This window comes from Pseudomonas sp. NFPP28 (genome assembly GCF_900115535.1).
GTDB classification, from domain to species: Bacteria; Pseudomonadota; Gammaproteobacteria; order Pseudomonadales; family Pseudomonadaceae; genus Aquipseudomonas; species Aquipseudomonas extremorientalis.
The window spans coordinates 395403-444285 of sequence record NZ_FOWT01000006.1; the positions used below are offsets into that span (position 1 = coordinate 395403).

Annotated in this window: 49 protein-coding genes and 3 pseudogenes (1 of these 52 running past the window's edge); 23 read left to right on the top strand and 29 right to left on the bottom strand. The window is 60.4% G+C overall.

Features of this window, described 5'->3' with window-relative positions; all coding sequences use genetic code 11:
* Positions 1-868, top strand: partial view of an aromatic amino acid lyase gene (locus BM110_RS18285; protein WP_093513936.1) — the 3' portion only. It extends 563 nt beyond the left edge of the window; the window shows 868 of its 1431 coding nt (coding positions 564-1431); its start codon lies off the left edge, out of view; its stop codon occupies positions 866-868.
* Here BM110_RS18285 and gstA read toward each other — a convergent pair.
* Complete coding sequence (gene gstA, locus BM110_RS18290; protein WP_093513937.1) at positions 808-1410, bottom strand: glutathione transferase GstA; 603 nt, start codon at positions 1408-1410, stop codon at positions 808-810. The two genes, BM110_RS18285 and gstA, sit on opposite strands and share 61 nt — an antisense overlap.
* A gap of 96 nt (positions 1411-1506) precedes the next feature.
* Here gstA and BM110_RS18295 point away from each other — a divergent pair, with 96 nt between their 5' ends.
* The 3 genes and pseudogenes from BM110_RS18295 to BM110_RS30230 all read left to right on the top strand — a co-directional run.
* Positions 1507-2376: a LysR family transcriptional regulator gene (locus BM110_RS18295; RefSeq protein WP_092247039.1), complete on the top strand. Its 870-nt coding sequence runs from the start codon at positions 1507-1509 to the stop codon at positions 2374-2376.
* A gap of 150 nt (positions 2377-2526) precedes the next feature.
* Positions 2527-3303: pseudogene (locus BM110_RS30225) on the top strand (PAS domain-containing protein); the annotation flags it as partial.
* 132 nt (positions 3304-3435) lie between these two features.
* Positions 3436-3846: pseudogene (locus BM110_RS30230) on the top strand (methyl-accepting chemotaxis protein); the annotation flags it as partial.
* A gap of 39 nt (positions 3847-3885) precedes the next feature.
* Here BM110_RS30230 and BM110_RS18305 read toward each other — a convergent pair.
* The 4 genes from BM110_RS18305 to BM110_RS18320 form a co-directional block, all read right to left on the bottom strand.
* On the bottom strand, positions 3886-4383 hold the full coding sequence (locus tag BM110_RS18305) for a hypothetical protein (protein WP_071489477.1): 498 nt from the start codon (positions 4381-4383) through the stop codon (positions 3886-3888).
* Positions 4384-4516: 133 nt separating this feature from the next.
* Positions 4517-5926: an MFS transporter gene (locus BM110_RS18310; protein WP_092247044.1), complete on the bottom strand. Its 1410-nt coding sequence runs from the start codon at positions 5924-5926 to the stop codon at positions 4517-4519.
* Between the two features lie 77 nt (positions 5927-6003).
* A complete protein-coding gene (locus BM110_RS18315; protein WP_092247047.1) occupies positions 6004-6636 on the bottom strand; it encodes a glutathione S-transferase family protein in 633 nt (210 codons plus the stop codon).
* An 82-nt stretch (positions 6637-6718) separates the two neighbouring features.
* The gene (locus tag BM110_RS18320) at positions 6719-7750 is read right to left on the bottom strand and encodes an HTH-type transcriptional regulator GntR (protein ID WP_175507960.1); all 1032 of its coding nucleotides are present in this window, start codon (positions 7748-7750) and stop codon (positions 6719-6721) included.
* A 211-nt stretch (positions 7751-7961) separates the two neighbouring features.
* Here BM110_RS18320 and BM110_RS18325 point away from each other — a divergent pair, with 211 nt between their 5' ends.
* The gene (locus BM110_RS18325) at positions 7962-8495 is read left to right on the top strand and encodes a gluconokinase (protein WP_071489482.1); all 534 of its coding nucleotides are present in this window, start codon (positions 7962-7964) and stop codon (positions 8493-8495) included.
* 84 nt (positions 8496-8579) lie between these two features.
* Positions 8580-9932 carry a GntP family permease gene (locus BM110_RS18330; protein WP_058423189.1) on the top strand — a complete coding sequence of 451 codons (1353 nt, stop codon included), beginning with the start codon at positions 8580-8582 and terminating at the stop codon, positions 9930-9932.
* 76 nt (positions 9933-10008) lie between these two features.
* Here BM110_RS18330 and alaC read toward each other — a convergent pair whose 3' ends face one another.
* Entirely contained in the window at positions 10009-11220 is a 1212-nt protein-coding gene (alaC, locus tag BM110_RS18335) for an alanine transaminase (protein WP_071489483.1), read from the bottom strand.
* 196 nt (positions 11221-11416) lie between these two features.
* Between alaC and BM110_RS18340 the strand changes: the two genes are divergently transcribed.
* Entirely contained in the window at positions 11417-11899 is a 483-nt protein-coding gene (locus BM110_RS18340) for a GyrI-like domain-containing protein (RefSeq protein ID WP_071489484.1), read from the top strand.
* Positions 11900-11959: 60 nt separating this feature from the next.
* Here the strand turns inward: BM110_RS18340 and BM110_RS18345 are convergent, their stop codons facing one another.
* Positions 11960-12460, bottom strand: coding sequence for a GNAT family N-acetyltransferase (locus BM110_RS18345; protein WP_071489485.1), 501 nt, complete (start codon positions 12458-12460; stop codon positions 11960-11962).
* Positions 12461-12609: 149 nt separating this feature from the next.
* Here BM110_RS18345 and BM110_RS18350 point away from each other — a divergent pair, with 149 nt between their 5' ends.
* Genes BM110_RS18350 through BM110_RS18360 form a run of 3 tightly spaced genes read left to right on the top strand, consistent with a single transcriptional unit; the run spans position 12610 to position 14627 of the window.
* Complete coding sequence (locus BM110_RS18350; RefSeq protein ID WP_093513940.1) at positions 12610-13029, top strand: YybH family protein; 420 nt, start codon at positions 12610-12612, stop codon at positions 13027-13029.
* A 42-nt stretch (positions 13030-13071) separates the two neighbouring features.
* Positions 13072-13416 (top strand): YciI family protein, encoded by a 345-nt coding sequence (locus BM110_RS18355; protein WP_016978318.1) that lies wholly within the window; start codon positions 13072-13074, stop codon positions 13414-13416.
* Positions 13413-14627 (top strand): RNA polymerase sigma factor, encoded by a 1215-nt coding sequence (locus BM110_RS18360; protein WP_093125402.1) that lies wholly within the window; start codon positions 13413-13415, stop codon positions 14625-14627. The genes BM110_RS18355 and BM110_RS18360 overlap by 4 nt, the downstream gene beginning before the upstream one ends.
* 6 nt (positions 14628-14633) lie before the next feature.
* Here BM110_RS18360 and BM110_RS18365 read toward each other — a convergent pair whose 3' ends face one another.
* A complete protein-coding gene (locus BM110_RS18365) occupies positions 14634-15488 on the bottom strand; it encodes a LysR family transcriptional regulator (protein WP_092247065.1) in 855 nt (284 codons plus the stop codon).
* Between the two features lie 89 nt (positions 15489-15577).
* Between BM110_RS18365 and BM110_RS18370 the strand changes: the two genes are divergently transcribed.
* The gene (locus BM110_RS18370) at positions 15578-16021 is read left to right on the top strand and encodes a multidrug/biocide efflux PACE transporter (protein WP_092247068.1); all 444 of its coding nucleotides are present in this window, start codon (positions 15578-15580) and stop codon (positions 16019-16021) included.
* 2 nt (positions 16022-16023) lie between these two features.
* Here BM110_RS18370 and BM110_RS18375 read toward each other — a convergent pair whose 3' ends face one another.
* Complete coding sequence (locus tag BM110_RS18375; protein ID WP_093513941.1) at positions 16024-16782, bottom strand: SDR family NAD(P)-dependent oxidoreductase; 759 nt, start codon at positions 16780-16782, stop codon at positions 16024-16026.
* Between the two features lie 106 nt (positions 16783-16888).
* Between BM110_RS18375 and BM110_RS18380 the strand changes: the two genes are divergently transcribed.
* Positions 16889-17785 carry a LysR family transcriptional regulator gene (locus BM110_RS18380; protein ID WP_093513942.1) on the top strand — a complete coding sequence of 299 codons (897 nt, stop codon included), beginning with the start codon at positions 16889-16891 and terminating at the stop codon, positions 17783-17785.
* On the opposite strand, the gene BM110_RS18385 is transcribed toward BM110_RS18380, so the two are convergent.
* On the bottom strand, positions 17782-18699 hold the full coding sequence (locus BM110_RS18385) for a LysR family transcriptional regulator (RefSeq protein WP_071489492.1): 918 nt from the start codon (positions 18697-18699) through the stop codon (positions 17782-17784). The genes BM110_RS18380 and BM110_RS18385 overlap by 4 nt on opposite strands.
* Before the next feature lie 120 nt (positions 18700-18819).
* Between BM110_RS18385 and BM110_RS18390 the strand changes: the two genes are divergently transcribed.
* The 3 genes from BM110_RS18390 to BM110_RS18400 are packed head-to-tail and all read left to right on the top strand — an operon-like array spanning position 18820 to position 21485.
* Positions 18820-19578 carry a 5-oxoprolinase subunit PxpA gene (locus tag BM110_RS18390; RefSeq protein ID WP_092247074.1) on the top strand — a complete coding sequence of 253 codons (759 nt, stop codon included), beginning with the start codon at positions 18820-18822 and terminating at the stop codon, positions 19576-19578.
* A 57-nt stretch (positions 19579-19635) separates the two neighbouring features.
* The gene (locus BM110_RS18395; protein ID WP_071489494.1) at positions 19636-20514 is read left to right on the top strand and encodes a 5-oxoprolinase subunit B family protein; all 879 of its coding nucleotides are present in this window, start codon (positions 19636-19638) and stop codon (positions 20512-20514) included.
* Positions 20511-21485: a 5-oxoprolinase subunit C family protein gene (locus BM110_RS18400; protein ID WP_093513943.1), complete on the top strand. Its 975-nt coding sequence runs from the start codon at positions 20511-20513 to the stop codon at positions 21483-21485. Before BM110_RS18395 ends, BM110_RS18400 begins: the two co-directional genes overlap by 4 nt.
* A gap of 110 nt (positions 21486-21595) precedes the next feature.
* Here BM110_RS18400 and BM110_RS18405 read toward each other — a convergent pair whose 3' ends face one another.
* The gene (locus tag BM110_RS18405) at positions 21596-23212 is read right to left on the bottom strand and encodes an inorganic phosphate transporter (protein WP_071489496.1); all 1617 of its coding nucleotides are present in this window, start codon (positions 23210-23212) and stop codon (positions 21596-21598) included.
* Between the two features lie 332 nt (positions 23213-23544).
* Between BM110_RS18405 and BM110_RS29415 the strand changes: the two genes are divergently transcribed.
* Positions 23545-23877 (top strand): hypothetical protein, encoded by a 333-nt coding sequence (locus BM110_RS29415; protein WP_139220340.1) that lies wholly within the window; start codon positions 23545-23547, stop codon positions 23875-23877.
* Positions 23878-24031: 154 nt separating this feature from the next.
* Here BM110_RS29415 and BM110_RS18410 read toward each other — a convergent pair whose 3' ends face one another.
* From BM110_RS18410 to BM110_RS18420, 3 genes are all read right to left on the bottom strand, one after another.
* Positions 24032-25054, bottom strand: a complete 1023-nt coding sequence (locus BM110_RS18410; protein WP_058423173.1) for a transporter — start codon at positions 25052-25054, stop codon at positions 24032-24034.
* Positions 25055-25201: 147 nt separating this feature from the next.
* A complete protein-coding gene (locus tag BM110_RS18415) occupies positions 25202-25510 on the bottom strand; it encodes a PepSY domain-containing protein (RefSeq protein WP_092247089.1) in 309 nt (102 codons plus the stop codon).
* An 86-nt stretch (positions 25511-25596) separates the two neighbouring features.
* Positions 25597-26724 (bottom strand): glycerophosphodiester phosphodiesterase family protein, encoded by a 1128-nt coding sequence (locus tag BM110_RS18420; RefSeq protein ID WP_092247092.1) that lies wholly within the window; start codon positions 26722-26724, stop codon positions 25597-25599.
* 232 nt (positions 26725-26956) lie between these two features.
* Between BM110_RS18420 and BM110_RS18425 the strand changes: the two genes are divergently transcribed.
* On the top strand, positions 26957-27280 hold the full coding sequence (locus tag BM110_RS18425; protein WP_071489502.1) for a DUF2025 family protein: 324 nt from the start codon (positions 26957-26959) through the stop codon (positions 27278-27280).
* A 46-nt stretch (positions 27281-27326) separates the two neighbouring features.
* On the opposite strand, the gene BM110_RS18430 is transcribed toward BM110_RS18425, so the two are convergent.
* Positions 27327-28022: a CTP synthase C-terminal region-related (seleno)protein gene (locus BM110_RS18430; protein WP_175538852.1), complete on the bottom strand. Its 696-nt coding sequence runs from the start codon at positions 28020-28022 to the stop codon at positions 27327-27329.
* A gap of 80 nt (positions 28023-28102) precedes the next feature.
* On the opposite strand from BM110_RS18430, the gene BM110_RS18435 reads away from it, so the two are divergent.
* Positions 28103-28981, top strand: coding sequence for a LysR family transcriptional regulator (locus BM110_RS18435; protein WP_093513945.1), 879 nt, complete (start codon positions 28103-28105; stop codon positions 28979-28981).
* Here the strand turns inward: BM110_RS18435 and BM110_RS18440 are convergent.
* From BM110_RS18440 to BM110_RS18455, 5 genes and pseudogenes are all read right to left on the bottom strand, one after another.
* Positions 28978-29496 (bottom strand): DUF1003 domain-containing protein, encoded by a 519-nt coding sequence (locus BM110_RS18440; RefSeq protein ID WP_058427265.1) that lies wholly within the window; start codon positions 29494-29496, stop codon positions 28978-28980. The genes BM110_RS18435 and BM110_RS18440 overlap by 4 nt on opposite strands.
* 76 nt (positions 29497-29572) lie before the next feature.
* Positions 29573-30052, bottom strand: coding sequence for a methyl-accepting chemotaxis protein (locus BM110_RS30235; protein WP_371914601.1), 480 nt, complete (start codon positions 30050-30052; stop codon positions 29573-29575).
* A 117-nt stretch (positions 30053-30169) separates the two neighbouring features.
* Positions 30170-30892: pseudogene (locus BM110_RS30240) on the bottom strand (PAS domain-containing protein); the annotation flags it as partial.
* Positions 30893-31154: 262 nt separating this feature from the next.
* Positions 31155-32213: a diguanylate cyclase gene (locus BM110_RS18450; RefSeq protein ID WP_071489505.1), complete on the bottom strand. Its 1059-nt coding sequence runs from the start codon at positions 32211-32213 to the stop codon at positions 31155-31157.
* Positions 32214-32405: 192 nt separating this feature from the next.
* Entirely contained in the window at positions 32406-33032 is a 627-nt protein-coding gene (locus tag BM110_RS18455) for a TetR/AcrR family transcriptional regulator (protein ID WP_093125459.1), read from the bottom strand.
* Positions 33033-33155: 123 nt separating this feature from the next.
* Here BM110_RS18455 and BM110_RS18460 point away from each other — a divergent pair, with 123 nt between their 5' ends.
* The 3 genes from BM110_RS18460 (at position 33156) to BM110_RS18470 (ending at position 36715) form a co-directional block, all read left to right on the top strand.
* Positions 33156-34205 (top strand): MBL fold metallo-hydrolase, encoded by a 1050-nt coding sequence (locus BM110_RS18460; RefSeq protein WP_092247111.1) that lies wholly within the window; start codon positions 33156-33158, stop codon positions 34203-34205.
* Positions 34206-34589: 384 nt separating this feature from the next.
* On the top strand, positions 34590-35066 hold the full coding sequence (locus BM110_RS29895; protein ID WP_256575438.1) for a hypothetical protein: 477 nt from the start codon (positions 34590-34592) through the stop codon (positions 35064-35066).
* 110 nt (positions 35067-35176) lie between these two features.
* Positions 35177-36715, top strand: coding sequence for an amidase family protein (locus tag BM110_RS18470; RefSeq protein WP_256575439.1), 1539 nt, complete (start codon positions 35177-35179; stop codon positions 36713-36715).
* A 158-nt stretch (positions 36716-36873) separates the two neighbouring features.
* On the opposite strand, the gene BM110_RS18475 is transcribed toward BM110_RS18470, so the two are convergent.
* The 7 genes from BM110_RS18475 to argH form a co-directional block, all read right to left on the bottom strand.
* Positions 36874-37254 carry a helix-turn-helix domain-containing protein gene (locus tag BM110_RS18475; RefSeq protein WP_092247114.1) on the bottom strand — a complete coding sequence of 127 codons (381 nt, stop codon included), beginning with the start codon at positions 37252-37254 and terminating at the stop codon, positions 36874-36876.
* Positions 37255-37348: 94 nt separating this feature from the next.
* On the bottom strand, positions 37349-38296 hold the full coding sequence (locus tag BM110_RS18480) for a hypothetical protein (RefSeq protein ID WP_092247117.1): 948 nt from the start codon (positions 38294-38296) through the stop codon (positions 37349-37351).
* Positions 38297-38350: 54 nt separating this feature from the next.
* A complete protein-coding gene (locus BM110_RS18485; protein WP_092247120.1) occupies positions 38351-39520 on the bottom strand; it encodes an MFS transporter in 1170 nt (389 codons plus the stop codon).
* Between the two features lie 149 nt (positions 39521-39669).
* Positions 39670-40491 carry an ABC transporter substrate-binding protein gene (locus BM110_RS18490; RefSeq protein WP_093513947.1) on the bottom strand — a complete coding sequence of 274 codons (822 nt, stop codon included), beginning with the start codon at positions 40489-40491 and terminating at the stop codon, positions 39670-39672.
* A 25-nt stretch (positions 40492-40516) separates the two neighbouring features.
* The gene (locus BM110_RS18495; RefSeq protein ID WP_016974699.1) at positions 40517-41281 is read right to left on the bottom strand and encodes an amino acid ABC transporter ATP-binding protein; all 765 of its coding nucleotides are present in this window, start codon (positions 41279-41281) and stop codon (positions 40517-40519) included.
* Between the two features lie 24 nt (positions 41282-41305).
* Positions 41306-42184 (bottom strand): amino acid ABC transporter permease, encoded by an 879-nt coding sequence (locus BM110_RS18500; protein ID WP_093513948.1) that lies wholly within the window; start codon positions 42182-42184, stop codon positions 41306-41308.
* A gap of 97 nt (positions 42185-42281) precedes the next feature.
* A complete protein-coding gene (gene argH / locus BM110_RS18505; RefSeq protein WP_093513949.1) occupies positions 42282-43709 on the bottom strand; it encodes an argininosuccinate lyase in 1428 nt (475 codons plus the stop codon).
* Between the two features lie 193 nt (positions 43710-43902).
* Here argH and BM110_RS18510 point away from each other — a divergent pair, with 193 nt between their 5' ends.
* Both BM110_RS18510 and BM110_RS18515 read left to right on the top strand, forming a co-directional pair.
* Positions 43903-44862, top strand: coding sequence for a LysR family transcriptional regulator (locus tag BM110_RS18510; protein WP_093513950.1), 960 nt, complete (start codon positions 43903-43905; stop codon positions 44860-44862).
* A gap of 270 nt (positions 44863-45132) precedes the next feature.
* Positions 45133-46677, top strand: a complete 1545-nt coding sequence (locus tag BM110_RS18515; RefSeq protein WP_093513951.1) for a Fic family protein — start codon at positions 45133-45135, stop codon at positions 46675-46677.
* 79 nt (positions 46678-46756) lie between these two features.
* Here the strand turns inward: BM110_RS18515 and BM110_RS18520 are convergent, their stop codons facing one another.
* Positions 46757-47401: an HAD-IB family hydrolase gene (locus tag BM110_RS18520; protein ID WP_033901931.1), complete on the bottom strand. Its 645-nt coding sequence runs from the start codon at positions 47399-47401 to the stop codon at positions 46757-46759.
* Positions 47402-47709: 308 nt separating this feature from the next.
* Positions 47710-48873 (bottom strand): ribonucleotide-diphosphate reductase subunit beta, encoded by a 1164-nt coding sequence (locus BM110_RS18530; protein WP_175538854.1) that lies wholly within the window; start codon positions 48871-48873, stop codon positions 47710-47712.
* Positions 48874-48883 lie beyond the last annotated feature (10 nt).

A 48883-nucleotide genomic window follows, 5' to 3' on the forward strand; every position in this document is an offset into this window, starting at 1 on the left:
GGCGCTGGCGTTGTCGTGTGAAGGCTACCGCGCCAATCTCAGTGCGTTCCAGCCATGGGCCTCACGCCTGCGCCCGGCCCCGGGGCAAACCGAGCAATCGGCGGCGCTGTTGCGCTTGCTGGCGGGGGGCGAGTTGGCGGACAGCCCACGTCGCCTGCAAGACCCACTGAGCTTTCGCTGCGCCACGGTGGTCCAGGGCGCGGCGCAGCAGGCGTTGCACCAGTTGCATGAGCTGATCGAACTGGAACTGCGCAGCGGCGCGGACAATCCGGCATTGATCAGCGAGGAAGCGCTGGTGTTGGCCACGGCGAATTTCGACAGCACGCATCTGGCACTCGCCGCAGAAGGGCTGGGCCTGGCGCTGAATCGAGTGGCGGCGTGCAGTGCAGAACGCATCGCCAAGTTGCTCTCGCCTGGGTCCAGTGACTTGCCGCGCTTCCTGATCACTCAACCGGGTCATGTCGGCATGGCCGCGTTGCAGCGCACCAGTTCGGCGCTGGTCGCGGAAATCGGACACTTGGCCAATCCGCTGCCGGCGGTGAGCGTGCCGGTGGCGGATCGTGTCGAAGACTATGCGGGGCAGGCCTTGGCGGTGGTCGACAAAACCCGGCGGTTGGTCGAGCGGGTCGTGTGGCTGGCCAGCATCGAGCTGATCGTCGCGGCGCAGGCGGTGGACCTGCGGGGTGCGTTGCGATTGGGGCAGGGCTCCGGGCAGATCCATGCCGAGGTGCGCAGCCAGGTGGCGCACCTGGATCAGGATCGCTCGGGCTCGGTGGATGTGTTGGCGCTGAGCCGCTTCATCTCAACTCATGGGTTTTCAGCGGCCAATGCGGCAACCACCGCAGGTCGCTCATCCACGCGTTGCTGAAACGCCGCCAGCGCCGGCCACCGGCCCAGGTCAATTGCGTGAAACGCGGCCCAGCGCAGCACCACGAACAGGTAGGCATCCGCCACCGAGTAGTGCGACCCCAACAGGTAATCCTGGCGCTCCAGCGTTTGCACCAGCACCGCGAAACGCTTGAAGAGTGTGGCCTCGAACAGCGCGCGCACGTCGCCCTGGATCGCGTCGTTGAAGAACACCGCCAGGCCGCCATGAATCTCGGTGGCGATAAAATTCAGCCATTCCTGCAAACGCACCCGCTCCCAGCTGCCATTGGCAGGGGCCAGGCCGGCGGCGGGTTTCAGGTCGGCGAGGTATTGCAGGATCGCGCTGGCTTCGGTCAGTACCTGGCCGTTGTCCAGTTTCAGGGCGGCGACGTAGCCCTTGGGGTTGATCTGCAGGAAGTCCTCGCCCTCGGCAGTGGTCTTGGCCTGGTTATCGACCAGCACCAGGTCGAACGGCAACGCCAATTCGCGCAACACGATATGCGGGGCGAGGGAACAGGCGTGAGGGAAGAAATACAGTTTCATCTGGGGCAGCTCCGTTGAATTTGCGCCAGTCTCGCGGGCGTGGCACCGTGCGTAAAATTAAACCTTCAGACCCCTGCCATAAGGACAGCTACTGCCATGATGAACCTGATGCACTGGCGCCTGCTGGTGGCCGTGGCCGATCACGGCAGCATCACCGCCGCCGCCGAGCGGGTAGGCATGACCCAGTCCGCTGCCAGCCAGGCCATGGCCGGCATGGAGGCGACGCTGGGCGCGCAACTGTTCACCCGTGAACCGCGCAAGACCTTGCCTACGGCGTTGGGCTTGAGTGTGATCGAACAGGCGCGGGTGATGCTCGGTGCCTTGCAGGCGATCCGCAGCACCGTGGACGAAGCCAGGCCCATGCTGCGGGGGACGATTCGCATCGCCAGTTTCCCGAGGGTGCTGGCGACGTTTCTGACACCCGCGTTGCAGCGTTTTGCGCAGCTCTATCCCGGCATCGAGGTCACCACCCTGGATGTCACCGACAACGAAGTACTCACCCTGCTCGACACCGGCCTCATCGACCTGGGCGTGGTGCTCAACCCCGCGCCCGAGCGCAATGCCACCGTGTTGGGCCGTGACTTATGGATGGCCGTGCTGCCAGCGAACCATGCCCTGGCGCAACGCCCGGCTGATGCGTGTGTGTCGCTTGAGGAGTTACTGGAGCAGCCTTTCGTACTGGCCACCGGTGGCTGTACCGCCAATGCCCGCAGCCTGGGGGCCGCAGCGGGGCTGACCCTGCGGGATATCCGCGTGGAAGTGCGCGAATGGAACAGTGCCTTCAGCCTGGTGCGCGAGGGGGTTGGCGTTACGCTGGTGCCGGAAATGGCCCTGCCCATCCAGCGTAAGGGGCTGCGGGTGATGGCACTGAAGGTGCCGCTGCACCGTGAGTTTGCCTTGGTCGGTACGCCAAATCGTCCACCTTCAGCCGCCGCCCGTGCATTGTTAGAAATGCTGGCTCAATAGTGGCTTGCAGAGTGCCAAGCCCTGTCTATGCTCATCCAGAACCGTTGATGACGCTTGGTATATAAAGCGATTTGGATGGTTTGCGACTGTATTCGATCCGTGAATGGAATGCGCCCCGCCAGGCGCTGGTAATTGAAGGGTGATCCGAACATGTTCAACCTCCACCACAAATCCGACCTGCAGCAAATCGAACGTTTCTCCTGCGCCCTGTCCGAATCCAACGCCAAGCTCGCCGCCATCAGCCGTTCCATGGCCATGATCGAATTCGACCCTGGCGGCGTGATCCTCGACGCCAACGACAACTTCTGCAAAACCATGGGCTACAGCGTTGAAGACATCCGTGGCAAACACCACCGCATCTTTTGCGACGAGGCTTACACCCACACCGACGCCTACGCCAAGCTATGGCACGACCTGGCGCGGGGCGAGGCGCTCAGTGGCACCTTCATGCGCTTGAACAAGCACGGCCAGGAAGTGTGGCTCGAAGCCAGCTACATGCCGGTGCTGGACAAGGACAATCACGTGCAGAGCGTGATCAAGGTCGCTTCGGATATTTCCGCGCGGGTTCACCATGAACATGAAAACCAGAGCCTGATCGATGCCATTAGCCGTTCCATGGCGGTAATCGAGTTCACTCCCCAGGGCCAGATCCTCAACGCCAACGAAAACTTCCTGAAAACCGTGCAGTACTCCCTGGATGAAATCGTCGGCCAGCACCACAGCCTGTTCTGCCATCGCCGTGACGTCGAGTCGCCAGCCTACAAGGCGTTCTGGGCGTCCCTGAACCGCGGCGAGTACCACTCGCACCGTTTCGAGCGCAAAGACAAATACGGCAAGACATTGTTCCTGGAGGCGTCCTACAACCCGATCTTCGACGCCAGCGGGCGCCTGTACAAAGTGGTGAAGTTCGCCAGCGACATTACCGACCAGGTCACCACCCTGCGCAACGCCGCCGACTCGGCTCACGCGACGTCAGTGCAAAACGATGTCTGCGCGCGCAAGGGCTCGGAGGTGGTGCAGCAGACCGTGCAGATCATTGAAGAAATTTCCAACGACCTGAACCAGGCGGCGCAGAGCATTGATGCGGTGAACAAGCAATCGGACATCATCGGCAGCATCGTGCAGACCATCCGCAGTATTGCCGAACAGACCAATATGCTCGCGCTCAATGCGGCGATTGAAGCGGCGCGGGCGGGCGAGCATGGGCGCGGCTTTGCGGTGGTGGCCGATGAAGTGCGCAGCCTCGCGGCACGTACCAGCCAGGCGACGGTGGAGATTGTCGATGTGGTGCGCAAGAACCACGACCTGTCGCTGAGCGCGGTGTTGAGCATGCAGTCGAGCTTGAGCCGCACGGGGCTGGGGGTGGAACTGGCGAATGAGGCGGGGCAGGTGATCCTGGAAATCCAGGAAGGGTCACGGCATGTGGTGGATGCGATCGGGCAGTTCAACTCGACATTGCAACTGCAATAGCCTGCAGGAGCGCGTTCGCTCCCGCAGGGGCGGATGGCGTCAGATCGCAGCCAGGGTTTCTTTGACTGTCTGCGCCTGCGGCTCAGCGGTTTTCGCCGCTACTTGCTGTTCTTGCTGCTGCTTCAGGCGTTCAGCCACCTGCTTGGAAATTGCGTCCTGCTTTTCCTGGGACATGTTCTGCACATCCGCCTCGGTCAAACCCTGCTCCTTGAGCAATTGCTCGCGGATACGCTCGGCCGGGGATTTGCTCATGTAGTCCGTGAATTCGGCACGTGCGCCGGAGGTGGCGCTGGTAGCCGGCACATCCGAGGTCGCCGCGCTGGTCTGCAACTGCACACGGGTCTTGGCGAAGGCTTCGTCGATGCGGTCGGCGGCCTTGTCCAGTTCCTTCTGCGCGGCCGGCACGGTCACGCTTTGCTGCGCGGCCTGCAGGGCACCGCTGTACAGCGCGCTGGCGGCGGCGTTGGCGGGGTCCATGTCGGGCCGTTTGATCTGTTGAACGGTCGACACGGCTTGGGTGTTGTTGTTAACCAGCATGATCGGTCACCTGTGGAAATGTGCGGTGCCACAGGTGGAGCAAATAGCGTGCCGGGCGTGAAGTGCCCGGTTTTATTGGGGATGGCGTGGCCTGCGCGGCAAGGGTTGTCCTGCCGGCGGCCAGCCGTTGCCGTCAATGGGCGATGTGTTCCAGCGCCAGGTTCCGCGTACGCGGCCCGAACCAACTGATGGTGATCATCACGATCAGCATGCTGCTTGCAATGAACGCCAACACTCCAGGCGTGCCGAGATGCTCGAGGATAAAACCAATCAACAAGCTGCTGAACACCGTGGACAAACGGCTGAACGAGTAACAGAAACCCACCGCCCGTGCGCGAATGTTGGTGGGGAACAGTTCGCTCTGATAGGAGTGGTAGCTGAAGCTCAGCCAGGCGTTGCAGAAGGTGATCATCACCCCGCAGATCACCAGACCCACCGCCGTGGTTTGCAGGGCGAACAGGCTGCCGAAGATCATCGCGCCCAGCGCCGATCCGACGATTTGCCATTTGTTTTCAAAGCGATTGGCGACCTTCACGAACAGCAGCGGCCCCAACGGGTAGGCGAGGGTGATGATGAAGGCGTAGAGCAAACTGTGGGTCACGCTGACGCCCTGGCCGGACAGCAACGCCGGCAACCAATTGCCGAAGCCGAAGAAGCCGATGGCCTGGAACACATGAAACACGATCAGCATCAACGCGCGGCGGCGGTACGGCGGTTGCCAGATATCGGCAAAGCGGCCACTGCCTTGCACGCTGACGGCTTGCGGCTCGGGTTCGTCCAGCGGTTTGCCGTGGTCTTTCTGGCAGCGTGCTTCCAGGTTGTCCATGATCGTCCCCGCTTCTGCGAAGCGGCCCTTTTGCGCAAGCCAGCGCGGTGACTCTGGCAGGCGCTTGCGCAGTTGCCAGATAAACAGCGCAAACACCGCACTGCTCAGCACCACCCAGCGCCAGCCCGACACGCCGAATGGCGCTTGCGGCACCAACCACCACGACATCAATGCCACCGCCGGCACCGACAGGAACTGGATGAAAAACGCAAAGGCAAACGCCGAGCTGCGCATGCGCTTGGGCACCAGTTCCGAGAGGTAGGCGTCGATGGTCACCAGTTCGATACCCAGGCCGATCCCCACCAGGAAACGCATGCCGATGATGCCCAGCGCTGACGTTTGAAGCCCCATCAACACGGTAGCGACGGTGTACCAGATCAACGCAAAGGTGAAGATCGCCCGGCGCCCGAAGCGGTCGGCGATGGGGCTTAGCAGGCTGGCGCCAAGGAACAGACCGAGAAAGGTCGCCGAGGCGAAGGCGGCCTGATCCGAGAAGCCGAACACACCCTCGCTGCCGGTGTGGAAAATCCCGTCGCTGATCAGGCCGGGGCTGATGTAGGCGGTCTGGAACAGGTCATACAGCTCGAAAAAACCACCGATGGACAGCAGCGCGACCAGGCGCCAGACGGTGGCGACGGCGGGCAGGCGGTCAATGCGTGCGCTGATGTGGGCGGCGCGGATCGGGTCGATGCCGTCGGTGCTAGAGAGTACGGGCATGGGAAAACTCAATAAGTGATCGGAATCTCGACTGTTTGAAACGCGCCATCCTGGGGATGCTTTCTCTCGCAGCGTGCTCAGTTATGGCCGTCGAGGGCAAAGGTTTTGAAGCCGGAGCGCTGGCTGAGGCGCTGGTAATACGCTTGCACCGCAGGATAGTCGGGATGCGCCAGTGGGGCGTTGCGCCAGCGGTGCACCGAGAGGCCGATGAGGATGTCGGCCAGGGTGAACTCATCGCCCGCGACGTAGGCGTCGGTCTTGAGCAACTGCTGTTCGAGCAGGCCCATCTTGTCATTCCACGCTTGCACGCCAGCCTGGATGCGCTGCGGGTCCTGGTAGTCCGGGTTCTGGCGCACCAGCGCATGGAACGCATAGCCCCACGACGGATTGAGTTCGGTGGCTTGCCAGTCCATCCATTGCTCGACGCGCGCCCGTGGCGCGGGTTCGGCGGGGAGCAGGTCGTGGCGTTGGTAGAGGCCGACGAGGTAGCGGCAGATGGTGTTGGACTCCCACAGCACGCCGTGGTCGTCGATCAGCACCGGCACCTGGGCGTTGGGGTTCAGGGCGAGGAACTCAGCGGATTGAGTGGGCTTGAAGCCGATGCCCCAGTCTTCGCGCTGGTAGTCGATGCCCAGTTCCTGGCAGGTCCAGAGTACTTTGCGCACGTTGATGGAAGAGGTGCGGCCCAAGATTTTCAGTGAGTGTCCCATGGTGCTTCCCTGGCATTTGGAGAAGGCTCAATCTAGCAGGGGTGATAGCAATGTGGGAGGGGGGTTGCCCCTACCACATGGGTCAAGTGCTTTCCCGTATCTGCAATTCAAAGCCCATATCCACCACCGGCTTGGCGATCTTGCTGCCTGCCATGATCGTCAGCAGATGCTCCGCCGCCCGCCGACCAATCGCTTCCCTTGGTGTACTGATACTGCTCAGGCGCGGCACCATGAACGACGACGCCGGTAAATCGTTGAAGCCCAGCACAGCCACGCGCTCCGGCACCTTGATGCCATGGCGCATGGCCTCCAGCAGGGCGCCCTGGGCCAGGTCGTCGTTGCCGAAAAAGATCGCATCCACGTCCGGATGGGTTGCCAGCAACTGCAGGAACAATTCACCTCCCAGGCCGACTGAGGAAGGGCGCGGCGTCAGCAGTTCCAGCGCCGGGTCGTACTGGCCGGCCTGTTGCAGCGCCCGGCGGAAACCTTCACCGCGCAACAGCGTGCGTTGGTCCAGTTGCGCGCCGATATACGCCAGGCGCTTGCGCCCACGGGACAGCAAGTGCGCCGCCGCCGTCTCACCCGCCGCCAGTTGCGAGAAGCCCACGCAGTTCACCCCGGCGTTGGGGTCCAGGTCCATCATGTACACGCAAGGCACATTGCTGGCCTCGACCATTCGTCGGGCGCTTTCGGTGCGATCAAAGCCGGTCAGCAACAAACCCCGTGGCTGATAGGCCATGTAGTTGCGCAACAGGTTTTCTTCTTCGTCGCGGGAATAGTGGGAATTGCCGATCAGCACTTCGAAGCCCTTGGGCCGCAGAACCTGGTGGATGGCTTCGAGGGTTTCGATAAACAGCAGGTTGGACAACGACGGCACCAACACCACCACCGAATGGCTCTGGGCCGAGGCCAGGGCGCGGGCGGCGGGGTTGACCACATAGTTCAGTTCGGCGGCGGCCTGCTGTACTTTCTCCACCAGCTCGGTGGCGACGGTACTGATGCCGCGCAGGGCGCGGGAGGCGGTAATCGGGCTGACGCCGGCCAGGCGGGCGACTTCGTTAAGGGTCGGGCGACCCGTGGTGCGCATTTTTTTATCGTTCTTGGAGGTCATCAGGCGGCTTGCCAAACAAAAATCGAGGCACTAAGGTAGCGCTGTCTCCAAGTAGCTGCAAATGCTTGAACGCTGGGTTGCCTGATCCGGTTCAAATGATTGGAGAGGATGCACGCGTCACTCCATAAAAATGACAAGACGGCGCGGGAAAGCCTGTTTTTGCACTAGCCTTACAGCGTGCAAAGGTAGCGCTATCTGCGTCCTGAGGTGTTTCATGAGTCAACCTGTTACCGCCCTGGTCATCATGGGTGTCGCCGGCTGTGGCAAGACCAGTGTCAGCGAGGCCCTGTGCCGCCTGAACGGCGCCACCGCGATCGAAGGCGACAGCTTTCACCCCGCCGCCAACATCGAAAAGATGAGCGCCGGCCACCCCCTCAACGACGACGACCGCGCCGGCTGGCTCGACATCCTGTGCGATGAACTGCGCCGTTCGCTCAAGGCGGGCGAGCATCCCGTGCTCACCTGTTCCGCCCTCAAGAAGAAATACCGCGACCACCTGCGCGAAGCCGCCCCGGGCCTGGGTTTTGTGTTCCTGGAACTGACCCGTGAGGTGGCCGCCGACCGTGTGTCCCATCGCCCCGGGCATTTCATGCCGGCCAGCCTCATAGACAGCCAGTTCGCTACCCTTGAATCGCCCAAGGGCGAGCCGCTGACCCTGGCCCTCAATGCCAGCGAAGACAGCGTCGAGCAGTTGGCCGAGCAGACCAATGCCTGGTGGCTGCAACACGGCTTTGAACCAACCCATTGATTTTTTGCCGGAAAAGATAGCGCTGTCCCCGGCAGGAAATTCAACACCCGCTTTAATAACAACAACAAACAGGAGAGACCCCCCATGTTTGGCATGTCCCACGAGTCCTACCTGCTGCTAGACGCAGTGGTTACCATCATCGGGTTGATCGTTCTGATCACCAAGTTCAAGGTGCACCCGTTCATTGCACTGATCATCGCGGCCGGCTTCCTCGGCCTGACCTCGGGCATGCCCGTGGACAAGATCATCAAGGCGTTCCAGGACGGCTTCGGCGGAGTGCTCGGCTTTGTCGGCATCATCCTCGCGCTGGGTACGATGCTCGGCAAGATGATGGCCGAATCCGGCGGTGCCGATCAGATCGCCCAGACCCTGATCCGCGCCTTCGGCAAAGAGAAGGTCCAGTGGGCCATGATGTTCGCCGCGTTCCTGGTGGGCATCCCGCTGTTCTTCGAGATCGGCTTCGTGCTGCTGATCCCGCTGGTATTCATCGTCGCGCGCCGTACCGGTGTGTCGCTGATCAAGATCGGCATCCCGTTGCTGGCCGGCCTGTCGGCGGTACACGGCCTGGTGCCACCCCACCCGGGCCCGCTGCTGGCCATCGGCGTGTTTGGCGCGGACATCGGCAAGACCATTCTCTACGGCCTGATCGTCGCACTGCCGACAGCGATCATTGCCGGCCCGATCTTCGGTACGTTCATCGCCAAGTACATCCCGGGCAACCCGTCCCAGGAACTAGTCGATCAACTGGCCCGCGAGCCTGAGAACAAAGACCTGCCGAGCTTCGGCATTACCCTGGTCACCGTGCTGCTGCCGGTGTTCCTGATGCTGCTGAAAACCTTCGCCGACATCGCGTTTGCCGAAGGCAACGTGGTACGCAACTGGATGGACATGATCGGTCACCCGATCACCGCCTTGCTGCTGGCGTTGCTGCTGTCGCTGTACACCTTTGGCCATCGCCAGGGCATCCACTCCAAGCAGATCCTCAAGCTGCTCGACGCCAGCCTCGCGCCGACCGCCGCGATCATCCTGATCATCGGTGCCGGTGGTGGCTTCAAGCAGATGCTGGTGACCAGCGGCGTGGGCGATGTGATCGGCCACATGGCGGTGAACGCGCAGATCAACCCGATCCTGCTGGCGTGGCTGGTGGCGGCGGTGATCCGTGTGGCGACCGGTTCGGCTACCGTCGCGACCATTACCGGCGCGGGCATCGTGGTGCCGGTGGTGGGGATGATTCCGGGGGTTAACCGTGAGCTGCTGGTGCTGGCGACGGGGGCGGGCTCGTTGATCCTGTCTCACGTCAACGATGCGGGGTTCTGGCTGGTGAAGCAGTACTTCAACATGACCGTGGCCGAGACGTTCAAGACGTGGACGGCGATGGAGACCATTCTGTCGGTGGTCGCGCTGATCTTCATCATGCTGCTGTCGTTGGTGGTCTAAGCCACACCGTGGAACAAATGTGGGAGGGGGCAAGCCCCTCCCACAGTTTTGACTGCAGTTCTACAGGTGGATGCGGTCAGGCTTTGGTGACCAGGCCATCCGCCCGGAACATCCCGCGAATCCCGCGCACTGCCTGGCGGATCCGGTCCTGGTTCTCGATCAGCGCAAAGCGCACGTGATCATCGCCATACTCGCCAAATCCAATCCCGGGCGACACACATACCTTCGCCTCCAACAGCAATTTCTTGGCAAATTCCAGCGAGCCCAGGGCGGCATACTGCTCGGGAATCTTGGCCCAGACGTACATCGATGCCTTGGGGTTCTCCACCATCCAGCCCAGCTCATGCAGGCCCTTGACCAGCACATTGCGGCGCTGGCGGTACTGCTCGGCGATGTCCTTCACGCACTGTTGGTCGCCTTCCAATGCAGCAATCGCGGCGACTTGCAGCGGGGTAAAGGTGCCGTAGTCGTGGTAGCTCTTGATCCGCGCCAGGGCGTTGACCAGCTCCGGGTTACCCACCATGAATCCGATGCGCCAGCCGGCCATGTTGTAGCTCTTGGACAGGGTGAAAAACTCCACCGCAATGTCCTTGGCGCCAGGCACTTGCATGATCGACGGGGCTTTCCAGCCGTCGTAGACGATGTCGGCGTAGGCCAGGTCATGCACCACCAGCACGTCGTACTGCTTGGCCAGGGCGATCACGCGTTCGAAGAAATCCAGCTCCACGCACTGCGCGGTAGGGTTGGATGGGAAACCGAGGATCATCATTTTCGGCTTGGGGATCGAGCCGCGAATCGCCCGTTCCAGCTCAGCGAAGAAGTCCACGCCAGGCACCAGCGGCACTGAACGCACCTGGGCACCGGCAATCACCGCACCGTAGATGTGGATCGGATAGCTCGGGTTGGGCACCAGCACCGTGTCGCCCTGGTCCAGAGTGGCGAGCATCAAGTGCGCCAGGCCTTCCTTGGAACCGATGGTGACGATGGCTTCCGACTCGGGGTCGATGTCCACTTCATAGCGGTCCTTGTACCAGCGCGAAATCGCCCGGCGCAGACGCGGAATGCCTTTGGAGGTGGAGTAGCCGTGGGTGTCTTCACGCTGGGCGACGGTGACCATTTTCTCCACGATGTGGGCAGGCGTGGCGCCGTCAGGGTTACCCATGCTCAAGTCGATGATGTCTTCGCCGCGCCGACGCGCAGCCATCTTCAGCTCGGCAGTGATATTGAAAACATACGGGGGGAGTCGATCTATGCGCGCAAAGCGGCGCGGCGAACCTTGGTCGGCCATTGTTGCCTCGAGAGTACGTAAGCGCCCGGAACCGTCCGAGCGACGTCGGCCACTGCGGTGGCCTGCGGGGCAGACAATACGGTCGATGATGGCCAGTTGTCCAGATGCGTAGGAAAATTTTCTGCATGGAGTAGCGCGTGGATATGCCCCTATACTCGATACGGGTTTGTTCCCTCATAAGAAGGAGACTGTTCGTATGGATCAGCAGACAAAACAACCGTTGGAGCCACGCATGGAAGCAGGCAAGGCCCTGGTGATTGCCGGTGTACAAGGGCGTTATTCGAAGGCCACCGTGGGCGATATCCCCAAGCTGTGGGAGTTGTTCGACACCTGCATCAAGGACATCAAGAAGCGCGTCGGCGGTGTGACCTATGGCGTTTGCCATAACCCCAACCATGGCGAATTCGACTACATGGCGGGTGTCGAAGTCCCCAACAAGGGCGACGTGCCGAGCAACTTTGAATACATCGAAATTCCGCCGCTCAACTATGCCGTGTTCCCGCATTACGGGCCGGTGCAGGCGCTGGAACAGACGTACGAACGCATCATGTTCGAGTGGCTGCCGCACTCGGGCTACAAGGTGATGGGTGCGGATTTCGAACGCTACAGCGAGGATTTTGATGCGCGTAAGGGCACCGGGACGGTGGAGATCTGGTTGCCGGTGGGCGAAAGAGGCTGAAGCACTCGCCGATGTCACGTAAACAGGACATTAACGTCTGAAAGTCATGTTTACGTGACATCAAAGGGCTGGGTTAAACACCCTCTTCAATCTGCGCTCATACCCGATCCGCCCTTTATACGCCTCCCCGCTATCGACCCAACCAGCCGACAGATACAACCCCATCGCCGCCACATTGTCCGCGTCCACCGACAACTCCAGGCCCCTGATCTGCGGCCACGCAGCCAATGCCGCCGCCGGCAGCGCCTGCAAGCACGCCTTGCCGAACCCGCGCCCTTGTTGATGCCGATCGACCTGCAACGCATGCAGGGTCGCGCTGTGCTCATCGGCCCAATGGGGCAGGCACGGTGGGCGTTTGAGCAGCAGGAAGGCCACCGGGATTTCATCGGCGAGCAGGGCGAAGCCTTTGATGGCACCGGTGCTGGGATTGACCAGCAGGCTGTTCAGCGCACAGTAGATATCGCCGGAGTACGGCAGTTGCTCGGGATGCACTTGCAGGGTGTCGAGTTGCTGTTTCTGCACAAGGCTCAGCGTCTCATAGGCGACGAGGCGGGTTTCCATCGGTGGCGCATCCGAAATCCTACAAAGAGGCGTGGATTCTAGCGGGTTTGCCGAGGGCGAAATTATTTTTAAGCGGGGTGTCGATTTGTCGGCGGGCCATTCGACCAAGGGTGTCTTCCGTGATGTTTTCCAACCCGAGGAGTATCGCCATGAGCACTGCCATCAACACCCTGATCGAACAATGGAAGCAAGCTGTCACCGCCAAGGATGTCGACAAGATTGTCAGCTTTTATGCCGAGGATATCGTCGCGTTCGACGCCGTTGGCGCCCTGCAATTCAAAGGCAAGGCCGCCTACCAGGCGCACTGGAAGGCCTGCATGGAGTTCTGTCCCGGCCCCGGCATTTTCGACTTTCATGAGCTGCATATCGTAGCCGGAGAAGACAGCGCCTTTGCCCACTGGCTCGCCCACTGTGGTGGCGCCGGGCCGGATGGCGTGCTCAAGACGTGCTGGATGCGGGTCAGCGCCGGTTACCAGCGCATCAACGGGCAGTGGAAGGTGGTGCATGAGCACTGGTCCGCGCCTTTTGACATGGAAACCGGCGCCGGTCTGTTCGACCTGAAACCTTGACCTGCGCGATCTATAGTCAGCAATCCGAAAACGGAGAACGCCATGAAATACCTGTGCCTGATCTACAGCAACGAACAGGTGCTGCACACCTCGCCGGACAGCCCCGCCGACCCGGAGTGCTTCGCCTACGCGCAGTCCGTGCAGGCCAGCGGTCGCATGCTGGCCGCCGAGCCGTTGGAGTCGGTGAGCACCGCCACCACCGTGCGCATGCGCAATGGCAAGCTGTCGATCACCGACGGGCCGTTTGCCGAAACCAAGGAACAGCTCGCCGGCTTCTACCTGATCGAGGCCCGTGACTTGAACGAAGCGATCCAGGTGGCTGGCGGTATTCCGGCCGCCCGGGTCGGCAGTGTAGAAGTGCGTCCCGTGCGTGAATTGAATCTGTGACTGCAACAACCTCGGTCGATGCCCTTTACCGCAGCGAATCACGTCGGGTTCTCGCAACGCTGATTCGCTTGCTGGGCGACTTCGACCTGGCCGAAGAAGCCCTGCACGACGCGTTTTTCGTCGCCGTGCAGCGCTGGCCCCTGGACGGTGTGCCAGCCAACCCAAGGGCATGGCTGGTGTCGACCGGGCGCTTCAAGGCTATCGACCGTCTGCGCCGCCAGGCGCGGTTTACCCCGTTGTTGCAGGAGCAGGCCGACACGCTGGAAGCGGCTGACTGGAGCGATGAAGACGTGGAAGACGACCGCCTGCGCCTTATTTTCACCTGCTGCCACCCAGCACTGGCGGCAGATGCCCAGGCGGCGCTGACCCTGCGTGAGATCTGCGACCTCACCACCGAGGAAATTGCCCGGGCGTTCCTGGCCACGCCGGCCACCATCGCCCAGCGCATCGTGCGCGCCAAGGGCAAGATCCGCGAGGCGAAAATCCCTTATCAAGTGCCGTCCAGGGACGCGCTGCCGGAGCGTTTGGATGCGGTGCTGCGGGTGATTTACCTGGTGTTCAACGAGGGGTATTCGGCGTCCATCGGTGCCGACCTGACCCGCGAGGAGTTGACCCGCGAAGCGATTCGCCTGGGGCGCCTGCTGCTGGAGTTGCTGCCCGAACCGGAAGTCATGGGCCTGCTGGCCTTGATGCTGCTGCACGAGTCCCGCCGCCCGGCGCGCACCTCGGCCGAGGGTGAGTTGGTGCTGCTGGCTGAGCAGGATCGCTCGCTGTGGGACGCCTCGTTGATTGCCGAAGGTTGTGCCCTGGTCGAGCGCGCGCTGGGCACACGGCGCTTTGGTCCGTATTGCCTGCAGGCCGCCATCGCCGCGGTGCATGCCGAAGCGGCGCGTGCCGATGAGACGGACTGGCCGCAGATCGTCGGGCTCTACGATGTATTGCTCAGGGCCGTGCCGTCACCGGTGATCGAACTGAACCGCGCCGTAGCCCTGGCCATGCGCGATGGGCCGTTGGCGGGGTTGCAGCAGGTGGAGGGCATTCTGGCACGCGGCGAGTTGCTGGATTACCACTTGGTGCATTCGACGCGGGGGGAGTTCTGCCGGCAACTGGGGCGCGTCGAAGAGGCGCGCGCCGCCTACGCAAAAGCCCAGTCGCTGACCCAGCAGGGCCCGGAACGACGTTTCCTCGAACAACGTTTGCAAAACCTGTAGGCGGTGTCATTCGAGCATTTGACTGAGCATCCAACTGCCCGCCGGCCCAGGTGGGTGTTGTCGCGACCACAACGCATCCACCGCCACCGAGCGTGGCCAACCCCGAACGTTGAGTTCAATCAGTTCGGCATTGCCAAAGCGCTCCACCAACCAGCGTGGTAACTCCGCCCAGCCGAAACCGAGTTGAGCCATCTCCATCAGCATCAGAAAACTCGGCGCCGACCACACCCGGCCCATGGGGCGTGTCTCGTTGGGGCTGATGATGCTTGCCAGGCGCAGTTCCCGGTGTTGTTGCAGGGCCTGCGAGTCGATGTTTTCTACGCGCGCCAATGGGTGAGTGGGGGCGACGAACAGTGCGATTTCCGTGCGTTCGGCCACGGGCGAGTGGGTCAGGTCGGGCGGGTAGATGTGCTGGGCTTCGATCAAGGCAATCTGTGCACGGCCGCTCTGCACCAGGGCGATCAGGTCTTCACACTCGGCGATCAGCCATTCCAGTTCAAGGTCCGGGTAGCGATGTTCAAAGGCCTTGAGGGCGATCTCGAAGCGTTCCGACTGATACGTATCGGACATGGCGATCGTGACCTTCGGCTCCAACCCCTGGGACAACTGGCTCGCCGCCAGTTCCAGGCGACTGCTGGCCTCCAGCACCTGTTCGGCGCGCTGCAGCAGCACATGGCCGGCCGGGGTCAGCGTCGGCTTGCGGCTGCTGCGGTCGAACAGCACCACATCCAGGTCAATCTCCAGGCTCGCCACGGCCGCACTGACGGTGGACTGGCTCTTGCCCAGCTTGCGTGCCGCCGCCGAAAACGAGCCTTGGGTAGCGGCCTGGACAAACGCTTGCAGCACTTCGTGGGAGGCCATGACTATCGCCTTGATCGATGGTTATTAGTTATGAAGTATCGATTCAAAGGGTAATCATGGCAACCATCGTCCTTCACCGAGCACAGGTTATGAGCCCTACCAAGTCGATTACTGAACGCGTTTGCCAGGCCCTGGGTTTTGAAGGCCTGGCGTTGTTGATCTGTACGCCGCTGCTGGTCTGGATCACCGGCAGGCCGGCCCTGGAAATGGGCGCGGTGACCCTGGGCCTGAGCTTGTTGGCGCTGACCTGGAACATCATCTTCAACAGCCTGTTCGACCGCCTCAAGGTGCGCCTGCAACTGTCCAACGGCGGTTGGACGCGGGTGTTGCATGCGCTGATGTTCGAAGGCGGGCTGATCATCGTCGCCGTGCCGCTGATCGCGGCGTGGCTGAACATCAGCCTGATGCAGGCGTTCATGCTCGACATCGGCGTGTTGCTGTTTTTCCTGCCGTACACCTATGTGTATCACTGGGGGTATGACGTGATCCGGGAAAAAATCATCAACAGAAACGCGCCTGCAGGTTATGTGTGAAATCAGAGGAACATGCCGCCTGAGGCTTCGATGCGTTGCCCGGTGATCCAGTGGCTGCCATCGGCCAGCAGGGTCGAGATCGCCCCGCCAATGTCGTCCGGCAAACCGGCGCGACCCAGGGCGGTGTTGTTGGCCACCATCGCATTCACATCCGGGTTGTCGCGCACGGCGCCGCCGCTGAAATCCGTGGCAATGGCGCCAGGGGCCAGGGTGTTCACGCTGATCCCGCGCGGGCCCAGTTCCTTGGCCTGGTAGCGCGACAGCACTTCCACCGCACCTTTCATCGACGCATAAGCCGCATACCCCGGCAGGCTGAACCGCGCCAGGCCGCTGGAAATATTGAGGATGCGCCCACCATCGCAGATCAGCGGCAGCAATTTTTGCGTGAGGAAAAACGGTGCCTTGAAGTGGATCGCTACCAATTGGTCGAACTGCGCTTCGGTGGTCTCGGCAAAACTGGCGTGGACGCCGATACCGGCGTTGTTGATCAGAAAGTTGAAGTGATCCTGTGCAAACACGTCCTTGAGCAGGGTGCCGACTTCGCCGACAAAGGCATCGAAGCGGTCGCTCTGGCTCACATCCAGTTGCAGCATGGCGGCGCGGCCACCCAGGGCCTGGACCTGCTCGACCACCGTCTGGGCTTCAGCTGCCGCGCTGTGGTAGGTGCCGATGATGTCGACGCCCTGGGCCGCCAGGTGCAGCGCGGCGCTTTTGCCCAGGCCACGGCTGGCGCCGGTGATCAGTGCGATTTTACGGGGCATGGTGCAGTCCTCTCAGGTGATTGGTGGGACTGAGTGTATTTATTCGTCCGTAACGTGATAAACAGCGCCATACCGGAATCACTGGCCGGATAAGGCGAACAATCCCATGAATAAACTTGAGCTGTTGCGTACCTTCGTGCGCGTCACCGAACTGTCGAGTTTTACCCAGGCCGGCGAGAGCCTCGGCCTGCCGCGCTCGACCGTGTCCGAGCATGTGCAAGCCCTGGAAGAACTGCTCGGGGCGCGCCTGTTGCAACGCACCACGCGTAAGGTGCAGGCGACCCAGGACGGCCGGGTTTTGTATGAGCGCAGCAAGGACCTGCTGTCGCACATGGAGGAGTTGGAAGGGTTGTTTCGCCAGGATGAGGCGCAACTGAGCGGGCGCATCCGGGTGGACATGCCCACCGTGATGGCGCGGGAGTTGATCCTGCCGCGCTTGCCCGAATTCATGGACGCGCACCCGCTGATCGAGCTGGAGATCAGCAGTTCCGACCGCCAGGTGGATCTGATCGCCGAAGGCTTTGATTGCGTGTTGCGTGTCGGCGCCCAGCCGGATCAAACGGTGGTCGCACGAAAAGTCTGCAGCATGCCGATGGTCAACTGCGTGAGCCCGGTCTACCTGCAACGCTATGGCACGCCGATGACCCTGGCGGACCTGGCGCAGCATCAACTGGTGCATTACGTACGGCCGCTGGGGTCACGCTCGGCGGGCTTCGAATACCAGCAGGGCAATAAGGTGCACCGCGTGCCGATGGCCGGGCGGGTCACGGTCAACAGCACAGATGCCTATCAGGCTGCTTGCCTGGGTGGTTTCGGGATTACCCAGGTGCCGTTGCTCGGTATCCGCGAGTTGCTGGCGCGAGGCGAACTGGTCAGCGTCCTGCCGGATTACCCGGCTCCCCCATTGGACGTGTCGATGCTCTATGCCGGGCAACGGCATTTGCCGCAACGTGTGCGGGTATTCATGGAGTGGCTGGCTGCGACGTTGCAAGCCCAGCTCTAACGCCGTGCCGACAATTGCTGCGGCGCCAGGAACGCGTCGTGGAAGTAATCGCGCACCGCCTGCATCGCCGGGGTGAACGCGCGTTCGCGGTGCCAGGCCAGGCCCACGCTCATCGGCGTGACGGGGTCGGTGACGGTGAGGGTTTCGATGCGCTTGCCTTCCAGGGACCAGGGCCGATGCACCAGGTCGGACAGGATCGCCACGCCGCTGCCATTGGCGACCATGCTGCGCACCGCTTCCACCGAACTGGTGCGCAGCCGCACCTGGGGCGTTTGCCCGGCCTGTTCCCAATAGCGCATGGCGCTGTGTTCGGCCTCGTCGACGGTGAGCAGGATGTAGGGTTCCCGGGCCACATCAGCCAGGCTCACGGCGCCGCGCTCGCACAGCGGGTGGTGGCTGGGCAGCCACAGGCGGCGTTCCGAGTTGAACAAGATCTCCGAGACGATAGCCGGGTGGGTAAGGTTCGCGGTGAGCACCACCGCCATATCGAACTGGCCGTCGAGCAAACCCTGTTCGATGGCCTGGCGTTCCTGCTCGAAGACCTCGATGGTCACGTCCGGGTGCCAGTGCTCCATGCGCTGCAAGTGGTGCGGCAGGAAGTAGCCGAGCACCGTGTAGCTGGCCGCCAGGCGCAGCACGCCGCTGGCGCGGTAGTCGGGCAGCGGGCTGTTCAGCGCGTCATCGACACTGCGCAGGATCACGTAGGCGCGGTTGAGAAAATGCCGCCCGGCGTCAGTCAGGTTCATGCCCTGGGCCGAACGCACGAACAGTTGCACACCGAGCATGCCCTCCAGCTCCTTGATCGCCGTGGTCACCGCCGACTGGGAGATGTTCAGGTGGATGGCCGCCTGGGAAATCTGGCCGATCTCGGCGGTGGCGACAAAGTAGCGGACTTGGCGCAAGGTCAGGGACATCGGCCTCTCCAAAACGTAGGGCTATCTGATTTTCAGAAGATGGGTCATCTGATAATAGATCTTCCCAAGGGGTCAAGGGGCAGCCTACTTTTCCTGCATCACTTAGGCGGAGCGACTTCGATGCAGGCAGTGGATTTCAATTCGGACATGGGCGAAGGCTTTGGCCCCTGGACCATCGGCGATGGCGTCGACGCTGAGCTGATGGCCTACATCAGCTCGGCCAATATCGCCACCGGCTTCCACGCCGGCGACCCCGGCACCATGCGCCGCACCGTCGAGCGGGCCAGGCAATTGGGCGTGGCCATCGGCGCGCATCCTGGCTTCCGTGATCTGGTCGGCTTTGGCCGCCGCCATATCAACGCTCCGGCCCAGGAGCTGGTGGACGACATGCTCTACCAGCTTGGCGCCCTGCGGGAAATTGCCCGCGCCCAGGGCATGACCCTGCAACACATCAAACCCCACGGCGCGCTGTACATGCACCTGGCCCGCGACGAAGAAGCCGCGCGCCTGCTGGTGCAGAACCTGCGCATCATCGAGCCGACGCTGCTGCTGTACTGCATGCCCAACTCGGTGATCTGGCGTGTCGCGCAGGAGCTGGGACAGCCGGTGGTCCGGGAGTTTTATGCCGACCGTGAGTACGATCTGACCGGCTCCATCGTGTTTACCCGCAATGTGCGGGCGCTGGACCCGGCGACGGTGGCGGCGCGCGTCCTGCGGGCCTGTCAGACGGGACTTGTTCGAACCGTGGAAGGCGAAGACCTGTTTATCGAATTCGACTCCATCTGCCTGCACAGCGACACCCCCGGTGCGCTGGAGCTGGTGGAAGCCACCCGCGAAGCGCTGGACCAAGCGGGCATCACGGTCAAGACACCACAATAAAAATCATCGCCTTATTTTTTCGCCTGCCTTTCTACAATGATTCCAAGAGGAACAGACATGGCTGAAACGTCCCCCATCCGCTACAGCTTCGGCGGTGATGAACACCTGTTTGCCGAGGTCAGCGACAGCATGTCCCTGGAGGCCTTTTTCAAGGGCATGGCGGTGACCCGCGCGGTGGAGCGCCTGGCGCTGGAAGGCGTGCTGGATGTGTGCCTGGCCAACGCATCGTTCCAGATCCGCTTCGACCCCGACCGCATCGCGCCCCATGTATTGCTCGACGCGGTGCAGACCGCCGAAGCCCAGGCCGTGGCCGAACGCACGCTGCACACGCGCATCATCGAAATCCCGGTGCTGTACAACGACCCGTGGACCCATGAAACCCTCATGCGTTTTCGCGACCGCCACCAGGACCCCAGCGGCACCGACCTGGAATACGCTGCGCGTATCAATGGCCTGGCCGATGTCGACGCGTTTATCGCTGCCCACAGCGGTGCGCCGTGGTTTGTGTCGATGGTCGGGTTTGTCGCGGGCTTGCCGTTCATGTTCCAGATGGTCGAGCGCGAGCGGCAGTTGCAGGTGCCCAAGTACCTGCGCCCGCGCACCGACACGCCGAAACTCACCCTCGGCCATGGCGGCTGTTTTGGTTGCATCTACTCGGTGCGCGGTGCCGGCGGTTACCAGATGTTCGGCGTGACCCCGGCGCCGATCTATGACCCGGCGCAGCAGTTGGCCTACCTCAAGGAGCACATGGTGTTCTTCCGGCCAGGCGATATCGTGCAGTTCAAACCCATGGACCGTGACGCCTACGACCGAGCGGTGGCCGAGGTGGACGCAGGACGTTTCGACCTGCGTATCCGTCCGGTGGAATTTTCCCTCGACGCTTTTCTCGCCGACCCCATTGGCTACCCGAAAACCCTGCAGGAGGCGCTGGCATGATCAAGGTCCTCAAACCCGGCCTCGCCACCTCCGTGCAAGACCTTGGCCGCGAAGGTTACTACCACCTGGGCATCCCGCCGTCGGGTGCGTTGGATCAATACGCGTTGAGCGCGGCCAACCACCTGGTGGGCAACCCGGTGGGCGCGGCGGGTCTGGAATGCACATTGATCGGCCCTGAACTGCAGTTCCAACAGGATGCGCTGGTGGCCCTCAGCGGCGCCCTGATGTCGCCGCGCCTGGACGGTGAAGTGGTGCACCAGGACACCGCGTTCCAGGTGCGCGCCGGGCAGGTGTTGCGCTTTGAATTTCCCAAGGCGGGGGCGCGTACTTACCTCGCGGTGGCCGGTGGCATTGATGTGCCGCTGGTACTCGGTAGCCGCTCGACCTACACCCTCGGCGCGCTTGGCGGCTTTCAGGGGCGGCGCTTGCAGGAAGGCGATGAATTGCCCATCGGTGAAGCCAGTGGCACGGGACGCGCGGGCAACAGTCTGCCGATGGCGTTGCGTCGCTCAGTGGGCGGGGATATCACCCTGCGCGTGGTGCCGGGGCTGTATTACGAGCGCCTCACGGATGCGGCAAAAAGCAGCTTTTTCGCCGAGCCCTGGGCCGTGGGTTCCGAAGCCGACCGCATCGGCTATCGCTTCAAGGGCGGCAGTGCGTTGAACTTCCAGCCACGGGAGCAGCCGTTTGGCGCGGGGTCGGACCCGTCGAACATCGTCGACAGTTGCTACCCGATCGGTTCGATCCAGGTGCCGGCCGGGTTGGAGCCGATTGTGTTGCACCGGGACGCGGTGTCGGGCGGTGGCTACGCGATGATCGGCACGGTGATCAGCGCCGACCTGGATTTGATCGGGCAGATGCAACCGAACCAGCGGGCAGGGTTTGTGGCGGTGACGCTGGAGCAGGCGTTGGAGGCGCGGCGTGTCTACAAGAAGCGGTTGAAGATCATGTCCGGGCTGTTCGCTGGATAAAACTGTGGGAGGGGGCTTGCCCCCGATAGCGGTGGACCAGCCAGCTTCTCTATAGCTGACCCACTGCAATCGGGGGCAAGCCCCCTCCCACATGTTCAATCACTGTTGTGTCAGAAGAGTTGGGTGAACAGCCAGTAGAGGCTACCCGACAGCAGAATCGCCGCCGGCAACGTCAGCACCCACGCCATCGCCAGATTGCGGATCGTGCGCATCTGCAACCCGCCCCCGTTCGCCACCATGGTCCCCGCCACACCCGACGACAGCACATGGGTGGTCGACACCGGCAACCCATACATGTCTGCCGCGCCGATGGTCAGCATCGCTACCATCTCCGCCGAGGCGCCTTGGGCGTAGGTCAGGTGGGTCTTGCCGATCTTCTCGCCCACGGTCACCACGATGCGCTTCCAGCCGACCATGGTGCCCAGGCCCAGGGCGATGGCCACGGCGATTTTCACCCACAGCGGAATAAAGCGCGTGGAATTGTCGATCTGTTGCTTGAACAGTTGCAGCTTGCCCTGGGTGTCGGCGTCGAAGCTGCCGACCTTGCCCTTGTCCATCAGGCGAATGGTTTCGCTGGTCAGGTACATGTCGTTACGCACGTTGCCGACGGCTTCGGCAGGCACCTTGGCCAGGGAGCCATAACCTTTGACTTCATCACCGATCTGCCCGGCGAGGGCGGCGAGGGCGGGGACCAGTTCCGGGGTGGCTTCCTTGGTGCGCACGTAGGTGGAGAGGATCGGGCGCGGGTCACCGGTCAGCGCTTGCGGGGCACTTTTCACCAGGGCGACCTGGGTGACTTCGGCCACTGCCGCGAACTGCAGCGACTGCTCGGCCGGCATGGTGCGGTTCAGCGCGTAGGCCATCGGCAAGGTGCCCACCAGGATCAGCATGATCAGGCCCATGCCTTTTTGCCCATCGTTGGAGCCATGGGCAAAGGACACGCCGGTGCAGGTGGCGATCAGCATGCCGCGGATCCACCACGGTGGCGGGGTGTCGCCCTTGGGTGCCTTGTACAGCGCGCGATTCTTGACGAAGGCGCGCAGGGCCAGCAACAGCATCGCCGCAAACGCGAAGCCGATCAGCGGCGACAGCAGCAAGGCGTAACCGATCTTGATCGCCTGGCTCCAGTCCACACCGCTGGTGCCGTCACGCCCGTGCATCAAGGCATTCGCCACGCCCACGCCGATGATCGAACCGATCAGCGTGTGGGACGACGACGCCGGCAAGCCCAGCCACCAGGTGCCGAGGTTCCACAGGATCGCGGCGATCAGCAGGGCGAAGATCATCGCAAAGCCGGCGGAAGAACCCACCTGCAGAATCAGCTCGACCGGCAGCAACGCAATAATCCCGAACGCCACCGCGCCGCTCGAAAGCAGCACGCCGAGGAAGTTGAAAAAGCCCGACCACACCACCGCAAAATGCGGCGGCAGCGAGTTGGTGTAGATCACCGTCGCCACGGCGTTGGCGGTGTCGTGGAAGCCGTTGACGAACTCGAAACCCAAGGCGATCAACAGCGCCACGCCCAGCAGCAGAAACGGCGTCCAGGTGGTGAGCTGGGCGCCCATTTCATGCATGTCGTGCATCAGGCTGTAGGCGGTGAACAACAGGCCCATGGCGAGCACGGCAAAGAAGATGATTACCGTCACCAGGCCGGGTTTCTTGTCCAGCCTGGGCTTGGGCGCGGCGGGTGAGGCGTGGGTGGAGGCAGTCAGGGAAGGGGTGGCCATGCCGGGGCATCCAGTGTGGGGAGGATGCCGTTCATAGTCATTGCAGAATGTTACAAAGATACTGCCATAGGTCAGTGTTTGGAGGATTGAGCATGCTGCTGGTCAGTAGTCATTCTAAACGTCCGGTCCGCCATCATCAGGAGGCAATGCCTATTGAAGGAGACAATTTTCAGTGTTGTTAAGTTTGATGTCGGGTCTTATTGGTAATGCCTGTTTCAGAGTGACTTGATACTCGTATGTACCTGTTATATTTGACAGTAGACGTACTAATGAGGGGGGCGGTTTAATCGAGTTGTCGGCCTGATTCAATTAATTTAAAAAAGGTGAATGTGATGGCTATTCCTACTCTCCCAAAAATCCAGATTCCTCAAGCTATACCTAATGCCTATGGTGAAAGCGTCCGCGTGGGGCATTTTGATATATTGAAAGTTGTTGTTCCTCCAATTACTTACACTCCACCTTTTGGGTATAACACTGTCACAGTACTGATTGATGGCAAGCCAGTCCAAGAAACATTGCTTGAACCAGGGGACTCCGACCTTATTCTACTTGATATCCCACCCTTTGCGCTAAAGTGCTGCTGGCAAACAATCGGATATACGGTTGCACATGTCCATGGTACGGATATTTCAGAAACACTCTTGCTTCTCAATGAGGGCACGTGAGGCTGAGATAAATGTTTTAACGGGCGCCAAACTGGGTTGGCGCCTCTATTTATTTGAAAATCACGTGTTTACTTGTCTTTCAAGACGGTGCTGTTTCAGGCGTCAAGGTTTAATTAGGACCCCCTGCTAGGGGCGTGGTTACGCAAATCTCAAGTCAATAGTCTTTACGCTTGCGAAAGGCCCACCGCCCGGCAATCAAGGTAAAGGTCGCCACCAACGCCACCAGGATCCAGAAGCCTTCCGGGTCCTGCGAAAGCGGCACACCTCCCACGTTCATGCCGAAAAAACCGGCGATGATGTTGATCGGCAACGCCAGCACCGTCACCACGGTGAGGGTGAACAGTGTGCGGTTGCTCTGCTCGTTGAGGTTGGCGGCGATCTCTTCCTGTAACAGCTTGATGCGTTCGCCCAGGGCCATCAGGTCGTTGATGATCAGCGCAAACTCCTCGGTGGATTTGCGCAGCTCTTTCACGTCCTCTTTTTGCAGCCATTGCGGCGGGCGGTTGAGCAGGCGCAGCAGCGAACCCGGTTCCAGCGCCAGCAGGCGTTGCAGGCGCACCAGCACCCGGCGTGCGGCCCCCAGTTCAGCGCGGTTGGTGGACAACCGTGACGAGAGCAATTGGTCCTCGATATGGTCGACGCTGATGCTGGTCTTGCGCACGATCTGCGTCAGCACTTCACCCTGGTCACGCAGCAAGTGCACGAGCAAGGCCAGCGGTGAGCGGAAGCTTTCACCGGCTTTCACCGACGAGCGCAGCTTGTCCACCGAGTGCAGCGGTTGCAGGCGTGCGCTGATCAACAGGCGGCTGCGGGCGCACACCCACAGCGTAGAAATGTCCGACGAGACCATGCTGCTGAAGTTGAACACCACGTCGTTGACCACCGCCAGCAAGGCCGAGTCAACATGCTCGATGCGGGTTGAGCGCGAACCTTCATGCAGGGCTTCGAAGAACTCTTCCGGCAGGTCCAGATGCGCCTGCATCCAGCGCTCGCATGCGGCGTGGGCCAGGTTCAGGTGCAACCACAAAAACTCGTCCGGGTCGGCCGGCTGGCGCAAGGCCTGGAGGGCCGTGGCCGAATCGATCTGCTCGCCCTTTTCACCGGGGCGAAAACGGAAACCGTAAAGCAAGCCGAACAGGTCTGAGTCCTGGTGGCTGTGGTCGATGCTGTGGTTCATGGAGACTCGCAGAGAAAGGGCCTGTAGGACGTTTCACAGGTCGCGCAGCGAATCATTGCAAGGTGATATGACGATTCTGTGACCGTTTGACGGTGCCCACAAAAAAACGCGCCACCCGAAGGTGGCGCGTTTTTCACAGGGGGTAAATCAAGTGTCCAGCTTGTCTTCCAGCACGGCGCCGGTCTTGGCGTCGAGCTTCACTTCAAACCGCTTGCCGGCGGTGTCGGTCAGCTCGACTTCGTAGACCAGCACGCCGCTGTTGTTGTGGTCCAACTCGGTGTCGTTGATGGTGGCGCCAGCGTGTTTGGCCAGGGCGGCAGCGTTGAGTTTGTCGAAAGGCATCACGGCGCCGGACTTGAGCAGGCCTTCAATATGATCCGGGCGAACATCCGCCTGGGCCAGGCCGGCGGTCAGGGTCAGGGCGGTAGCGGCGAACAGAGCGGTCAAGGTTTTCATGGTGTGTGTCCTTCTTCGGTGAGCTGTTTAAGTGGCGCCAGATTAACCGGCGCAACTTAACTCATCCTTAATGGCACACTGACCACTCAGTACTTATAGTCGTTCAGCAGGTCTTGCACGCTGGACGACGGCCAGCGCTTGTAGAACTTCAGCAGTTCGGCGGCGCGGTTGGTGAAGATGCCATCGACGCCGGCCTTCATCACTTTGTCGAAGTCCACCGGCTCATCGACGGTGTAGACGTGCACCAGCAGACCCTTGTCGTGGGTCAGCTTGTTCATCTCCGGTTTGACCAGGTCCGAATAGCTCTGGTCGCCGTGGTTGGTCAGCTCGGCCGATGGGCCGGTGCCGATAGCGCCGAGGCTCTTGGCTTCGTCGACCCATTTTTCGAACTCGGCGGCATCCTTCGGTTCCTGCTTGGCGTAGTAGGCGGCCTTGGTGGTTTCGCCGGACTCAGCGAACGTCTGCTTGTTTTTCGGCTCGATGCTGCCTTCACCCACCCACAACAGCAGGATCTTCGGGGTGTTGGGCATTTCTTTCTGCAGCTCTTTGAGGCTGGCAACCTCGAAGGTTTGCAGCACCACGCGGCCCTTGCCCTGGCCGACGCCGGTGTTGCTCTTGCCCAGCTTGGAGCCGGCGGAGCTCAGCCAGCCTTTATCCAGCAGCTTGTTCTTCAGGTCGGCTTCGATGCCCGGGAATTGCTTGGGCTCCTTGGTCTCGATGTACAGGCCGGGTTTGTGCGACGGGTTGCCTTCGGCGATCTTGATGATGTCGTCCAGGCTCTGGATTTTCAGGCCGACGAAGCCTGGACGCGCGCGGTCCGGGTAGGCGGCGTTGAACCAGCTGCCGGCATCGAGGGTTTGCAGTTCTTTCCAGGTGAACTCGTTGGCCGGGGCGTCCTTGCGGTCGGGGAACTTGGTGGCCACGTCGGTGGTGCGCTGCAGGTTGTTGTCGTGCAGGGCGAACAGCACGCCGTCCTTGCTGCGCTGCAGGTCCATTTCCAGATAGTCGGCACCCAGGTCGCGGGCAATCTTGTAGGCCGCGGCGGTGGATTCGGGGGCGTCGTAGGACGCGCCACGGTGGGCGATCACGGCTGGGTACGGAATGCCTTCGTTGGTTGCCAATTCAGCCGGGCTGATCGGGTCGGCAGCCTGTGCCTGGCCAAGGCCGAGCATCAGGGCGAGCAGCAAGGCACTCTTGGTAAACGTGACAGGCATATGCGAAGTCCTTTCGTGGAGGTAGCTTTGAGAAGGCCTCCTTTTTAACAATTGATTGCGAAAGGCGCTATCACCAAACCGACATTAACGTGTGCACGCCTCGATTTTCTGCGTTTTTTTTGCAGGCATTGCAGTACTCTTGCCCGAAGCTGCCCCGTTAGAGGGCGGTACTTTGTGCCACGCGTGTAAACCATCTTTCCAGTCCCTGTGGGACTTTTCAGTGAGGTTTACCATGCGCATCACCTCCGAGCTTATCTGCCAGGCCGCCGACCAACTCCGTGGTTTTGTTGGCCTCAACCGCAAGACCGGCCAGTACATCGTGCGTTTCAGCGAAGACGCCTTCGGCATGGACGTGGCCGATGACGGCATCATTCCCACCGCCGAATTCGTCTGGCTGCCGGCCCCGGAACAGACCATGACGCTGTCCCGCGAGCGCATCCAGTTGCTGCTGGACCAGAACATCGACGACCGTATCAACATCACTGAACCGTTGCGGGTGTATATGCGGCGGGTGGAGGTTCCGCAGATCAGTGCGTTGCGCAGTCTTGTAAGCTGATCCTGTGGTGAGCAGGCAAGCCTGCTCACCACAACGAGCCTCTTGATCATGCTTGCTGGCAAGCCTTGAGCAGGGCAATCGCCAGGGGTGGGGTGATGCCTTTAAGCGCGGCGCGTTCGGGTTGGAACAGGGTGGCGACGAAGAACGGGTGGTCGAGCAGCTCCACGGCTCGCAGATCACCTGCCGAGTCATGGCCGCTGGGGATCAGGTCGCCTTCCAGCAGTGCGTCGAGAAACTCAGGGTTCACGCCGTAGCGGCAACGATAGCCTTCCTGCACATCAAGAGTGCCGTAGGCTTCTGCAATACGCGTGTAGGAGACCAGGCGCACAGTGTCGGTGGCTTCCACCAGCGCACAACTCAGTGGCGCGATCACGGCGCGCCTGGCGTGCGGCGCAAGTTCGCCGTGCTCGGCATCCTTCCAGCCCAGTACGTTGCGCGCATATTCCACCACCGTGTGCTGAAAACCGCCGCAGGTGCCGAGGAACGGCCGGCGTTGCTCGCGGGCAAAACGGATCGCCCGCAGTGCGCCATCGGTGTCGCGGTAGGGGCTGGCGGGGACGCACCAGAAGCCGTCGAAATCGTGCAGTGATTGCGGCAGGGTATCGGTGTCGAGCCATTGGACATGCACGCTCAGCCCCAGGGTCTCGGAGGCCTGTTGCAAGGCCACGGGAATGGCTTGGTGGGCGATGACATCGGGGTTGTAATCGCCGATCAGGGCAAGGTGCAGAGGTGTGGTTTTCATCGTGTACATCCCATGACTTGTGGTGTCCTGGGGCGCACTATAGATTGGCGTTCACGCAATCAATATTGGCGTTTGCCCATATGTTCAATGCAGCTACGCACTATTCACTCGATTACCCTGATTTGTCGCTGATCCTCGCGCTGGTGCGTGGCGGTACGCTCGCACGGGCGGCCGCGTTGTTGCGGGTGGACGTGTCCACGGTGTTCCGCGCGGTGCGGCGCCTGGAGGCGGCGCTGGGCCAGACATTGTTTGAAAAAAACCGCGCCGGCTACCTGCCCACCAGCCTGGCAAGCAACCTGGCGCAGCAGGCCGAGCGTGCCGAACAAGCGCTGGAGGCGGCGCGCATTGGCGTGGAGCAGGGCGGTGAGGTGATCAGCGGCACGGTGCGCCTGACCTGTACCGACTCCGTACTGCAAGGTCTGCTGTTGCCGGCCCTGGCGCAGTTCATGCCGCACTACCCGGCATTGACCCTGGAACTGAGCACCTCGAATGACTTCGCCAACCTCAGCCGCCGTGACGCGGATATCGCCCTACGCCTGACCCGCACGCCGCCGGAGCATCTGGTTGGTCGACGCCTGGGCAGCGTGGCTTATCAGGTGTGTGCCAGCGCGGATTTTGCTCGTCAGCACGCCGGCCGCGAGTTGGCCGACCTGCCATGGATCGCCCCGGATGACTTCCTGCCCGACCACCCCACGGTCGCCTGGCGTCGCGAGCATCTGCCCGGTGTACGTCCCAGTTATCGCTGCAACAGCATGTTGTCGGTTACCGAGCTGGTACGGGCAGGGTTGGGGGTGGCAGCCTTGCCGGACTTTCTATTGGGCGACGGCCTGCAATCGCTCGGCCCCGCGTTGGCAGGGCATGACACCGCGTTGTGGCTGCTCACGCGCCCGGACTGCCGAGCGTTGCGCTCGGTGGTGACCCTGTTCGATGAGCTGGGACGGCAGGTGCGTTTGCCTTAGGTTTTTCGCACAAAATGCTCATGCATTTCGCAGGTCAGGCTTTCAATGTGCTCAGTCAGTTGTTTGGTCATTTCCGTGAGCCGGGTGTTTTGCTCCAGCAGTTCCAGTAACTGTTTGGTGGTCTGCGCCGCCTGGGCCTGGCGCTCGGTATTGGCGATCGCCAGGGCTTCACGGTGCTGCGCATCCGCATCGGACTGCGCCTTGTCGCGTGCGGCCTGGCGGGTCTGGGCCAGCAGGATCAGCGGCGCGGCGTAGGCCGATTGCAGGCTGAACGCCAGGTTGAGCAGGATGAACGGGTACACATCGAAATGCGTGATGCCGGTCATGTTCAGTACCACCCACAACACCACGATGGCGGTTTGTGCGCCAAGGAAGGTCGGCGTACCGAAGAAGCGCGCGAAGGCTTCGGCCTTGAGGGCAAAGGTGTCGTTGCCGAAGGTCGGCGCCAGGTGGGCGTGGGGGCGGTGGAAGCGCAGGTGGTCGACGGGGGTGGCTTCGGGCTTTTCTGGGGTCATGGCGGGCTCGGATCTCATGCTTGAAGAACAACCAGCACTATAGACCGAGCCCCCGGCACTCCGTATGAAGATCGGGTCAGTTGCCGCCACGCTCGTTGGCGAATGCACTCACCGCCTGCACCGCTTCGCTGGTGCCTTGGCGAATCTGCAGGATAACTGTGCCAGCCTGGTTGGCCATTTCAACGCCTTGGGCGGCGCGGTCGCGGGTGGCGTCCATGCTGTCGATGGCTTGTCGGGTTTCAGCCTGAATCATCGCGATCATGCTGGAAATCTCCGTGGTGGAGCCGCTGGTGCGCGCCGCCAGTTGCCGGACTTCGTCGGCTACCACGGCGAAACCACGGCCTTGTTCACCCGCACGCGCGGCCTCGATGGCGGCGTTGAGGGCCAGCAGGTTGGTCTGGTCGGCGATACCGCGAATGGTGTTGACGATGGCAGTGATCTGTTGCGAGCGATCACCGAGCTTGGCGATCAGTTGTGAGGAACTGTCGATGTCGGCAGAAATTTCGCGCATGCCGTTGGCTGTTTTCTGAATCACCTCGGCACCTTTTTCTGCCATGTCCTGAGTGTTCAAGGACAGGTGATAGGCCTGCGCCGCACTCTGCGCGTCCGCCGCATGCTGTTGCACGCGGGCGGTGATGTCCGAGGCGAACTTCACCACTTTGCACAGCCGCCCGCTGGCGTCGTACACCGGGTTGTAGTTGGCTTCGAGCCACACGACCTGGCCGTTTTTATCCACCCGCTCGAACTGGCCGCTGAACATTTCCCCCTGGTTCAGGCGTTTCCAGAAGTCGCTGTAGGTTGAGCTGCTGGCCAGTGCCGCGCTGCAGAACATCCGGTGATGCTGGCCCTGGATCTGCGCCAGGGTGTAACCCATGCGCTGCAGGAAGTTGGCGTTGGCGGTGATGATGGTGCCGTCGAGGTTGAACTCGATCACCGCCATGGCGCGGCCAATGGCATCCAGTTTGGCATTGGCTTCGCTTTCGGCCTGCAGGCGCGGGGTGACGTCCATCGCGTATTTCACCACTTTGGTCACCAGGCCCGCGTCATCACGCACTGGGTTGTAGCTGGCTTCCAGCCACACCGACTGGCCATCACCGGCCACCCGTTCAAAGGTGCCGGACTGGAATTGGCCGTTGCGCAGGTTTGACCACAGTTGGCTGTACTCGGGGCTACGGGCGAAGGCCGGGGTACAGAACATTCGATGGGACTGGCCCTCTACCTGCTCGGCGCGGTAGCCCATGGTCTGCAGGAAATTGGCATTGGCGCGCAGCACATTGCCGGACAGGTCGAATTCGATCACCGCCATGGAGCGCTCGATAGCGTCCAGCAGGCTGGCCTGTTGGGCGATGGTGTGTTGCTGGGTGCTGATGGTTCTTTTATGTGTGTTGAATAGCATGTGCGGTGCTCGGGCAAGCAGACTCTGGGGTTTCCTTGGATATGCGCCTGCCCCCGTAAGGCGTACGCCATACGGTTGACTTGCTCATTGCCAGCTTCCTTGTGCTGACAGAGGGGGGTGGGACAACGGGTTCAGAGTGATCAGCCTGACAAGAAGTTCGCCCGTGTGGGAGGACCTTTTTTGGGTAGGCGACCAGTGGTGGCATTATGCTTTCTTGTTGGGTGCTTTCTGGTCTTTTCAGACGAGGAGTCGTAGGACGACTTCAGGCGGAATGGGCGATCACTTCGTCGCTGACATTGACCCGGTTGCGCCCGGTGTCCTTGGCGGCGTACAGCGCGCGATCCGCTGCATTCAGCCACATCGCGGCATCGCTGAAGAAGGGTTGGAAATCGGCCAGGCCGATACTCAGGCTGACCCGCAATTCGGGGATCTGCGGGTTGCGGTAATTGCTGAAAGTTTCGCGCATGCGTTCCATGATTTCGGCAGCCTGTTCCAACGGCATTTGCGGAAGAATCACACAGAACTCATCGCCCCCGTAACGACCGGCCAGGTCGTTTTCCCGCAGGTTGCGCCGCAACTCCAGGCTCAACTGCCGCAGTACCGCATCGCCGACGATATGGCCGTGGGTGTCGTTGATCTGCTTGAAGTGGTCGATGTCGATCAAGGCAATGGTGGCGTGGCTCCGCTGCTGCCGGCACTTGTGGAACTTGAGGTGCAGCAGGTCCTTCCAGGAACCGTGATTGAGCAGCCCGGTGAGGCTGTCGGTGCGGCTCAGGGCGCTGAGGGCGCGCTTGTGTTCGGACAGTTTGATTGCCAGTTGATAACAGACCATGCCGATGGCCATGGGGTAGAGCGTCAGCATCGGCAGGCAGGTGTAGACCTGCAGCAGGCTGACATCGGGGTTGAACCGGATGCCGAACAGCGCGCCGGCCACGCCGATTCCAAGCCCTTGTGCGCACAGGCCACGCAGGAACAGGCGCTTGCCGCCGGCGGCGACATTATTCATGGTCATCATCGACAGAATGGTCACGGCCGTCAGTGGCGTGAACTGCGTGGCGGCGGCCCAGAAGCCGCCGAGCAGCGAGTCATACAGCAGGTTGCGTTGTTCTGCCTGGTAGGGGTACTGCGAGCGGGCCGACAGTTGATACGCCACATGCGCCCAGGCAAACCCGTTGAACAGCAGGAGTGCCCACACCCAGCCCGGCATGGCGAGAGTGTAAAGGGCGCCGCTGACGCTGATACAGCCGATAGAAAGGCCGATGATCCTTGGCTTGTAGATACGCTTGGCAAATGAAAGCCCTTTGCCTTGTCTGTTTTCCATAAATTCCTGGGGCAGCTGTTTTTTGCAGATACGGTGGCGCACGTTCGCTGGATCAACCGTTGATCGGATAATGCCTGTGAATATTGTCAGTTATTCGCGTGGGAATAATCAGTGTCCTTCCAGGCCATTTGCGCAAAACAGAGGGCGAATGCGTCAAAAGCGACCTGGAATGTCGCTCACACAACAGGTTTTTTATGGCTGGCGGGGCAGGGTGACTTCGTAGCCGGCGAGGAACAGGTCGATGGCCGACTCGATCACGCTGGCCTGGTGGGCGGCATCCAGGGTGGGTTGGCCGAGGGTAATCTGTGGCCAGAAGGCGAAGGCCTTGAGCAGGCTCTGGATCTGGTGGGCGGCGAAGGCCGGGTCGGAGCAGTTGAGCCGGCCGTCTGCCTGGGCGGCGCGAACCCATTGGGTGAAGCCTTCTTCGCGTTGGCTCAGGCGGGTGACCATGTCTTGCGCACGTTCCGGCGAATGGATGGTGGCGGCGATGGCGACCCGGGCCAGGTCGAGGAAGTTGGTGTCCGACATCATCTTCATCTTCGCCTCCAACAACCCGCGCAGTTGTTCGCGCAATGGGCGGTCGCTGGCGTAGCTGACGTCAAGTTGGGCGACGCTGCTGGCCCAGAGCTGATGAAGAATTTCTGCGAACAGTTCTTCCTTGCTGGGGAAGTGGTTGTACACGGTGCGCTTGGATACGCCGGCAGTGGCGGCGATCTTGTCCATGCTGGTGACCTCGAAACCGTTTGCGCGAAATTCGGCGATGGCCGCAGCCACAATGGCTTCGCGTTTACGGTCGGTGAGGCGTTGAGGGGCAGTCATGGGTGGGGCTCGGCTCTTGGACGAAAATTACACTCGGTAGTTTACTTGCTCCGGGTTTTGTTGCAATCTTGAAACTACACTGTGCAGTGTAATTTATAAGCGATCTGTAGGAGTCACCCGGTAATGGCCACGATCTCGTCCCGTGTCGATTCTTCGCCAGCAGCGCCCAAGCAAGGCCAAGGGCACTTCAGCAACGATGCCCCCGTGCAGCACGGTGGCTTCGGCAAAACCTTGCGCATTTTCTGGAATATGCTGTTCAACAAACCCCGCAGCACGCGGCCGGTGGGGCAGATTCCGGTACAACCGCTGACGCGCGAGCAATTGCTGGCGGCCCCGGATCACAGCGTATTCCGCCTTGGACATTCCACCGTGTTGCTGAAAATGCGCGGTAAATTCTGGGTAACCGACCCGGTATTTGCCGAGCGCGCCTCACCGTTCAGTTGGGCCGGCCCCAAGCGCTTCCATCAGCCGCCGATCAGCCTTGAAGAGTTGCCGCCCCTGGAGGCAGTGATTCTGTCCCACAACCACTACGACCATCTTGACCGCAAGGCTGTCGTCCAATTGGCCGACAAGGCTCGTTATTTTCTTGCGCCGCTGGGCGTGGGCGACATCCTGGTCAAGTGGGGGGTGGATGGCAGCAAGGTGCGCCAGCTGGATTGGTGGCAGGGCACCGAGGTGGATGGCGTTCGGTTTGTCGCCACCCCTGCGCAACATTTTTCCGGGCGCGGTCTGTTTGATGCCAACCAGACCCTGTGGTGTTCCTGGGTGATGATCGATGGACCTCGGCGGATTTTCTTCAGCGGTGACACGGGTTACTTCGACGGTTTCAAACGCATCGGCGAACAGTACGGTCCATTTGACCTGACACTGATGGAAACAGGTGCTTACAACGTCGACTGGCCCCATGTGCACATGCAGCCAGAGCAAACCCTGCAAGCGCATATCGACCTCAAGGGCCGCTGGTTGCTGCCGATTCACAACGGCACTTTCGACCTGGCGTTCCATGCCTGGCATGAGCCGTTCGACCGCATCATGGCCCTGGCCTGGGAGCGCAACGTGTCGATCACTACGCCGCAGATGGGGCAGGCGTTCAGCTTGAATCAGCCAGAGCGTGGAGGTGCGTGGTGGCTGGAGGTGGAAACCCAGGGGGCACAGGAACACCTCGCAGGCTGACGGAGGAGGCTATGGAAAAAGGAGTTTTCAAGCTGTTTCAGAGCTGCGACAGGCGCCAGGCAACGGTGCGATGATCCCCGGAAATTTATGTGTCGGGGGACATATTTCATGGAGTGCAAGTGTAAGAAATATTGGCAGGTGGGGCTGCCCTGTCCGACGGGGCAACCGGTGTCTGCGCTCACTGACGCGTCAGCCCAGGCAACGACAGCCCAAGAGCATACAAGCCCTCGTGGTATCGTTTTCGGTGTCGATCCCCAGGCTCATGGCACCCGAGGGGGCGTCCCGATCCCGGGGTATGACGCCCCGGGACTTGCCCTCAAACCCCCGCGCGACCCGTCGCTGTCATTGATCGCATTGAGTGGTATTGACCCCTCGGGGCCGTTGATGGCTGAAGTCCCTCCCGTGATGAACAACAGCCCCTTCACCCGCACTCAGGTATTGGTTGGCTGGCGCATAGGGTTTGCCAACCGTTACGTTGGACCCGGTGCAAGCGAGGTCGTCGACCACAGTCCTGCTTTCCTACAAGCCCTGGATACCTTGCGCTCGGCGGGCGCGCAACTGGTGGCGCTGGATGCCTTGCGAGTTGACAGGGCCAATCCATTCGTTGCGTATACTCGCAATGAGATCGATGAGCGCGTCGGTGAGCAAAGTCTTGATGCCCTTGTGTCCGAAAGTAAAAGCGCAGCGTTTCATGGCGCGTGCGCCAGCGGGTATCCCGGAGCATGCGAGCTGCTTGAGGACGGGACGAAACTGTGGTTTTACGGTGCTCGTTGGGCCGGTGACCGCATACTGGTACTGGTTCGGTTCTATCGTCGGTTACTGAAAGATTCCTTGCGGATGCCTACATCGAGTAGTGAATGATCGGACCCCGGAGCAGGATTAGCCTCAACGGTTGTCCACGGGGGACTTCTTAGACTGATGTCGGGTTATCGACCGATAGCCTGACATTCAGTCAAGTAGTGAGGCAGTTTATGACCGGACCGATTATCGCAGGCGGATTAACAGACGGTGTGCTGCAGGCACTTTTGAATCAGCCGCAAGGCTTCAAGAGTGCCTTTCAAATGTCAGAGGAAATGGCAAAAGGCCAAGCCACTTCAGAATCGCTGGTTAACGACTCGCTGAAACAAATCGCCAATATTGATCGCGGGTTGCAAGGTGGCAACGCGTTTATAGAAATCAACCCCGATGCCCGCAAGCAGGCGCAAATGCGCGATCAGGAGCGTGCCAGAGGCATCACTCGTGGATATCTACACGGCGTTCCGGTTGCGTTGAAAGACGTTTTTGAAACCAAGGACCGTATGCAGACAAGTGCAGGTTCCAAGGCATTGGTAGGCGCACCGGCGCCAAAGAACGCCAAGGTAGTGGACAAATTGCTGAAGGCTGGTTCGGTGGTTGTGGGTAAAACCAACATGAGTGAATTTTCCAACTTCCGCTCTGAATTTCCCGTTGATGGGTGGAGTTCCCGAGGTGGCCAGACGCTCAACCCTCATCGGTTGGGAGGCCAGGTGGCTGGGTCGAGTTCCGGTTCTGCTGTTGCGGTTGCCCAAGGGCTTGTTGCTGTGGCGTTAGGGGTGGAAACCAGTGGTTCGATCATTACCCCGGCGGCCTACAACGGTGTTTTCGGTCTGAAAACCACGGTTGGACTGGTCAGTACCGAGGGTGTCATGATCAGTTCACGTATGGATACGGTAGGCACCTTCACACGTATTGTCCGGGATGCGGCAGAGGTACTCAACGCAATGACCGAAAGCAAGCGCTACACTGAAGGCCTGCGGTCTGATGCCTTGAAAGGCAAGAGAATTGGCTACACACCGCTGCCTGAACTGTCTGAAGAGGATGCCAAAGACCCAGCGAAACGGGCAGACCGAAAACACTATGAGGCTGCAATAAAAGTGTTGAAGGATAGGGGCGCTATCTTGGTTCCGGTCGGACAATTGGATGAAGGCATTACTGAACAAAACTACAAGGACTATAACGAAGCGTTGTTTGCAGACGTCAAACAACAACTGGAAAATTACCTGGCAGGTCGGGAGGGGTTGCCGGTCAAGTCGATCTCGGAAGTGATAGCTTTCAACAAACGTCACTTGCAGCCAGGAGAGCCTGACCAGAAGCTTCTGGAAATCATCAACGATCTGAAAGTGACCCAGGAGAGGCGCGATCAGTTGTGGCAGGATATCGTTCCGATTTTCCAGAAAATCATCGATGATCCCATCAAAGAACACAAACTCGATGCCATGGTGTCGAACTTTCTTTCTCACAACTATTATTACGCCGCCGCCGCGGGCTACCCGGGCATGTCCATCCCGTCCGGGATGGATGATGAAGGTATGCCGACAGCGCTCTATTTATATGGCACAGCTAAAAGTGAAGCGACCTTACTCTCGGCTGCTTATGTCTATGAACAAGCTTCCCCGTCGATCAAGGAACCCGCCTTTCTTCCGGGGACGCCCTTCTCGCCAGCACCCGTTGATACAGGCGCCACTATAGAGGAACCTACAAACCTCGCATAAGGTTGATTCAACCTCTGCTGGCAGATGCACAGCAGAGGTCCGTCTCCCTTGATCAACTCGAACCGTAGCGTAAGGCGGGTTTGCGATGTGACAGGTTTGGCCCCAGGGCCAGGGGCCCAAATTGATGCGCCGGGCACTGCAACTGCAGGCCTGAAGCGCTACACACCATTAGGTTGTGGCGTTGGTGAGTCAAGTGATGACGAAGTTGCGCCGATCAACCGAGAGATGATCCCTTGCGCCGCGTGTTCGGTTGTGGCGGTGTCAAAGCGGCGCGCACTCATCCCCCACCCCGGCGCAAACCCCGGGAAGAACGCCAGCCCTTCAGCTTCCAACCGAAACGCCAATGCCAGGCGGGTTTCATCCCCCACGTCGTATTGATTTTCAAACTGTTGAACCGCTTCGACCGCCACGCCGGCCTGAATAGCCAGGTGTTCCCTGCTCCAGCCCAGCATCGCGCGCGCTTGCACGCTGTGTTTGGCGGTGAATTGATGCAGGACGATCTGCTGTTCTACGAAAGAGCTCATTGCCAGAGAGGACATGGGTTTTCTCCAGGATTCGACGGGGGAGGGCAAACTATACTGTGTTTTTGTACAGTTGTTTTGACCGCTCATCAACTGGATGTTCAACGACCCGTTATTCCACCCCTGGCGCCTCGCGAATGATCAGGTGATCCAGGTTCTCGATATTCGCGCTGAACACCCCGAACGTCTGCTCGGGGTTTTTCTTGCTCGGCACCTGTTTCAGCTCCGGCGTCACCCCATAGAAGAAGCAGTACAACGCCCGCTCACTGTCCACCGCCGCCTTGATCTGCTCCAGGAATGCCTTGCGCTTGCGGTAGTTTTCGATGAGTTTCTTGCTCAGGTAGACGTTGACCGAGTAGGGCTTCTTGTCGAGCCACGCCTTCTTTTCGAAATCGATGCGAAAGCTGCTGGTGTAGTCCTTGATTTCCTTGATCTTGCCCCAGTAGATCAGGCCCTTGTTGTCCTGCAGGTATTCGATCTTCTTGAAGAACGTCCAGTAGGTGGCGGTGTGGTCGCCGATCTTCAACGGCATGGACTTGAGTTTGTCCTTGTCGTCGATGTTGGACACATAGCATTCCACCGGGTGGGCGAACACGCTGGTTTTGTCTGGTGTGGTGTCGCTGGCGCCGTGGGAAACGGAGTTGCGGTCTGAGGGGGTCTTGGTTGGTTCTAGTGGCATGCTTCCTTCGGTGCCCGCCAACGGGATCTTGCGCTCGTACTGGCGGCGTGTGAGGACAAATTCCGATGGGAAATTGTCCTCACGCTCGTCATCACTTTCGCCGGCGGTGGTCTTGTGCGTGCTGGCGTAGCGGCAGCCATCGATGTGTTGGGTGCCGGTCTTGTTCTTGAAGTGCGGCGTGCGCAGGTAATTGACGTTTTTGGCGTTGAAGGTGCTCAGGGTATTGTTGGTATCAAACGCTGCCCGGCATTCGTCGTTGGGGCACAGGAAGCGATCTCTGTCGGAATCGAAGTCGGCGGTTTCGTCGAAATTCAGGTCTCGTACGTCGTAGATCGACAGCTTGTCATCGAGACTCAGGCTGTAGGCCGTATCGAATTTCATGGGGCGCTGGTCCGTGGGAGGTTTCGCTATTAATAGCGGGATCCTGGGTAAATATCAGCAAGAACCTGCTACCCGTCGTCCACTCAAGAAACACAAGGTGCCACCTACCGCAGTCAGTGCCCCCAACGCATAGAACATGCTGGCCGGCGTGGCATTGATCAACAGATAGCCGCAAATCACTGGGCTCATTGCCCCGCCAAATGCCGCCAGGTTCTGCGCACCGTAGTAACTGCCGCGCAGCGCATCAGGTGCGATGGTGTCGATAAACAGGAACTCGGAGGGGTAGATGATCATCTCGCCCAGGGTGAACACGAACATTGCCAGGCACCAGGTGACCAGGCTGTTTGCGAGGCTGAAACCGATAAGCCCGGCAATGAACAGCAACGTACCTAGCACGATCCAATAGCGCAGTTGCTCACGCTTGAGGAAACGGCCGATCTGGTACTGCATCAAAATCACAGTGATGGCATTGCAGGCCAGTACCGCAGACAGAATCTTCAGCGCCTCGGCAGGTTTGTAGGCTACGAGCAAAAACTGCGACAGATACAAGGTGTAGCGCCCATGGACAATGGTGCTCAGCAGGCTGCCGCTGGTGAACAGAATCAGCGTGCGGTCGTTGCGCAAGGTGCGCAGGGTGATGAGGAAACTCAAGGGCTTGTTGCTGTCATCCCGTTGGGTGGGCGGGATGCCAATCATCAGGAACAGGCTGCCAAAGGCGATCGCGCTGGCGATCAGGAACGGTGCCAGTTGCATATGGCCGGCAATCACGACGCCGACCATCGGGCCTGTGGCGTAGCCGACGTTGGTCAGTGTGTAGCGCAGGGAAAACACCTTGGCACGCTCGCCCACCGGCAGGTTCTCGCTGATGATGGCTTTTGAGCCAATCAGGAACAGCGCCGACGCCGCTTCGGTGATGACCAGGGTCAGGGTGGTCAGGTAGAGGTTGCTGGCAAAGGTCAGCAATAGAAAACCGATGGAGCTGGACAGCATGGCCAGGATCAGCAGCTTGCGCTTTTCCAGGCGGTCGATGATGTAGCCACCGTACAGGCCCAGTAATGTCGCGATAAACACCGCGATGCCCATCAGCAAGCCGATGTCCTGCTGGTTCAGGCCCAGGCGGGTACTCAGCAACAGGGCCAGCAACGGGCTGGTCATGGCGCGGCTGACCACGATGGTCACCGAGCAAATCATCAGGCGGCGGATTACCAGGGAGTAGGTGGCCACGGTGGGGCGGGTGTCCTTGTTATCTTTGTGGACAACGAAAATCCAGGGTGGGAGGGGGCTTGCCCCCGATGGCGGTGGCTCAGTCACCAGATGCTTGGCTGATAGACCGCTATCGGGAGCAAGCCCCCTCCCACATTGTTCAGATCGAGTTATTGGCCGGAGTTGATGGTGATTTTTTCGACCGCACCTTGCTCCAGGTCCCACTTCTTCAGAATCTTGCCGTAGGTCCCATCATCGATCATGCCTTGCAACGCTTCACTGATCGCCGTGACCAATTCCGTGTTGCTCTTCTCAATCCCAAGCCCGGTGAACTGCTTGGAAATCGCCAGGCCCACCGGCTTGTACTTGCCTTTATCCAGCGACATCAGATAAGGAATGGTCTCGCTGCCCTGCATCGCCGCGTCCAGGCGGTTCTGTTGCAACTGCGCCCGTGCATCCGCCGAGCCCTCAGTGCCGATCACCACGATCGCCGGTTTACCCGCCGCTTCGCAGTTTTCCTTGCTCCACGCGGCAATTTCCGACGGCCAGGTGGTACGGCGGCTGGTGCCGACTTTTTTACCGCACAGGTCGGTCAATTCCTTGAGGTCGTCACGCTTGGCCAGGGTGTACAGCTGCGGGCCGCTGGTGAAGTAGTCGATGAAGGTCACCGCTTTCTGGCGCTCGGCGGTGTCGGTCATGCCCGACAGCACAATGTCCACGCGCTTGGTGGTCAGGCCGCTGAGCATCTGCTCGAAGCCGGTTTCCTGCCACTTGATCTTCACGCCCAGGCGCTCGGCGAGGGCGTTGCCCAGGTCGAAATCCAGGCCGGTGATCTTGTTGGTGGCCGGGTCCTTGAAGTCCATCGGCGGGTAGTTCGGCACGATGGCCGCGCTGATCTCACCCTTGTCCTTGATTGCCGCCGGCAATGCCGCGAAAACAACGGAAGAGGCCATCAGGCCTGCGAGCAACGTGGGGATAACTATTTTCGTCATGGAGGCGTTCTCGTTTGTTTTTTAGTTAAGTGCGAACGGCAGAAATAAAGCTTTGGGTACGCGGGTTTTGTGGGCTTATTAGAATTTCTTCGGGGCTGCCGGCTTCCACAATCTGGCCGGCATCCATAAACACCATGCGGTTGGAGACCTCGCGGGCGAAGCCCAACTCATGGGTGACCACGATCATGGTCATGCCAGTGGTGGCCAGGTCGCGCATCACCGACAGCACTTCTCCTACCAGCTCCGGGTCGAGGGCTGACGTCGGTTCGTCAAACAGCATCAGCTTGGGGCGCATCGCCAGCGCACGGGCGATCGCCACACGCTGTTGTTGCCCGCCGGACAACTCCACCGGATAGGCATTGCGTTTGTCCGCCAGGCCGACGCGGGCCAGCAACTCCAGGGCGTCCTCGGTGGCTTCCTTGGGCGAACGCTTGAGTACCTGGCACGGGCCTTCGATGATGTTTTGCAGCACGGTCATGTGCGGGAACAAATTGAAACGCTGGAACACCATGCCGGTGGCCAGGCGCTGGCGGGCAATCTGCGATTCATTCATCTCATGCAGCTTGTTGCCGACCACGCGGTAACCCACCAGTTCGCCGTCGACCCACAGGCCGCCCTTGTCGATTTTTTCCAACTGGTTGACGCAGCGCAGCAGGGTGCTTTTACCTGAGCCGGACGGGCCGATGATGCACATCACTTCGCCTTGCTCGACCTCGATATTGATGTCGCGCAGCGCGTGATACTGGTCGTAGTACTTGTTCAGGTTGACGGCCTTGACGATGCTTCTCATGGGGCAATTCTCCTCGACCCAGACTTACGAACGCTTGCCGGCGCCGCGGGCAAAGCGGCGCTCGAGGCGGCTTTGGCCAAATGAAAGAACAGTCACCACCGCCAGGTACCAGATGCCGGCCACAATCAGCAGTTCCATGACCCGGGCGTTGGCGTAATAGATGTTTTGCGCGTTGTGCAGCAGTTCCGAATACTGGATCACGCTGGCCAGGCTGGTCATTTTCACCATGCTGATGAACTCGTTGCCTACAGGCGGAATGATCACCCGCATGGCCTGCGGCAGAATGATCCTACGCAGTGCTTGCAGGCTCGGCATGCCGATGGACTTGGCGGCTTCATACTGGCCGGTGTCGACCGAGAGCAAACCGGCGCGCACCACTTCGGCGGTGTACGCACCCTGGTTGATACTCAGGCCCAGCAGGGCAGCCACGAACGGCGTCATCAGGTCGACGGTGTCGATGCTGAACACGCCGGGAATCGCGATCACCGGGAAGATCAACGCCAGGTTGAACCACAGCAGCAGTTGCAGGATCAGCGGCGTACCCCGGAACAGCCAGGTGTAGGTGATGGCCACATAGCGCAGGATCGGGTTGGCCGACATACGCATGATCGCCGTGATCACCCCGATCACCACGCCCAGCACCATGGCCAGGATCGACATGACGATGGTGTTGACCAAGCCCCAGAGGATGGCCTCAGACGTGAGGAACTGCCCGATGTAGGACCATTCGATCTGGCCGTTGGCGAAGGCACGCAGCAATGCAGCCAACACGATCACGATCAACGTGGCAAAGAACATCCGCCCGTAATAACGACGCGGCACGTGTTCGTACTGCGTGATATCGAACTGGTTCTCGGACAACTTGCGCTCGGCTGCCAAGCGCTCGGCCGGGGTTTGGTTCATGGTGAATCTCCAAAACTTACAACGCTCTAACTACTGTACGCGGTCCAAATGTGGGAGCTGGCTTGCCTGCGAAGACGCCCGCCCAAACACCGCAGATTTAAATCCGGAACCCCTGATAACTCTCTGCCCACTGCTGTTGAGCCGCTAATGCGGACTTCAACCGCCCAATCTGCTCCCGAACCCGCTCCGGCGCTGTTCCACCCCACCCACTGCGCGCCGCAATCGCCGCTTCCAGGGTCAGGCAGTCGCGCACTTCTGGTGTGAGTCGTGCATCCACCTCCGCTAACATCGCCGGCGAGGCTTCCCACAACTCAATCTCATGCTTCTCACAGGCCTGCACCAACGCGCCGGTGATCTCGTGGGCCTCTTTAAACGGCACGCCACGGGTGGCCAACCAATCCGCCACCTCAGTCGCCAAGGTGAAGCCCATCGGCGCCTGACGCCGCAGCTCTTGTACCTGCACCTTCATGGTCGCAACCATTCCGGCCATCGCCGGCAACACCAGCAGCAATGTATCCACGCTGTCCAACACGCTGTGCTTGTCTTCACTCAAATCACGGTTGTACGACAGCGGCAATGATTTGAGCGTCGACATCAAGCCGGTCAGGTTGCCAATCAAGCGCCCAGCCTTGCCGCGCGCCAATTCGGCAATGTCCGGGTTCTTTTTCTGCGGCATGATCGAGCTGCCGGTAGCGTAGGCATCGTCCAGCACCACCCAGCGAAATTGCCGCGAGGACCACAGGCAAAACTCTTCGGACAGGCGCGAAATATTCACCCCGAGCATGCCCGCCACAAACAGGAACTCCGCTACATGGTCACGGCTGGCGACGGCGTCGATGGAGTTTTCGCACGGCCCGGTGTAGCCCATTTCCCTGGCCGAATGCTCCGGTTGCCGCGCAATCGCCGAACCCGCCATTGCCGCCGCACCCAGTGGCGACAACGCCGTGCGCGCATCCCAATCCACCAGGCGTTGCACATCGCGCAACATCGACTGGGCATGCGCCAGCAAGTGGTGGGCGAACACAATGGGTTGCGCCTGCTGCAAGTGCGTGAAGCCCGGGCAGATGCTTTCCACATGCTGCTCAGCCTGTTCCACCAACGCCTGTTGCAAGCCCAACACCTCGGTGGTGATGGTGCGCGCATGGTCGCGTAGGAAAAGGCGCAGGTCATTGGCCGTCTGGTCGTTGCGCGAACGCCCGGCACGCAACTTGCCACCCAGGGCGCCGAGGCGTTCGGTCAGTACGCGTTCGATGAAGGTGTGCACGTCCTCGTCATCCAGGGTCGGATGCAGCGTGCCGGCGGCGAAATCTGCGCCAATACCGTCCAGCGCGTCGAGGGTGCGCAGGGTCTCCGACTCATCCAGCAAACCGGCGCGCTGTAATTCACGGGCATGGGCACGGGAGCCGGCCAGGTCGTAGGGTGTCAGGCGGAAATAGCGCTCAGGGCAACGCGACAACGCGGCCAATGCAGCAGACGGGCCGGTCTTGAAACGAGCGCCCCAAAGGCGGTCGGTGGGCTGGGACATGGTTGTTCCTCACGCTTGTTTTTAGAAGAGTCGGAGGCAGTAAAAATAAGTTTTCAACTAGACTGAACCAGCGTCTGACGCGCCGTATTCAAGGTTGCCAAGGGCGGATGTTTATGTTCATTATCGCCGCCTGGCTATGTTCAAGGATTGGGTTGAAGCCTGTTGAATATGGCACTTGAGGTCAACGCGTATTATGGAAACCCCACTTTCCACTTCTGGAAACCTGCTACCCAAACCCGGCACAAGACCGCCCCTGCAGTTGAGCGGGCTGGACTTCAAACTGCTGCGCGTGTTCATGGCCGTGGTCGAAGCCGGCGGCTTCAGTGCCGCGCAAAACGAGCTGAACGTGGGCCTGGCGGCGATCAGCAAACAGATCTCCGACCTTGAGATTCGCATCGGCATGCGCCTGTGCACTCGGGGTCGCGAAGGGTTTGGGCTGACCGAAGAAGGCAAGTTGGTGTATCAGGCATCCATCGAGTTATTTACCTCGGTGGACAGTTTTCGCGACAAGCTTAGTTCGGCGCAGAATGAGCTTATTGGCGACCTTAGTGTGGGCGTAATTGATAACACCGTGTCCGACGTTAATTCCCCGCTTATTGCCGCGTTGGGGAAATTACATAGCGAATCGCCGAAAATTAGATTGCGCCTACATGCTTCACAACTGGACGAAGTTGAACGCGGCGTGGTGGAGGGACGCTTGATCGTAGGCATCGTGCCGGTGTACCAGCGCCGCGAAGAATTCGATTATTTCCCGCTGTATGAAGAAAAGGCCCACGCTTACTGTGCTGTAGGACATCCACTCTTCGAGGCGAACGACATCACGCCCGAGGTCTTGCGCCAATACGAAGTGGTTAACCACCGGTATGCGATCCATCGTGACAAGGCCAACTTCGTCAACTATGACAGCCAGTCCGCCTCGGCCTCACAAGTCGAAGCCGTCGCGATCCTGATCCTTACTGGCCGTTTCCTCGGCTTCTTGCCCGAACACTACGCCACGCCCTTGGTAAGAGAAGGGCGCCTACGGGCATTGTGCCCTGAGCAAGTTCACCTGAGCACGGCCTTCAACCTGATCCTGCGCCACAACGCCCCACGCAGCCCGATGGTAAAAGCCTTCGCCACAGCCTTGGGCGTAGACCTTAAAGCCACGGCATAACACTCAAGCCGAACACCGTCCCTCCGAGCGACAGCGATCAACTGTGGGAGCTGTCGAGCCCCAGCGAGGCTGCGAAGGGATCGCCTCGGTCTCCTGCCGGCCCCTCAACTCGGATGGCTGCCCTTTAGGTTGTTATCGTTCTCAAATGAAATGGCTGATTTGTTAGCAAATTTTAGAGCGCGTTAGCGTTTTCGCACTCGCAAAATTATCGTTTTCGCCTACTATCCCCCAATAGTTATCGTTTTTTATCGTTCGTTAGGGGATTCGACCATGCAGGTAGGCTTCAAGGCGCTCGCTGACCGCTACCGTATCTCGCTGGCACAGCCACTGCGCGTCGAATCGGCAATCGGTACGACCCGCATGAGCCACGAGAGCAATGGACATGTCGAGCGTAAGTATCCACTCAGCTACCAACCCTCGGACGACTTCGCTGGGCATTTCGAGTTCGGGCTCAAGTACGAAGAAATTCACCTCGAATTCTTCGCTCGCCTATTTGCTGCAGCCGGCCCTGAGCCCGTCGAAGCCTGGTGCCGGCAAACGCCTTTTGGTCAATATGCCCGCCGCACCGGATTCCTGTACGAGTGGTTAACCGGACTGCACCTTGATGTACCAGATGTTACCAATGGCGGCTATGTCGATGCTGTTTCATCACAGCATTACCTGACCCGAGTTGAGCCTTTGCGTATAAGGCGTTGGCGCATCAACGATAATCTTCCCGGCGTACCTGCGTTCTCTCCCTTGATCCGTCGCACCGAAGCCGTGCAAGAAGCGTTGCAGTTTGATCTGGGCGCAGCACTGGGGGAGCTGAACCAGACCTTTGGCGCTGATATCCTGATGCGCACGGCGAGTTGGCTGACGTTCAAGGAGTCGCGTGCCAGCTTTTTGATCGAGAGAGAGGCAGACAAAGCCGACAGGATCCAGCGGTTTGCCCACGTGATCGCCAAGTACTGTGGTCACATCGAGAATCCGTTGAGTAATGAAAGCCTGCACACCTTGCAAGCCGGTATTTTGGGGGAAGAGGCGCTAGGGCTGGGCTTACGGCACTCACCGGTCTTCGTGGGGCAGGCCACTATGCGCGAGGACATCGTGCACTACATTGCGCCGCCATTTGAGGTGCTAATGCAATTGCTCGACGGCTTGAAAGCATTCGAGTTGGCAACACGGGGCGCTGAGCCGCTGGCCCGGACCGCTGTAATCGCTTTCGCTTTTGTCTATATCCACCCTATGCGAGACGGCAATGGTCGGATCCATCGCTTTCTGATCAACGATACCTTGATCCGTGATAAGGCGGTGCCTGAAGGCGTAATCTTGCCAGTGTCGGCCACAATCACAAGTTCGATTGATTTCCGGGCACGTTACGATCGTACGCTGGAGGCATTTTCGCGGCCATTCATGCAACGCTACGCTGGCTCCTATCGATTTGGAGAACTTGTAGTCTACGAGGACGGAACCCGCAGCAATCTGGTCTTCGATGACTACGACGATGCGCAATTCGCGTGGCGCTACCCAGACTTGACCGACCAAGTCTTGTATACGGCACAGGTAGTGGCGCACACGGTTCGTATAGAGATGGCTGATGAAGCGCGTGTGTTGGTCATCTTTCAGCGCGCCCAGGAACGGCTAAAAGAAGTGCTGGAAATGCCTGACCAGGACGCAAACCGAGTCATTCGCTCGTTAAAGGAAAATGGCTGGCAGGTATCGGGGAAATTGAAGAAAGCTTATCCGCAGCTGGAAGTGATTCACCTAGCCGAACGGGTTGTGGAAGCGGTGCGATCCGCATTTGAAGATCAAGAATTGGGTAGCGGGGACGATTGATCGGAATGGGCCATCCGCGCACTGGCACCCCATGCTAGTGCGCGACCCACGGTCTACCCGCCAACCCCACCCACCCGCATCACCGCTGCAACCGAGCCCGCTTCTTCTTCGCATGAAAATGCCGAAAATGCGCATCCTGCGCCGCCGCCAGCAATTCCCGATCCCCACGCGTATCGCCCCAGGCACGCAGCCGATACTCGCCCAAATCCCCGTACACCGCCTCAAGCCGCAACACCTTGTTCTCACACCGGCAATTATTCCCGGTGAGCTTGCCGGTCAACACCCCGTCGACCACCTCAAGCTCCGTACCGATCAACTTGATCCCCAGCCGATTGGCAAACGGCTGCAACACCAATGCCGGCGACGCCGAACACAGCGTGACCTCCGCCCCGGAGCCCAACTCCTGCTCCACCGACAGCACCCCTGTCGGCCGCATCAGCCGCGCCCAGGTCTTCTGGCAATACTCCTCGGCCTTCTGCTGCACCCACGCTTTCTCCACCCCGGTCATAAAGGTGCGGATCAACTGCGCCTTCAACTCATCCCGGCTGATCTGCCGCACCAGAAAGCGCAGCCCCGGCACCGCCAGCTTGACCATCCGGCCGTAGAACTCACCGGGGCCAAAGGCAAACTTGAGGAAGGGCACGAAACTGTCGTGGTGGGTCAGGGTGCCGTCGAAGTCAAAGACGGAAAGTACTTTGGCGTCAGCGGGGCCGGCTTCGAGCATGTCTGGGTTCACGGGTTGGCCTCGGTCCTATCGGGTATCTTTTGAGTGTGCATCAGGTGTGACAGCGGGAGTCTACTCCCGTGCCAATCTTCCGACCCTGGCGTAAAGCCCCTCGTTGAAGACGTCCCGGTCACTCGACCGGTGACAACACTGATGGCAATTGGGGCACAAGGCTACAGCATTGGTGATGCGATCCGAACCCTTCGGGGCGAGGAGGTCAGCCTGATGTGCTTCAAAAAGTGGCAATTCACCGCGCACAAAAAAGCCCTGAACACGTCAGGGCTTCATGGGGTTGCTTGGCTCAGGAATCAATCCCAGCTCAGCGCGCCGCCAGTCTGGTATTCGATCACACGGGTCTCGAAGAAGTTCTTCTCTTTCTTCAAGTCCATAATCTCGCTCATCCACGGGAACGGGTTAGTCGTCCCTGGGTACTCTTCCTTCAACCCAATCTGCGACAGACGACGGTTAGCGATGAACTTGAGGTAATCCTCCATCATCGCCGCATTCATGCCCAACACCCCACGCGGCATGGTGTCGCGAGCGTATTCGATCTCCAGTTGAGTCCCTTGCAGGATCATCTGGGTCGCTTCTTCCTTCATCTCGGCATCCCACAGGTGTGGGTTTTCGATTTTGATCTGGTTGATCACATCGATACCGAAGTTCAGGTGCATCGACTCGTCACGTAGGATGTACTGGAACTGCTCGGCCACACCGGTCATTTTGTTGCGACGGCCCATGGACAGGATCTGGGTGAAGCCGCAATAGAAGAAGATGCCTTCCAATACGCAGTAGTAGGCGACCAGGTTGCGCAGCAGTTCCTTGTCGGTTTCGACGGTGCCGGTTTCGAACTTCGGATCGGAGATCGAGCGGGTGTACTTCAGGCCCCAGGCGGCCTTTTTGGCGACCGATGGGATCTCGTGGTACATGTTGAAGATTTCGCCTTCATCCATGGCCAACGATTCGATGCAGTACTGGTAGGCGTGGGTGTGGATCGCTTCTTCGAAGGCCTGGCGCAGGATGTACTGGCGGCACTCCGGGTTGGTGATCAGGCGGTACACGGCCAGCACCAGGTTGTTGGCGACCAGGGAGTCGGCGGTGGAGAAGAAGCCGAGGTTGCGCATGACGATGCGGCGTTCGTCGTCGGTCAGGCCTTCGGGGTTTTTCCACAGGGCGATGTCGGCGGTCATGTTGACCTCTTGCGGCATCCAGTGGTTGGCGCAGCCGTCGAGGTACTTCTGCCAGGCCCAGTCGTACTTGAACGGCACGAGTTGGTTGAGGTCGGCGCGGCAGTTGATCATGCGCTTTTCGTCAACGGCGACGCGGGCGGAGGCGCCTTCGAGTTCGGCGAGGCCTTCGGCGACGTCGAGTTTGTCCAGCGCAGCCTTGGCGCGGACGATGGCGGCGGAGTCGTTGGCGGTCACGTTACGGGCTTCCAGCGCAGCCGCGGCGCCGGCACCGTCGAGGCGGTCCATGTTGGCTTCG

Bases quoted from the DNA above. Each gene is read 5' to 3' on its own strand.
- BM110_RS18455 (WP_093125459.1), bottom strand. From the start codon at position 33,032: ATGACTGCCCCTCAACGCCTCACCGACCGTAAACGCGAAGCCATTGTG.
- BM110_RS18530 (WP_175538854.1), bottom strand. From the start codon at position 48,873: ATGGACCGCCTCGACGGTGCCGGCGCCGCGGCTGCGCTGGAAGCCCGT.
- BM110_RS18410 (WP_058423173.1), bottom strand. From the start codon at position 25,054: ATGAACCACAGCATCGACCACAGCCACCAGGACTCAGACCTGTTCGGC.
- BM110_RS18440 (WP_058427265.1), bottom strand. From the start codon at position 29,496: ATGACCCCAGAAAAGCCCGAAGCCACCCCCGTCGACCACCTGCGCTTC.
- BM110_RS18490 (WP_093513947.1), bottom strand. From the start codon at position 40,491: ATGACGAAAATAGTTATCCCCACGTTGCTCGCAGGCCTGATGGCCTCT.
- BM110_RS30235 (WP_371914601.1), bottom strand. From the start codon at position 30,052: ATGGCAGAAAAAGGTGCCGAGGTGATTCAGAAAACAGCCAACGGCATG.
- BM110_RS18425 (WP_071489502.1), top strand. From the start codon at position 26,957: ATGCGCATCACCTCCGAGCTTATCTGCCAGGCCGCCGACCAACTCCGT.
- BM110_RS18325 (WP_071489482.1), top strand. From the start codon at position 7,962: ATGAGTCAACCTGTTACCGCCCTGGTCATCATGGGTGTCGCCGGCTGT.
- BM110_RS18515 (WP_093513951.1), top strand. From the start codon at position 45,133: ATGCAGGTAGGCTTCAAGGCGCTCGCTGACCGCTACCGTATCTCGCTG.
- argH (WP_093513949.1), bottom strand. From the start codon at position 43,709: ATGTCCCAGCCCACCGACCGCCTTTGGGGCGCTCGTTTCAAGACCGGC.
- BM110_RS18435 (WP_093513945.1), top strand. From the start codon at position 28,103: ATGTTCAATGCAGCTACGCACTATTCACTCGATTACCCTGATTTGTCG.
- BM110_RS18385 (WP_071489492.1), bottom strand. From the start codon at position 18,699: ATGTCCCTGACCTTGCGCCAAGTCCGCTACTTTGTCGCCACCGCCGAG.
- alaC (WP_071489483.1), bottom strand. From the start codon at position 11,220: ATGGCCGACCAAGGTTCGCCGCGCCGCTTTGCGCGCATAGATCGACTC.
- BM110_RS18350 (WP_093513940.1), top strand. From the start codon at position 12,610: ATGAGCACTGCCATCAACACCCTGATCGAACAATGGAAGCAAGCTGTC.
- BM110_RS18420 (WP_092247092.1), bottom strand. From the start codon at position 26,724: ATGCCTGTCACGTTTACCAAGAGTGCCTTGCTGCTCGCCCTGATGCTC.
- BM110_RS18495 (WP_016974699.1), bottom strand. From the start codon at position 41,281: ATGAGAAGCATCGTCAAGGCCGTCAACCTGAACAAGTACTACGACCAG.
- BM110_RS18315 (WP_092247047.1), bottom strand. From the start codon at position 6,636: ATGGGACACTCACTGAAAATCTTGGGCCGCACCTCTTCCATCAACGTG.
- BM110_RS18330 (WP_058423189.1), top strand. From the start codon at position 8,580: ATGTTTGGCATGTCCCACGAGTCCTACCTGCTGCTAGACGCAGTGGTT.
- BM110_RS18365 (WP_092247065.1), bottom strand. From the start codon at position 15,488: ATGGCCTCCCACGAAGTGCTGCAAGCGTTTGTCCAGGCCGCTACCCAA.
- BM110_RS18390 (WP_092247074.1), top strand. From the start codon at position 18,820: ATGCAGGCAGTGGATTTCAATTCGGACATGGGCGAAGGCTTTGGCCCC.
- BM110_RS18450 (WP_071489505.1), bottom strand. From the start codon at position 32,213: ATGGAAAACAGACAAGGCAAAGGGCTTTCATTTGCCAAGCGTATCTAC.
- BM110_RS18430 (WP_175538852.1), bottom strand. From the start codon at position 28,022: ATGAAAACCACACCTCTGCACCTTGCCCTGATCGGCGATTACAACCCC.
- BM110_RS18480 (WP_092247117.1), bottom strand. From the start codon at position 38,296: ATGAAATTCGATACGGCCTACAGCCTGAGTCTCGATGACAAGCTGTCG.
- BM110_RS18310 (WP_092247044.1), bottom strand. From the start codon at position 5,926: ATGCCCGTACTCTCTAGCACCGACGGCATCGACCCGATCCGCGCCGCC.
- BM110_RS18395 (WP_071489494.1), top strand. From the start codon at position 19,636: ATGGCTGAAACGTCCCCCATCCGCTACAGCTTCGGCGGTGATGAACAC.
- BM110_RS18520 (WP_033901931.1), bottom strand. From the start codon at position 47,401: ATGCTCGAAGCCGGCCCCGCTGACGCCAAAGTACTTTCCGTCTTTGAC.
- BM110_RS18370 (WP_092247068.1), top strand. From the start codon at position 15,578: ATGAGCCCTACCAAGTCGATTACTGAACGCGTTTGCCAGGCCCTGGGT.
- BM110_RS18405 (WP_071489496.1), bottom strand. From the start codon at position 23,212: ATGGCCACCCCTTCCCTGACTGCCTCCACCCACGCCTCACCCGCCGCG.
- BM110_RS29415 (WP_139220340.1), top strand. From the start codon at position 23,545: ATGGCTATTCCTACTCTCCCAAAAATCCAGATTCCTCAAGCTATACCT.
- BM110_RS18340 (WP_071489484.1), top strand. From the start codon at position 11,417: ATGGATCAGCAGACAAAACAACCGTTGGAGCCACGCATGGAAGCAGGC.
- BM110_RS18400 (WP_093513943.1), top strand. From the start codon at position 20,511: ATGATCAAGGTCCTCAAACCCGGCCTCGCCACCTCCGTGCAAGACCTT.
- BM110_RS18380 (WP_093513942.1), top strand. From the start codon at position 16,889: ATGAATAAACTTGAGCTGTTGCGTACCTTCGTGCGCGTCACCGAACTG.
- gstA (WP_093513937.1), bottom strand. From the start codon at position 1,410: ATGAAACTGTATTTCTTCCCTCACGCCTGTTCCCTCGCCCCGCATATC.
- BM110_RS29895 (WP_256575438.1), top strand. From the start codon at position 34,590: ATGGCTGAAGTCCCTCCCGTGATGAACAACAGCCCCTTCACCCGCACT.
- BM110_RS18415 (WP_092247089.1), bottom strand. From the start codon at position 25,510: ATGAAAACCTTGACCGCTCTGTTCGCCGCTACCGCCCTGACCCTGACC.
- BM110_RS18295 (WP_092247039.1), top strand. From the start codon at position 1,507: ATGATGAACCTGATGCACTGGCGCCTGCTGGTGGCCGTGGCCGATCAC.
- BM110_RS18345 (WP_071489485.1), bottom strand. From the start codon at position 12,460: ATGGAAACCCGCCTCGTCGCCTATGAGACGCTGAGCCTTGTGCAGAAA.
- BM110_RS18500 (WP_093513948.1), bottom strand. From the start codon at position 42,184: ATGAACCAAACCCCGGCCGAGCGCTTGGCAGCCGAGCGCAAGTTGTCC.
- BM110_RS18510 (WP_093513950.1), top strand. From the start codon at position 43,903: ATGGAAACCCCACTTTCCACTTCTGGAAACCTGCTACCCAAACCCGGC.
- BM110_RS18470 (WP_256575439.1), top strand. From the start codon at position 35,177: ATGACCGGACCGATTATCGCAGGCGGATTAACAGACGGTGTGCTGCAG.
- BM110_RS18460 (WP_092247111.1), top strand. From the start codon at position 33,156: ATGGCCACGATCTCGTCCCGTGTCGATTCTTCGCCAGCAGCGCCCAAG.
- BM110_RS18305 (WP_071489477.1), bottom strand. From the start codon at position 4,383: ATGCTGGTTAACAACAACACCCAAGCCGTGTCGACCGTTCAACAGATC.
- BM110_RS18375 (WP_093513941.1), bottom strand. From the start codon at position 16,782: ATGCCCCGTAAAATCGCACTGATCACCGGCGCCAGCCGTGGCCTGGGC.
- BM110_RS18355 (WP_016978318.1), top strand. From the start codon at position 13,072: ATGAAATACCTGTGCCTGATCTACAGCAACGAACAGGTGCTGCACACC.
- BM110_RS18475 (WP_092247114.1), bottom strand. From the start codon at position 37,254: ATGTCCTCTCTGGCAATGAGCTCTTTCGTAGAACAGCAGATCGTCCTG.